Annotated in this window: 51 protein-coding genes and 1 pseudogene (1 of these 52 running past the window's edge); 34 read left to right on the top strand and 18 right to left on the bottom strand. The window is 55.5% G+C overall.

Features of this window, described 5'->3' with window-relative positions; genetic code table 11:
- A protein-coding gene (locus ACYVJT_RS06635) for a DNA gyrase/topoisomerase IV subunit B (protein WP_343957279.1) crosses the window boundary here: on the top strand, positions 1 to 161 show its final stretch. 1,945 nt of this gene lie to the left of the window's left edge; only the last 161 of its 2,106 coding nucleotides appear in the window; its start codon lies off the left edge, out of view; it ends in the stop codon at positions 159 to 161.
- On the opposite strand, the gene ACYVJT_RS06630 is transcribed toward ACYVJT_RS06635, so the two are convergent.
- The 5 genes from ACYVJT_RS06630 to ACYVJT_RS06610 form a co-directional block, all read right to left on the bottom strand.
- Complete coding sequence (locus ACYVJT_RS06630; RefSeq protein ID WP_343957198.1) at positions 158 to 1,177, bottom strand: NAD-dependent epimerase/dehydratase family protein; 1,020 nt, start codon at positions 1,175 to 1,177, stop codon at positions 158 to 160. The two genes, ACYVJT_RS06635 and ACYVJT_RS06630, sit on opposite strands and share 4 nt — an antisense overlap.
- A complete protein-coding gene (locus ACYVJT_RS06625) occupies positions 1,174 to 3,969 on the bottom strand; it encodes an alpha/beta fold hydrolase (RefSeq protein ID WP_343957196.1) in 2,796 nt (931 codons plus the stop codon). Before ACYVJT_RS06625 ends, ACYVJT_RS06630 begins: the two co-directional genes overlap by 4 nt.
- Positions 3,970 to 3,980: 11 nt before the next feature.
- The gene (locus ACYVJT_RS06620) at positions 3,981 to 5,003 is read right to left on the bottom strand and encodes a 3-oxoacyl-ACP synthase III (RefSeq protein ID WP_343957194.1); all 1,023 of its coding nucleotides are present in this window, start codon (positions 5,001 to 5,003) and stop codon (positions 3,981 to 3,983) included.
- Positions 5,004 to 5,175: 172 nt separating this feature from the next.
- Positions 5,176 to 6,147, bottom strand: a complete 972-nt coding sequence (locus tag ACYVJT_RS06615; protein WP_343957192.1) for a M56 family metallopeptidase — start codon at positions 6,145 to 6,147, stop codon at positions 5,176 to 5,178.
- A gap of 21 nt (positions 6,148 to 6,168) precedes the next feature.
- A complete protein-coding gene (locus ACYVJT_RS06610; RefSeq protein ID WP_343957190.1) occupies positions 6,169 to 6,543 on the bottom strand; it encodes a BlaI/MecI/CopY family transcriptional regulator in 375 nt (124 codons plus the stop codon).
- A 203-nt stretch (positions 6,544 to 6,746) separates the two neighbouring features.
- Between ACYVJT_RS06610 and ACYVJT_RS06605 the strand changes: the two genes are divergently transcribed.
- The 3 genes from ACYVJT_RS06605 to cydC are packed head-to-tail and all read left to right on the top strand — an operon-like array spanning position 6,747 to position 12,996.
- Positions 6,747 to 8,327: a cytochrome ubiquinol oxidase subunit I gene (locus ACYVJT_RS06605; RefSeq protein ID WP_343957188.1), complete on the top strand. Its 1,581-nt coding sequence runs from the start codon at positions 6,747 to 6,749 to the stop codon at positions 8,325 to 8,327.
- A gap of 41 nt (positions 8,328 to 8,368) precedes the next feature.
- The gene (cydB, locus tag ACYVJT_RS06600) at positions 8,369 to 9,388 is read left to right on the top strand and encodes a cytochrome d ubiquinol oxidase subunit II (protein WP_343957186.1); all 1,020 of its coding nucleotides are present in this window, start codon (positions 8,369 to 8,371) and stop codon (positions 9,386 to 9,388) included.
- Positions 9,385 to 12,996: a thiol reductant ABC exporter subunit CydC gene (gene cydC / locus ACYVJT_RS06595; protein ID WP_343957184.1), complete on the top strand. Its 3,612-nt coding sequence runs from the start codon at positions 9,385 to 9,387 to the stop codon at positions 12,994 to 12,996. Before cydB ends, cydC begins: the two co-directional genes overlap by 4 nt.
- Here the strand turns inward: cydC and ACYVJT_RS06590 are convergent.
- The gene (locus tag ACYVJT_RS06590) at positions 12,993 to 15,539 is read right to left on the bottom strand and encodes a DNA gyrase/topoisomerase IV subunit A (protein WP_343957182.1); all 2,547 of its coding nucleotides are present in this window, start codon (positions 15,537 to 15,539) and stop codon (positions 12,993 to 12,995) included. The genes cydC and ACYVJT_RS06590 overlap by 4 nt on opposite strands.
- Positions 15,540 to 15,594: 55 nt before the next feature.
- On the opposite strand from ACYVJT_RS06590, the gene ACYVJT_RS06585 reads away from it, so the two are divergent.
- From ACYVJT_RS06585 to ACYVJT_RS06575, 3 genes are read left to right on the top strand one after another with little or no spacing between them, the layout of a single operon-like run.
- The gene (locus tag ACYVJT_RS06585) at positions 15,595 to 18,348 is read left to right on the top strand and encodes a bifunctional acetate--CoA ligase family protein/GNAT family N-acetyltransferase (protein WP_343957180.1); all 2,754 of its coding nucleotides are present in this window, start codon (positions 15,595 to 15,597) and stop codon (positions 18,346 to 18,348) included.
- A gap of 25 nt (positions 18,349 to 18,373) precedes the next feature.
- Entirely contained in the window at positions 18,374 to 18,961 is a 588-nt protein-coding gene (locus tag ACYVJT_RS06580) for a DUF5998 family protein (protein WP_343957178.1), read from the top strand.
- Positions 18,958 to 20,127 carry an alkaline phosphatase family protein gene (locus ACYVJT_RS06575; RefSeq protein WP_343957176.1) on the top strand — a complete coding sequence of 390 codons (1,170 nt, stop codon included), beginning with the start codon at positions 18,958 to 18,960 and terminating at the stop codon, positions 20,125 to 20,127. Before ACYVJT_RS06580 ends, ACYVJT_RS06575 begins: the two co-directional genes overlap by 4 nt.
- A 3-nt stretch (positions 20,128 to 20,130) precedes the next feature.
- On the opposite strand, the gene sepH is transcribed toward ACYVJT_RS06575, so the two are convergent.
- Positions 20,131 to 21,378 carry a septation protein SepH gene (gene sepH / locus ACYVJT_RS06570; RefSeq protein WP_343957174.1) on the bottom strand — a complete coding sequence of 416 codons (1,248 nt, stop codon included), beginning with the start codon at positions 21,376 to 21,378 and terminating at the stop codon, positions 20,131 to 20,133.
- Positions 21,379 to 21,676: 298 nt separating this feature from the next.
- On the opposite strand from sepH, the gene ACYVJT_RS06565 reads away from it, so the two are divergent.
- A complete protein-coding gene (locus tag ACYVJT_RS06565) occupies positions 21,677 to 21,976 on the top strand; it encodes a DUF4193 domain-containing protein (protein WP_343957172.1) in 300 nt (99 codons plus the stop codon).
- Between the two features lie 118 nt (positions 21,977 to 22,094).
- Here the strand turns inward: ACYVJT_RS06565 and ACYVJT_RS06560 are convergent, their stop codons facing one another.
- Positions 22,095 to 22,679, bottom strand: coding sequence for a DUF3093 domain-containing protein (locus ACYVJT_RS06560; protein ID WP_343957170.1), 585 nt, complete (start codon positions 22,677 to 22,679; stop codon positions 22,095 to 22,097).
- A 112-nt stretch (positions 22,680 to 22,791) separates the two neighbouring features.
- Between ACYVJT_RS06560 and dut the strand changes: the two genes are divergently transcribed.
- The 7 genes from dut (at position 22,792) to ACYVJT_RS06525 (ending at position 30,958) form a co-directional block, all read left to right on the top strand.
- Positions 22,792 to 23,280 (top strand): dUTP diphosphatase, encoded by a 489-nt coding sequence (dut, locus tag ACYVJT_RS06555; protein ID WP_343957168.1) that lies wholly within the window; start codon positions 22,792 to 22,794, stop codon positions 23,278 to 23,280.
- Between the two features lie 39 nt (positions 23,281 to 23,319).
- Positions 23,320 to 24,027, top strand: a complete 708-nt coding sequence (locus ACYVJT_RS06550) for a DUF3710 domain-containing protein (RefSeq protein WP_343957166.1) — start codon at positions 23,320 to 23,322, stop codon at positions 24,025 to 24,027.
- 15 nt (positions 24,028 to 24,042) lie between these two features.
- Positions 24,043 to 24,825 carry a DUF3159 domain-containing protein gene (locus ACYVJT_RS06545; RefSeq protein ID WP_343957164.1) on the top strand — a complete coding sequence of 261 codons (783 nt, stop codon included), beginning with the start codon at positions 24,043 to 24,045 and terminating at the stop codon, positions 24,823 to 24,825.
- 145 nt (positions 24,826 to 24,970) lie between these two features.
- A complete protein-coding gene (locus ACYVJT_RS06540; protein ID WP_343957162.1) occupies positions 24,971 to 26,449 on the top strand; it encodes a class I SAM-dependent RNA methyltransferase in 1,479 nt (492 codons plus the stop codon).
- Positions 26,450 to 26,607: 158 nt separating this feature from the next.
- Positions 26,608 to 29,313 carry an aconitate hydratase AcnA gene (acnA, locus tag ACYVJT_RS06535; RefSeq protein ID WP_343957160.1) on the top strand — a complete coding sequence of 902 codons (2,706 nt, stop codon included), beginning with the start codon at positions 26,608 to 26,610 and terminating at the stop codon, positions 29,311 to 29,313.
- Between the two features lie 164 nt (positions 29,314 to 29,477).
- Entirely contained in the window at positions 29,478 to 29,981 is a 504-nt protein-coding gene (locus ACYVJT_RS06530) for a WGR domain-containing protein (RefSeq protein WP_343957158.1), read from the top strand.
- On the top strand, positions 29,981 to 30,958 hold the full coding sequence (locus ACYVJT_RS06525; protein WP_343957277.1) for an aldo/keto reductase: 978 nt from the start codon (positions 29,981 to 29,983) through the stop codon (positions 30,956 to 30,958). Before ACYVJT_RS06530 ends, ACYVJT_RS06525 begins: the two co-directional genes overlap by 1 nt.
- 339 nt (positions 30,959 to 31,297) lie before the next feature.
- On the opposite strand, the gene ACYVJT_RS06520 is transcribed toward ACYVJT_RS06525, so the two are convergent.
- The 4 genes from ACYVJT_RS06520 to msrB all read right to left on the bottom strand — a co-directional run bounded on the left by ACYVJT_RS06520 (position 31,298) and on the right by msrB (position 34,217).
- Entirely contained in the window at positions 31,298 to 31,738 is a 441-nt protein-coding gene (locus ACYVJT_RS06520; protein WP_343957156.1) for a QcrA and Rieske domain-containing protein, read from the bottom strand.
- Positions 31,739 to 31,797: 59 nt separating this feature from the next.
- Positions 31,798 to 33,087: an HRDC domain-containing protein gene (locus ACYVJT_RS06515; protein WP_343957154.1), complete on the bottom strand. Its 1,290-nt coding sequence runs from the start codon at positions 33,085 to 33,087 to the stop codon at positions 31,798 to 31,800.
- An 11-nt stretch (positions 33,088 to 33,098) separates the two neighbouring features.
- Positions 33,099 to 33,695 (bottom strand): DUF3000 domain-containing protein, encoded by a 597-nt coding sequence (locus tag ACYVJT_RS06510; protein WP_343957152.1) that lies wholly within the window; start codon positions 33,693 to 33,695, stop codon positions 33,099 to 33,101.
- A 66-nt stretch (positions 33,696 to 33,761) separates the two neighbouring features.
- On the bottom strand, positions 33,762 to 34,217 hold the full coding sequence (msrB, locus tag ACYVJT_RS06505) for a peptide-methionine (R)-S-oxide reductase MsrB (RefSeq protein WP_425579869.1): 456 nt from the start codon (positions 34,215 to 34,217) through the stop codon (positions 33,762 to 33,764).
- A 128-nt stretch (positions 34,218 to 34,345) separates the two neighbouring features.
- Between msrB and ACYVJT_RS06500 the strand changes: the two genes are divergently transcribed.
- The 9 genes from ACYVJT_RS06500 (at position 34,346) to ACYVJT_RS06460 (ending at position 44,916) form a co-directional block, all read left to right on the top strand.
- A complete protein-coding gene (locus ACYVJT_RS06500) occupies positions 34,346 to 35,647 on the top strand; it encodes an alpha/beta hydrolase family protein (RefSeq protein WP_343957150.1) in 1,302 nt (433 codons plus the stop codon).
- A gap of 77 nt (positions 35,648 to 35,724) precedes the next feature.
- On the top strand, positions 35,725 to 36,486 hold the full coding sequence (locus tag ACYVJT_RS06495; RefSeq protein ID WP_343957148.1) for a YebC/PmpR family DNA-binding transcriptional regulator: 762 nt from the start codon (positions 35,725 to 35,727) through the stop codon (positions 36,484 to 36,486).
- On the top strand, positions 36,487 to 37,131 hold the full coding sequence (gene ruvC, locus ACYVJT_RS06490; RefSeq protein WP_343957146.1) for a crossover junction endodeoxyribonuclease RuvC: 645 nt from the start codon (positions 36,487 to 36,489) through the stop codon (positions 37,129 to 37,131).
- Positions 37,132 to 37,213: 82 nt separating this feature from the next.
- The gene (ruvA, locus tag ACYVJT_RS06485; protein WP_343957144.1) at positions 37,214 to 37,846 is read left to right on the top strand and encodes a Holliday junction branch migration protein RuvA; all 633 of its coding nucleotides are present in this window, start codon (positions 37,214 to 37,216) and stop codon (positions 37,844 to 37,846) included.
- 4 nt (positions 37,847 to 37,850) lie between these two features.
- Positions 37,851 to 39,020, top strand: a complete 1,170-nt coding sequence (gene ruvB, locus ACYVJT_RS06480; RefSeq protein ID WP_343957142.1) for a Holliday junction branch migration DNA helicase RuvB — start codon at positions 37,851 to 37,853, stop codon at positions 39,018 to 39,020.
- Between the two features lie 175 nt (positions 39,021 to 39,195).
- Positions 39,196 to 39,648 (top strand): preprotein translocase subunit YajC, encoded by a 453-nt coding sequence (yajC, locus tag ACYVJT_RS06475; RefSeq protein WP_343957140.1) that lies wholly within the window; start codon positions 39,196 to 39,198, stop codon positions 39,646 to 39,648.
- A gap of 50 nt (positions 39,649 to 39,698) precedes the next feature.
- Complete coding sequence (gene secD, locus ACYVJT_RS06470; RefSeq protein ID WP_343957137.1) at positions 39,699 to 41,438, top strand: protein translocase subunit SecD; 1,740 nt, start codon at positions 39,699 to 39,701, stop codon at positions 41,436 to 41,438.
- Positions 41,435 to 42,463, top strand: a complete 1,029-nt coding sequence (gene secF / locus ACYVJT_RS06465; RefSeq protein WP_343957135.1) for a protein translocase subunit SecF — start codon at positions 41,435 to 41,437, stop codon at positions 42,461 to 42,463. The genes secD and secF overlap by 4 nt, the downstream gene beginning before the upstream one ends.
- 224 nt (positions 42,464 to 42,687) lie before the next feature.
- Positions 42,688 to 44,916 carry a RelA/SpoT family protein gene (locus ACYVJT_RS06460; RefSeq protein ID WP_343957272.1) on the top strand — a complete coding sequence of 743 codons (2,229 nt, stop codon included), beginning with the start codon at positions 42,688 to 42,690 and terminating at the stop codon, positions 44,914 to 44,916.
- On the opposite strand, the gene ACYVJT_RS06455 is transcribed toward ACYVJT_RS06460, so the two are convergent.
- Entirely contained in the window at positions 44,913 to 45,452 is a 540-nt protein-coding gene (locus ACYVJT_RS06455) for a hypothetical protein (protein ID WP_343957133.1), read from the bottom strand. The genes ACYVJT_RS06460 and ACYVJT_RS06455 overlap by 4 nt on opposite strands.
- 182 nt (positions 45,453 to 45,634) lie before the next feature.
- Positions 45,635 to 46,996 carry a DUF349 domain-containing protein gene (locus tag ACYVJT_RS06450; protein WP_343957131.1) on the bottom strand — a complete coding sequence of 454 codons (1,362 nt, stop codon included), beginning with the start codon at positions 46,994 to 46,996 and terminating at the stop codon, positions 45,635 to 45,637.
- Positions 46,997 to 47,166: 170 nt separating this feature from the next.
- On the opposite strand from ACYVJT_RS06450, the gene hisS reads away from it, so the two are divergent.
- Together hisS and aspS are read left to right on the top strand one after the other, a co-directional pair.
- Positions 47,167 to 48,528 carry a histidine--tRNA ligase gene (gene hisS / locus ACYVJT_RS06445; protein WP_343957129.1) on the top strand — a complete coding sequence of 454 codons (1,362 nt, stop codon included), beginning with the start codon at positions 47,167 to 47,169 and terminating at the stop codon, positions 48,526 to 48,528.
- A 76-nt stretch (positions 48,529 to 48,604) separates the two neighbouring features.
- Positions 48,605 to 50,422, top strand: a complete 1,818-nt coding sequence (gene aspS / locus ACYVJT_RS06440) for an aspartate--tRNA ligase (protein ID WP_343957127.1) — start codon at positions 48,605 to 48,607, stop codon at positions 50,420 to 50,422.
- Here aspS and ACYVJT_RS06435 read toward each other — a convergent pair whose 3' ends face one another.
- Positions 50,423 to 50,782, bottom strand: a complete 360-nt coding sequence (locus ACYVJT_RS06435; protein ID WP_343957125.1) for a hypothetical protein — start codon at positions 50,780 to 50,782, stop codon at positions 50,423 to 50,425. It lies immediately after the preceding gene.
- A 120-nt stretch (positions 50,783 to 50,902) separates the two neighbouring features.
- On the opposite strand from ACYVJT_RS06435, the gene ACYVJT_RS06430 reads away from it, so the two are divergent.
- Both ACYVJT_RS06430 and ACYVJT_RS06425 read left to right on the top strand, forming a co-directional pair.
- The gene (locus ACYVJT_RS06430) at positions 50,903 to 51,442 is read left to right on the top strand and encodes a MerR family transcriptional regulator (protein ID WP_343957123.1); all 540 of its coding nucleotides are present in this window, start codon (positions 50,903 to 50,905) and stop codon (positions 51,440 to 51,442) included.
- A 15-nt stretch (positions 51,443 to 51,457) separates the two neighbouring features.
- Positions 51,458 to 51,646 (top strand): hypothetical protein, encoded by a 189-nt coding sequence (locus ACYVJT_RS06425; protein ID WP_343957121.1) that lies wholly within the window; start codon positions 51,458 to 51,460, stop codon positions 51,644 to 51,646.
- A 547-nt stretch (positions 51,647 to 52,193) separates the two neighbouring features.
- Here ACYVJT_RS06425 and ACYVJT_RS06420 read toward each other — a convergent pair.
- Together ACYVJT_RS06420 and ACYVJT_RS06415 are read right to left on the bottom strand one after the other, a co-directional pair.
- Positions 52,194 to 53,252 (bottom strand): hypothetical protein, encoded by a 1,059-nt coding sequence (locus tag ACYVJT_RS06420; RefSeq protein ID WP_343957119.1) that lies wholly within the window; start codon positions 53,250 to 53,252, stop codon positions 52,194 to 52,196.
- Between the two features lie 509 nt (positions 53,253 to 53,761).
- Positions 53,762 to 54,103: a VOC family protein gene (locus ACYVJT_RS06415; RefSeq protein ID WP_343957117.1), complete on the bottom strand. Its 342-nt coding sequence runs from the start codon at positions 54,101 to 54,103 to the stop codon at positions 53,762 to 53,764.
- Between the two features lie 104 nt (positions 54,104 to 54,207).
- Here ACYVJT_RS06415 and ACYVJT_RS06410 point away from each other — a divergent pair, with 104 nt between their 5' ends.
- The 6 genes from ACYVJT_RS06410 to ACYVJT_RS06385 all read left to right on the top strand — a co-directional run bounded on the left by ACYVJT_RS06410 (position 54,208) and on the right by ACYVJT_RS06385 (position 57,249).
- Positions 54,208 to 55,161, top strand: a complete 954-nt coding sequence (locus ACYVJT_RS06410) for a helix-turn-helix transcriptional regulator (RefSeq protein ID WP_343957115.1) — start codon at positions 54,208 to 54,210, stop codon at positions 55,159 to 55,161.
- Positions 55,162 to 55,407: 246 nt separating this feature from the next.
- Positions 55,408 to 55,851 carry a helix-turn-helix domain-containing protein gene (locus tag ACYVJT_RS06405; protein ID WP_343957113.1) on the top strand — a complete coding sequence of 148 codons (444 nt, stop codon included), beginning with the start codon at positions 55,408 to 55,410 and terminating at the stop codon, positions 55,849 to 55,851.
- Between the two features lie 62 nt (positions 55,852 to 55,913).
- Entirely contained in the window at positions 55,914 to 56,111 is a 198-nt protein-coding gene (locus ACYVJT_RS06400; RefSeq protein WP_343957111.1) for a hypothetical protein, read from the top strand.
- Entirely contained in the window at positions 56,111 to 56,494 is a 384-nt protein-coding gene (locus ACYVJT_RS06395; protein WP_301419470.1) for a hypothetical protein, read from the top strand. The genes ACYVJT_RS06400 and ACYVJT_RS06395 overlap by 1 nt, the downstream gene beginning before the upstream one ends.
- A 143-nt stretch (positions 56,495 to 56,637) precedes the next feature.
- The gene (locus tag ACYVJT_RS06390) at positions 56,638 to 57,042 is read left to right on the top strand and encodes a cupin domain-containing protein (protein WP_301419471.1); all 405 of its coding nucleotides are present in this window, start codon (positions 56,638 to 56,640) and stop codon (positions 57,040 to 57,042) included.
- A gap of 18 nt (positions 57,043 to 57,060) precedes the next feature.
- Complete coding sequence (locus ACYVJT_RS06385) at positions 57,061 to 57,249, top strand: hypothetical protein (protein ID WP_343957106.1); 189 nt, start codon at positions 57,061 to 57,063, stop codon at positions 57,247 to 57,249.
- Between the two features lie 84 nt (positions 57,250 to 57,333).
- On the opposite strand, the pseudogene ACYVJT_RS06380 reads toward ACYVJT_RS06385, so the two are convergent.
- Positions 57,334 to 57,564, bottom strand: a pseudogene (locus ACYVJT_RS06380) (ATP-binding protein); the annotation flags it as partial.
- Positions 57,565 to 57,671 lie beyond the last annotated feature (107 nt).

The raw sequence follows: 57,671 nt of genomic DNA, 5'->3' as shown, positions 1-57,671 counted from the left end.
CGATGGATCCGAAACAACGCACCTTACGTCGAGTCAATATTGAAGAGTTCGAGAAAGCAGAAGAGATCTTCGAATTGTTGATGGGACGACACGTTGCCCCACGCCGCGACTTTATTATCTCCGGGGCCGAAGAACTCGACCGTGAGGAGATTGACGTCTAGTGACGGTAGTACTGCGTGGTGAGTTGGAACCCTTCGTCCAAGGAGATGCGGGGTTTCCACTGCAGTACGTGATGTGTGCGGCGTTGATCAAACCAGTGGGCCGTTGACATCTGTTCGGCTAAAAATCGCGTGATCGGTGGTTCGTCTCCGCGTTTTTCCGCGTCCCACACAGCTTCAATGATGCTGCCAGCTGCCTTGGCCACGCCCGAAGGGAGATCAAGGGTCGGCTCTTTGGCACCACCGGCAACAGCAATGCGACGGATCATCTCACCGATCGGGCGGGGTTGACCGTTGGTGAGCACCAACGCTTCACCGCGGGTGGTGTCGACGGCTTCGAGTGCTGCAATAATGCCTTCCACCGCATTGACCAGAAACAGCGTATCTACCAGTGCAGTGCCACCATCAAGCAGGGGGAGGCGGTTTTGACGGGCACGATCAATGATGCGCTCGGTCAACTGAGTATCGCCTGGGCCCCACATCAAATGCGGGCGCAGCACTAAGACGCGAAATGTTGGAGAGTCTGCTGCTAAAGCTAGTAACTCGCCGGCAGCCTTCGTTGCCGCATAGTGTCCGCGGGCAGCTTGTGGATCAGCGGCGCCAGCTCCGTCTCCGATAATTGAATCACCGCTGTGAGCCACGGAGGGCGATGAGATATGGACCCAACGGGATACGCCAGCGTTTTGGGCTGCGTGCAGCAGAGTTCGGGTCCCCTCGATGTTCACGTGTTCGTAGTCGGCCAGCGGGCCCGAGACGGAGACTTTGGCTGCGATGTGGATAACAGAGTCCACACCGTCAACGGCCTTGGCAACATCGTCAGCGTCGGTGACGGAGCCACGAATCTCACGAACCCCTGTCAGACCCGACGCAGACCGCTGTAGGACGGTGACATTGGCACCGGCTGCCACGAGTGCTTGTGCAACCCCAAAGCCCAAAACACCGGAGGCGCCGGTGACGAGCACGTTGTAGCCGGTGAAGTTCGCGGTGTGGTACTCAAACGTGTCGCGGGTAGTGGTCATTTTGTTCCGGTCACCTTTCCATCGGCCAACACGCGTTCAGCCCAGTCGGCTAGGAGTGGGCGGTTTATCTTTGAATTATGTCGAATATCAACCGGGACATCATCGGTGATTAGCACGGCAGCAATGTCAACATCGGTGGCTGCACGCACTGCATCGGTAAGGTCGGTCGGCGCGAGTCCAGGCTTGATTGACTGATCCGTTGGCTCGATGACGGCAACGATCGCCTGTGTGCCGACGGGCCCGACTCCCACGATGGCTACCCGGCTCACTTGGGATAGCCGCTGGATATCGTCTTCCGGCCCGCCTGGACCAAGCACCCCGGTTGGTGGGGTCACGATGTGATGGGTACGGCCTTCAATCCATAGCCGCCCGTCTTCGTCGAGATGGCCAATATCGCCGGTACGGTGCCACTGTAGGCCATCCACCGTGTCGACTCGTGTTTGGCGGTTGGTGTTGTACAGCTTGTCATAACCGGCCAGCATATGGGGTGTCGAAATGACGATCTCTGCTAGGTGGCCGACCGCTTCATCCCCTTCGAGGATGGTGTCGGATGGTCGACCGTAAAAATCCAACGGTGCCATTGCCACACGCACGACGTCCAGAGGCTTGCCGACACAAACGCCGCGGTCATTCCGGTCGCCTAAAGCCCGCTGAGTGTGGTGATCGATATCCGAGATGAGCAAGGATTCGGTCATGCCGTAAGGCGAGTGGAACTCAGCATTTGGTACCAGTTCCAGAACGTCGTCCATCAGGGGCACGGGTACTGGCGCGCCGGCTGATAACAACATCGAGATGCCTTCCAATGCAGTACGTTGTGTGTGATGTAGTTCGTGTGCGGTGGCCACGACATTGCGTAGCGCTGCGGGTGAAGCAAAGATCATGGTCGTCTCCCCGGCGATGGCGGCATCAGCCAGCGCAGTGGCGGTGAGCGTTGCCGGTTTGGTGACCGACATATTCGGTGTCACCGATGTAGCACCAATGGCGGGACCAAGGAGCGCAAACGGTGCAAAGCCAGCCAACAGGCTTGAACCAGGTTCGACGTTGAGTGTGTATTGCAGGCGCTGGGTAAGAGCGGACAATTTTTGGTGGGTATATCGGACCCCTTTTGCCGGCCCTGTAGAACCGGAGGTAAACAGGATTGCTGCATCGTCTGCCGGTGCTGGATCAGGATGCGTGGCCTCTTCCTGGTATGTTTGGCTAGCATATTTCGTGGCAAAACCGTACATGGAGCCACTCAGCCCCAGGGCTTTGCGCGCGACGGGACTCATTGTGCGAACGCTGAGACGCTTGCCCGGGAGGTTCGTTGCGCGAGCCAACGTGATACCGGGTGTTTCGCCAATGATCCATCGCGGTGCTGCAGATTTGATTGCTCGAGTCATACCTGCCACGCCCAGTCCCGCATCGGTGACGACGGCTACTCCGCCGACGCGTAGGACAGCATAGAGCGCCGCGGTGAGGTCTCGGCCTGGTTCAACTAGCATCGACACGCGGTCGCCGGGGCGCATCCCCGCAGCACGGAGCCCAATGGTCATCGCATTGACGATTGAAGAGAGCTTGGACCAAGACACTTCAAAAGGCTTGCCGTGTGCATCCGTGGCGGTCATGTCGACCATGGCCTTCTTCGATGAGTCAGTCCAGCGGTCGAGGAACTCCCAGAGTGGGGCGTATTGCCCCACGGCTACTGAACCGCGAGAAGCGTTCACATCGGGTGCAGGTCGGGTATCACCGTCGAGCTGTTGGCGGACCCAGCCAAGGATGGGCTCGGCGATATTGCGATCTTCAGCTAGGAGATGGCCGGCAGTATCATAACGGTGTATTTGCACGTTGTTGAGACGTTCCAACAGGTCATGTTGATACCGGTCCAGAAACACTGGATCCTTGGCGCCCCATAAGAGCAGCGCAGGTTTCTCTGTCGCGGCTACGCCGTCAGCGACCCGTCGTAACGCCTTACGAGAGCGGTGTGTTGTGCTGGCGGGAATGTCCGCGACGAAACCACCAATGCCTGCGCGGCGGGTATGATCCGCGTACGGTGCTTTATACGCGTTTTTCACTGCGGTAGAGAGTGCGGGATTGCCAAGCGCAAGTGTGGTGTCTAAGAACGCGGGTGTAACGACAGTGGAGCCAGCTAGCAGCGGACCTGCCAGAGCGGCTTGCAATGGTGTTGGAATGGGGTGGGACTCGTCGTGCCAGACGGCAGTATTCAGCGTGATCATGCCGGCTGGGTCGAGGCCGGAACCCGCCTCACGAATCGTATGATGCGTTGCCCAGCCAAGCGTTACAACGCCGCCCCAATCGTGTCCGAGCGTAAACAACGGCACTTGCGGCTCCGGATCAAGCAGCGCTGCAAGGACGGCATCAAGGTCGAATATGCGCTGGTCCAGCGTTCGATACGTTGTATCTTGACCTTTAGCAGAGGGCAGCTCAGTGTGGCCAAGTCGTTGGGAGAAACCCATATCCAATTGGTCTGGTGCGATCACTCGAATGATGGGTGCACGTCCAGCACCGGAACCGAGATCAAGAGTTTCCTTGGCGGCATCGATACCGGCTTGAGCGACTCCCCGCCAAAGATACGACCAGGTTGGATTTCCATGGACGGCGACGATGATGGCGTCGACATCGTCAGCTGAGAAGCCCAATTCCTCAAGCGCAGGACCGTTGTCCAGCACGTGGAACTGTCGAGTTCCATCAATGGTGACCGCATCGACGAGTCGTGACCACCGAGGATCCCACCCCGGCAGTTTCACAGGATCAACAACTGAGTGAGGGTATTGTGCCGGTTGAGGAGAGATCATGGGGGAGGAGTTCACCACTCTATTTCTAGCATTGCGACGTTCAAACCGGAGCCGACTCCCATCGTGAGCACCCGGTCACCGACTGTGAGTGAATCCAACTCACGCGCGAGCGTGATGGGGAGGGCAGCTGGGCCGATATTGCCCAGCTCAGGGAACGTTGTGGGTATCTTTTTGCGGTCGATGCCGGCAGATTTAATGATGGCATCGGTGTGCATTTGGGAGACCTGGTGGGTGATGTAGCGATCCATGCTGCGCCAGTTCCAGTCGGCTGGGGTATCGTTCCAAGTGTCCATGACCAATTCCAGCCCATTTTCTAATAACCCAGCAGAATCGGTGTACATACCGTTGTGGCCACCCTGGCACAACTGGTGATGTTGCGTTCCTGCACGGGTGACGCCTCGCAGAATGCGGTGGCCTTCAGGATGCTTATCTGCTCGTCCAAGGACGGCTGCTGCAGCACCCGACCCCAGCGTCAAGGAAGCAAACTGCTGCATGAAATTGTCGCGGGTGGTTTTATCCGACAACAGGTTGCGTAGGGTGGATTCTTGAACTTGTTTCGCATCTTCACCAGCCACGACGACGGCGTAGTCGATCTGGCCTGCATCAATGAGCGTTGAGGCAAGATCCATGCCGTTGACAAACCCGAGGCACGCATTGGTGATATCGAAATTGGTAGCCGATGGGGCCAGACCCATCGAGTCATGGATCTGTACAGAAACGGCAGGCTCTAGTTCGGTTCGGGTGACCGAGGTGTTGATGAGTAGCCCCACAGCATCCGGGGCAATACCGGCTTCGGCCAGGGCTTTTACGCCGGCCTGGGCCGCGCCAGCTACGTAATCTTGCGGGTCTTCCCACATACGTCGTGCACGAACGCCAGCGACACGTTGCAGGAGACGATTGGGGAGACGCAGACGTTTGAGTACGGATGCGAGTCGATCGTCGATCATGTCAGAGGTGACTTCCACCGGAGCGGTCACTTCTACCACAGAAAGTAATGCCGCGTTGTGGTGAATTGAAACCGCATTAGAACTCACGTTGGACTGTCCATTTCTGTTTATTCGCGTTCACAATTGGTAGCTATGCTCCAATTACTTGACTTGTCATAACGACCCAGCCTAGCGCGGTTTTTGCAGTCACGCGATTCGAGGTACAGATCGTATCCTCCCAGCATAGTTTCGCCCTGAGTGGACTCTTGCTCTGGCGGGCTCACACCAGACTGATGAACGCAGGCCCGATCACGAGGAGACCAGACAGGATTATAACCAGGCTAACTCTACATGAACCCAGCGGTCTTCTTGGTCCAATGAGTCGTCTTAAACGCCGTGACGCGACCTGTGCGGGGTGTTGGTGATGGGGCGCCATCTGCTGACCGGTATCTTGTGCTTGTTGTTCTAAGGTATGGGCCAACGCAGAGGTAAGATCACGGGTTTGATGCTGTGTCAGGGCGACGTCGTCGGCCATGATTTCGGTCAACTCGGTGACTTCGTCAACGGCGACGCTGGTGGCAGGAAACCATGGCACTGCTTTGTGCCAGGCTTGGAACACCAGCCGCAAAAGGTCGTGGCGTTGAGTGAGGTGGGCGGATTCATGTGTCAACACCGCAGACAGTTGCTCTGCGGACAACTGGTTCAATAAACCCCGCGACACGACGGTGATGGATTGTTGGGCCGCGGGAAGACAATACGCCAACGGGTGCTCAACCGGTAGTACACGAGTGTTGTTGGCCGTCTGTGAAGTCTGATCTAATCCGTGGTCATGTTCTTGGAGGGAAGCAGAGAGCAGTTCCACGAATTCTCGGTGTTTTTTCCGCTGGCGAAAGGTCGTAAAAGCCGTGTGGAGCAGCACGAGGGTCAGGTGACCAAAAAGTATGCCACTCAGGGTGACAGCGGCCAACCCAAGTGGTTCCCAGCGGGGGTCGTTGAAGACCCCTGCTATCCCATCGCTGAGAAGAACCTGCAGCAATTTGCTGCCTGCGGTCAGAATGCCACTTCCAAAGGGCTGCAATCCCCAGGTCAGCGGAGCGCTCACCAGTGCGAGACCGCCACTCAGGCCAATTGCTTGCCACAGGACTAACGTGGCCCCGGGCGCGCGTGATGGCCACTTCGCGCGTTGTAGCCACATCGGCACAGGCCACGCGAGTAACACGGCAAGCAGTGCAAGCAGATACGGGGTCAGCATATGCCTCCGTGCATGGCAGCCCTAAATGTCGCGAGACTGTAGGAGACGTTGCACTTGCTGTGCATCAGTGGCGTCAATGCCGCCGATGAAACGCGCTAAGACGGCGTGCTTATCGACGGCCGATCCGAGGACATCATTGAGCAGTTGCACAGTGTGTTCTTCGCGGCTGGTCGTTGCAGTGAACTCATGCGGGCGTCGGGACGAGTCCTTGGTGACAAACCCTTTTTTGTTGAGGCGTCCAAGCACCGTGAGCACGGTGGTGATGGCCGGTTCACTGTCCTGGCGGGCAGCCAACGTATCACGCACTTCGTTTGCGGTCAGCGCTTGTGCTGAATCCCAGAGGAGTTCCATGATCGCCTGTTCGAGTTCGCCCAATGCGGCCCCTTCTTCGTTCAAGAGTCTTCGCGTGGTGTGAGTGGCTGACGCGATACTCAGCAAGTCGGTATCTGTTGAATAGTTATTCTAGCGCGAGCCAGTCTGAATTTTTACATTGCGTAGAAGTGTGGGTAAGATGAGTTCTACGTCGTGTAGAAGTATGTGTGTCGCGACGATGAATGTCGAGCATCGGCGTTGAACGCGCTGGTGAGGAGGGACCCTTCATGGATCCTCTTGAGGTTGCCCGGTGGCAGTTTGGGATTACCACTGTCTATCATTTTCTCATGGTGCCACTCACCATTGGTTTGGGGATTGTCCTGGCGACAATGCAGACCGCCTGGCATCGAACCGGTAAAGAACAGTACCTGCGAATGACGAAATTCTGGGGCAAGATCTTCATGATTAACTTCATCATGGGTGTTGCCACAGGCTTGGTTCAAGAGTTCCAGTTCGGTATGGCCTGGAGCGAGTACTCTCGGTTCGTCGGCGATGTCTTTGGTGCCCCGTTGGCCATGGAAGCCCTCATTGCGTTCTTCCTTGAATCCGTATTTATCGGTGTTTGGGTCTTCGGTTGGGGACGCGTGCGCCCACGGGTACACTTAACTGTACTGTGGCTGGCAGTGATCGGATCAGTCGTCTCTGCGTACTTTATCCTCGCTGCCAATTCGTTCATGCAACATCCGGTCGGTGTGGAATTTGTCGATGGTCGCGCACAGATGGTCGATTTTTGGGCGGTCATGACCAACCCCACGCTGCTCGTGCACTTTCCGCACACCATCTTCGGTGCTCTGGCCGTCGCGGGGTCGATGCTGCTTGGTATTGCGTGGTATCACCTGTGGAAGCGACGCAAAGAAGGCATCGATACCGTAGACGACAACGGTTACGTCGTCGTTGGCTCTAACGGGTCGAAAGGTCGCGACGAAATCGACTACAAAGGATGGCGGTCCTCCTTCCGATGGGGCGGCTGGGTGGCCATCGTCGCGTTTCTCGGAACAGCATTTACTGGTCACGCCCAGGCACAAATGATGATTGAACAGCAACCCCTCAAAATGGCCGCAGCCGAAGCTGCGTGTCACGACGGCACCGGCTTTTCTGTCTTGTCGGTGGCCGGCCGCGATGGTGAAGGTGCCACAACCTGCGACGATGTCGTGGGGGTTTTCGAAATTCCAGGTCTGCTCTCCTTCTTGGCGCATAACGACTTTTCCACTCCGGTGGAAGGCGTCAATAGCTTGATACCGGAATATGAAGAGCAATTTGGGACGCATTTGCCAGACGATCCACGCTATGGCGAACGCGCCGGTTCCGAAATCGAATATCTGCCCATTATGGAAGTTACCTACTGGGGCTTTCGAGCCATGATCACCTTTGGCGGTATTGCTGCCTTGGCGGCTGGCATCGGTCTGTGGATTGGACGCAAGGGGACGGTGCCACATGATAAGACACTGATGAACATGGCCTGGCTATCGATACTCGCGCCGTTTGCCGCAAACTCAGCGGGTTGGGTGTTCACGGAGATGGGCCGACAGCCCTTCACCGTCGCCCCGAACCTTGACCTCGCCGGAGTCGACCAGGTCTGGCAATTTACCGCCGCCGCGGTCTCCCCGGGCGTCTCCGGCGAAGAAATCATCTTCTCGTTGGTTGCCCTGACGCTGATCTATGCCTTGCTATTGGTGGTCGAAATCGTGCTGCTGGTCCGCTACATCAGAGGTGGTCACCCCGCCGGAATGCCGGAGCTGTTGGCAGATGAAGACGATGACGACGACCACGACAAACCATCCTCAGACGTGTTGTCCTTCGCGTACTAATGCGGTGGAGAGCAACAGGAACAGAAAGGTAAAACGCCATCATGGAGTTTCTTCCAACGTTGTGGTTCATCCTCATTGCTGTGCTGTGGATCGGCTACCTCGTCCTCGACGGTTTCGACCTCGGTGTCGGCATGCTGATGACCGGGTGGGCAAAAAACGAATCCCAACGCCGCGTACTACTCAATTCCATCGGGCCCGTCTGGGATGGCAATGAAGTCTGGCTGGTCACCGCAGCCGGAGCAACCTTCGCGGCATTTCCACACTGGTACGCTTCGATGTTTGCCGGGCTCTACATCCCGCTGACACTGGCATTAGTGGCGCTTATCCTGCGTGCAGTGTCCATCGAATACCGTGGCAAGGCCCAGAGCCAAATGACACGCAACCTCTGGACCTGGGCGATGGCCGGCGGGTCCTTCGTGGCAGCATTTGCTATCGGTGCGATGCTTGCCTTGACGACCACGGGGCTCCCGCTGGACGAATTTGGCGACCGGGTCGGCGGACCGTTCGCGTGGCTCAACGGCTGGGCCATCCTGGGTGGACTGGCCGTTGTCGGCATCTCCTTGGCCCAGGGATGGGCGTTTTTGTCGCTGAAAACCCTGGGCGCACCACGCGAGGCGGGCAATAGGCAACTTCGACGGTATTTGCCCATCTATCTACTGCCTGCGGCACTATGGGCGGTGCTGGTTGTACTTCGCTATCCGAAAGTCATGTCGTGGGCAATGTTGGCGGTCGCGGTCCTTGGACTGGTTTTGGCTTGGGCGTGCTCCGCACGTCGGATGGAAGGCCTGACATTTACCGGCATGGTGATATTTATCGTCTTCGGAGTCGGGGCCATCTTCGTCTCGTTGTACCCAAACGTCCTGCCCTCCACCCTCGATGAAGCTTATAACCTGACGGTGACGAGCTCGTCGTCGTCGGAGTACACGCTGAGTATCATGGCCGTGGTGACCGCGATCTTCTTGCCGTTGGTGCTGGCCTACAGCGCATGGAGTTATTGGATGTTCCGTCAGCGCCTAGGGGAACACCATATTCCTGAATCCGCTGTGGTGACGCCAGTTTGATCCCTGAACTCCCCACATCGACAGTCGGCCGTCGAGCCTTGGTCGGGCTCGGTTTTCTCGCCGTGGCTAAACTCGTCGGTTGGATACTCATCGCGACGTCATTGGCCAGAGGCATCGCTCATTTATCTGCTGCACTGCCGGCTTCTGACGCAGCACAATTGTTGCAGTTGCTATTCAACTCACCGCGAACGGCACCGGGGCTCATTGAATCGCTCGTGGAGTATGCCACCAGTACCGAGTTTATAATCACCTTGGCGTTGGGCTTTGGTGGTGCGATACTGCGTGGTGCAGCCCAATGGGGCCAGCAGGTCTTCGCGACGCGGGCAGCGCTGGGGGAGAAAGAACATCTGCGAGAACAACTTGTTCGACACCGGCTTGCTGCTGCTGGCGCGCATGCAGAACGAGCCGGCCAAGACACCGTGCTGGCCTCCAACGGTCTGGATGGTCTCGACGACTACTACACCGACTTTTTACCCTCGTTGGTCTCTGCAATCGTCATCCCACTGGGGTTGGGCGTCTGGATTTTGTTCCACGATTGGGTCAGTGCGGCTGTACTGGTGCTGACCATCCCGCTGATCCCAATGTTTATGATCTTGATTGGCCGCTTCACAGAACACCGGGTCGATGAAGCGGCCAGTGGGCTCAACAAATTATCGCACCACCTGTTGGAGTTGGCCCGCGGCCTGCCCGTCCTTATTGGACTACGCCGTGCCGGGGTGCAACGCAAAGCCTTACAAGAGGTTTCCGACGACTATCAAAAAACGACCATGAACACACTCAAAGCAGCATTCATGTCCGGTCTCGCGCTCGAACTCATTTCCACATTGTCGGTGGCCATTATTGCCGTGTTTATCGGCGTTCGCCTCGTCAACGGTTCCATGGAGCTCTACGCCGGCATTATGGTCTTGACCCTAGCGGCTGAAGTGTATTTGCCCTTCCGCGATATCGGCTCGGCATTCCACGCTTCAGAAGATGGGATTGCCGCACTGAAACGTGCCAAAGCACAGATCAATCAGCCCGTACCCCAAACCATGGCCACCGGTTTGGACACTGATGACGCTACGGATGATGTGGTGGCCTTCAACAACGTCACGATCAGCTACAAGGCACTGCACGAGATTCCTGAGGAAAAATACACAGGCCCTGAATATCTGACTCCCGAGCAGTTCGCGCAAGCTCAGAAGGCTGCGGCACAGACGGAAGGGGAAACTGACGAAGACTATCTGCCCCAGTACGAGGTGGAAGTGTTGGAACCAGTCCTCGAAGATTTTTCACTGACCATGTACCCCGGACAGTTCACCGTGCTTGGTAGCTCGTCAGGTTCCGGCAAATCGACACTGTTGGCTGCGACGGCCGGGCTGCTGGCCGACGGTGAAGCCGTCTTTACTGGCAGCGTGTCAGGTCTTAGATCACGTCGTATCGCCTATTTGAGTCAGCATCCTACATTCGTAGCGCAGACAGTGGCTGACGAACTGGAGCTGGTGATCCGCAGTACGGTCGACGAGCCTGCCGCCGTCGAACTCGCTGGCGAGATTGCCAAGCTGACACAATCGGCACTGGAACACGCAGGCTTGCCGAACATGCAAGACCGTCACATTGATGAATTATCCCCGGGGGAGCGGCGCCGTCTTGGTTTTGCCAGGGTGCTGGCGCGGTTGTTGTCGGCCAGTGTCACCGAGGGTACAGCTGGTGCATGGCTCGTGGTTCTGGATGAGCCCACGGCGCATCTGGATGCCGCGTCCGCATCGTTAATTCGTAGCGTGTTGAAAGACCTTGCCCACGGGTATTTGCCAAATGGCCGGCATCTTGAGGTGATGTTGCTGGTGGCATCACACGATCGTCTCATCCACCGCGACGCCGATCATCTGATTGGCAACACCGTCGCGACAACACAAGCCGCGACGGTTCCAGCCGATGATGCACAGGCTCCGGCGAAGCCTGCGTCGGACGCGATGCACGCTGCACCAGAGCCACCCGTCGCAAAAGTTCGCTTGCGTGATTGGATTCGGTTCCTGCCGTTGAAGGAACCAAAATTCCTCGGGGGTATTGCGTGGGCCGTGGCAGCCCTTCTGGCAGCGGCGTTGTTGTCTGCCATATCCGGGTGGCTCATTGTCCAAGCATCCTATGAACCACCCATCTTGTATTTGCTCGCCGTGATTGTCGGGGTGCGTTTCTTTGGTATTGGCCGTGCAGTATTTCGGTATGCCGAACGTCTTGCCGTTCATGACGCCGTATTGTCCTGGGCAAACCGTATTCGCTTACGGGTCTGGGATGCGCTGGGTTCCCAAGCGACTCAATGGAATAAGCTGACACGCTCCGGTGGTGCACTGTCTGTGCTCATCTCGGATGTGGACCAGTTACGTGATGCGGTACCGAGGGTGATCGTGCCGATACCGGCTGCTGTGATCACCTGGGCTGCGGCCACAGGCATTGTTGCGTTTATGGCGCCTGGTGCCTGGTGGCCAGCAGCGCTCGCAGGGGTCGCGGCGTTCGTGGTGGTGCCATTGGTAGTACGTATTGTCGATGCGAACACCACGACGGCTTTGGCCGATCACCGCACCGGTCTTGTGCGTTCCACATCGCGATTGTTTAGCTCGGCTGCGGATATTGCCGGCAATGGTATGGGCAACCGTGTTGCCAACGATTTTGTGGCAACCGATCTACGCAATACCGCGCCGCTGAAGCGCAATGCACTGGCCGCAGGACTCGGCGAGGGGCTCACCTCGTTAATTGCTGGCTGGGCAGCCGTCCAGACGATGTGGGTCAGCATCACCAACGGCATCTCAGCGCCCAATACCGCCCTGGTGGTCATGCTCATGCTGGCCATGGCAGAACCGTTCGGGCTGTTTAGCCAGGCGGCGCAGGAATCTCGTACGCTCACGCACCAACTGGGGAAACTGCTGCCGCTGTTGAACGAACGCGCTGAGCATACGGCACAGTGGGTCACAGTCGAACAAGGTGACAGTGAAGGCGTGGAAGCGGTTGAGCTCGATGATGTCACCGTATCCTACGGTCAATACGGGCCAGCGGTGCTCAATGGACTCTCCATGGAGGCAACCACGGGTGACTTCGTGGTGGTCACCGGCCCGTCAGGAGCTGGTAAATCCACCCTGCTGGCCCTACTGCTTGGTTTCTTGGAGCCCGCATCCGGCACCTACCGCGTCACTGCCCATGAGCAGGATCAACATACCGCCCTGCAACACGTTGCCTGGTGTCCACAAGAGGCCTACCTGTTCGACTCCACGCTGCGCTCCAATCTTGCGCTTGCCCGCGATCCAGCACACCGACCAACCGATACCGAGCTGATCAACGTCCTTGACACAGTCGGACTCGCGGCATGGCTTGCGCAAACACCACAGGGACTGGACACCCGGTTGGGACCATCGGGACACTTTATCTCCGGTGGCCAGCGTCAGCGTGTCGCAGTCGCCAGAGCGTTACTGGCAGATGCTCACGTGGTGCTGCTCGACGAACCAACAGCACACCTGGGCGCGGATGAGGCAGCCGAGCTGATCGCCGATCTCAAACAGGCACTCGCCGACAAGATCACCGTGATGGTCACACACGACCAGCGATTCGCCACGGCAGGCAAACCCATCCTGCTCTAATCGGTTTCAGATTCCTGGGTGGTGTCTTCGGAATCCTCGAGCACTGGCGAGCCACCGTGGCCGATCACACCGATCGCCGAATCCAGCATGACGCCAGACCCATCACGATCTGCATATTCTTGGGGCAGAGCACGCGACACGCCGCCCGTCGTGGACGCCAGCGGTTGTGCACCCGCCCACGCAAGGGACAACCCCAGTTCTCCTCGGAGCAGTCGGTGCGCTCGCATCCCCTGGGTATTGCGACCCTTGGCAGCAAATGCTTCGAGTTTGGTGACTTTTGCGGTCGGTGCAGAATCCAGCATGTCCTGATCGGTCTCGGTGATCGTCACCACGACTGCATCGTCAAGCTGTTGTACCGGTGTCACCGTGAACGACAGCACCTGGTCGCCCTCAACGAGTTTCATCCCCGCAATGCCACCGCCGGATCGACCCTGTGGACGCACCAGGGCTGCGGCGAATCGAAGAAGTTGACCAGAGTTGGTAATAAACACCAGCTGATCATTGTCGTTGGCCGCTACCTCGGCGCCCACGACTTTGTCATCGTTTTTGAGCGTGATGGCATCGAAATCATCTTGATTCAACGGCCAATCATCAGACCGGACGCGTTTGACCACACCGTTGCGCGTACCAAGTGCCAACACCTGATTGAGCGGCACTATCGCGACGAGCTTTTCGCCCCGTTCCAAGGTTACAAATTCGGTCGCCTGCACCCCATCGGTCAGCGTAGGAGTAGCCGTGGCCTCGGTTAACGCCGGGATATCGACGGCGTTGATCCTGATCAAGCGACCCGCATCGGTGAGGGCGCCTACCTCACCGCGGGCGCTGGTAGCCACAACTGAGGTGTACACGTCGTGACGCCGTCGTCTACCCGCTGCGCTGAGTGGGGTCCGGTCTTTTGTCCGGAGCAGCTTGCCTGACGCTGACAGGATGACCCAGCATGGCTCATCTGGCACCAAGAGTGCAGATGCGGCGGCCGCGCGTTCAGCCTTCGACGATGAAGCAGTCACCGCCGGGGCGAGTTCCTCAGATTTCACCAACTTGGTACGCCGTGCATCCCCGTATTGTTCAGCAACGTCGGCGAGCTCATTGGAGACTGTTTCGCGCAGTTTGGCATCCGAACTCAGGATTGCTTCGAGTGCTTCAATTGCGGCAATCAGATCATCGCGTTCTGTTTCTAAGTCCAACCGAGAAAACTTGGTCAGCTGACGTAACCGGAGTTCGAGAATATGGTTGGCCTGCACTTCGGTCAGGTCAAAGACCAACATCAATCGTTCACGCGCGGCCGCGGTATCGTCTGAGGTGCGAATGATCTCAATGACCTCATCGATATCGACGAGCGCCAACAACAGACCTTCAACCAGGTGTAAACGGTCTTTGCGCTTGCCAAGACGATGGGCCGTTCTGCGCCGGACCACTGTCAAGCGATGGTCGACATACACCGCGAGGAGATCCTTCAACCCAAGTGTTTGGGGTTGACCCTCGACCAGGGCTACGTTATTAATACCGAAGTTTTCTTCCAGGGGTGTGTGCCGATATAACTGTGCCAGCACAGCCTGTGGATTGAAGCCGGATTTCAACTCGATGACAAGTTTCAGCCCGTGGTTTCTGTCGGTGAGGTCCATGACGTCGGCGATGCCAGTGATCTTTTTGGTGTTCACTCCGGTTTTGAGCCGGTCGATGACACGTTCCGGCCCGACGCCGTAGGGCAGTTCAGTCACGACCAAGCCGGTTCGGCGAGCCGAGACCTGTTCCACATCCACCGTGGCGCGCATAGTGAACCGACCTCGGCCGGTTTCATAGGCTTCCTTGATGCCATCAAGCCCCACGATTCGCGCCCCCGACGGCAAATCTGGCCCCGGCACAAACTTCATGAGGGCTTTGGTATCAGCCTCCGGATTCTCAATCAAATGCCGGGCAGCTGCAATGACTTCACGCAGATTATGCGGGGCCATATTGGTGGCCATCCCCACCGCAATGCCGGCTGCGCCGTTGACCAACAGGTTTGGGAACGCCGCCGGCAGCACCGTGGGTTGCTGCATCTGGTTGTCGTAGTTCGGTTCGAAATCAACCGTATCTTCGTTCAGGTTCGCCGTCATCGCCAGCGCAGCCTGAGACATCTTGGCTTCGGTATATCTGGACGCGGCGGGCCCATCATCAACGGAACCGAAGTTTCCATGACCGTCAACTAACGGTAGGCGCAGGTTAAAGTCTTGGGCCAGACGCACCATCGCATCATAGATAGCAGAATCGCCATGCGGGTGGAGCTTGCCCATGACTTCACCCACGACGCGAGCAGATTTGACGTGCCCCTTATCAGGCGTGAGGCCCATTTGGTCCATCATGTACAAGATTCGCCGCTGCACGGGCTTGAGCCCGTCGCGTGCATCGGGGAGTGCACGCGTATAGATCACCGAGTAGGCATACTCCAAAAAGGAATGCTCCATTTCGGAGGCGACATCAATGTCGACAATGTTCTGATCTTCAATGGGTACTATGGCAGTACCGGCATTGGCAGAAGACCTTTGTTTTGAACGTTTTGACATCTGACCTTTCCCGTCACGTGGTTCCAATAACCTGATTGTGGATTAAGATAATTATATGGCTGAACAGAAAACCAAACGCCCATATCCGGCCCACTGGGAAGCCGATGTGCTTTTGCGCGATGGCGCCACTGCGCGACTCCGTCCAATTTCGGCGGACGATGCCCAAGCGTTGCAGAGGATGCACGAAAGCCAATCCCAAGATTCTATCTACTTCCGTTACTTTACTTATAAGTCCCAGCTTTCGGCTAAAGAGCTGGAGCGTTTCACGGTCGTTGATTACGTCGACCGAGTAGCATTCGTTATTTTATTGGGCGATGAGCTCATGGGGATTGGGCGTTACGACAGGCTTGGCGACAGCACAGAAGCAGAAGTCGCGTTCAACATTGCTGATGCTCACCAAGGGCGTGGTCTGGGCTCAATTTTCATGGAACACCTAGCCGTTGCAGCCAGAGAAAATGGGATTCGGACCTTTACCGCTGAGGTGTTGCCCGAAAACCGCAAGATGTTGACCGTGTTCCAGGCTGCCGGATTTGAAACATCGCGCTCATTTGAAGACGGCGTGATCCTCGTAGAATTCCCGATCGATCCGACAGCCAGGGTTCGCGCCGTGATGGAATCACGCGAGCACCGCGCCGAAGCTCAGTCCGTTGCAGAACTCCTGCGCCCAGAGTCCATCGCTGTCATCGGAGCCTCGAGGCAATGGGGCTCAATCGGCTTCGCACTGATCGAAAATATTATTGAGGGCGGGTATACCGGCCCGGTCTATGGCATTAATAACGATGCGCTGGAAATCGCCGGAATGATTTCTCGTGCGTCCCTTGCAGACGTACCGCAACATGTTGAACTCGCGGTGATTGCCGTGCCCTACGAGCAGATCCCCGCGGTGGTACAAGACTGCGCTGAGCACGGTGTCAAAGGTTTACTGATCGTAACCGATGGCTTTGACGGCGAAGAAGGGCTGGTTGATCAACGACGTGTCGTTCAAGTTGCTCGTCGCCATGGCATGCGGGTGATCGGTCCAGCCTCAGCAGGCATCATGAACACCGACCCCGATATCCGTCTCAATGCTTCGGTCTCGCCGATCATGCCGTATGAGGGATCGATCGGCTTATTTTCGCAATCAGCTCCGATTGGAGCCATGTTGTTTACCGCCGCATACCAGCGCGGCATTGGTGTCTCATCGATGATCAATGCGGGCAACCGGGCTGATGTCTCCGGTAATGATGCGATGCAGTATCTCGAGGATGACGCCAACACCAGTGCCGTGGGTGTCTACTTGGAGTCCTTTGGTAACCCAAGGAAATTCTCCCGGATCGTGCGTCGGCTGGCTCGGAAAAAACCGGTGGTGGTCTCTCGCTCGCACGGTATGGGGCGTCGCATCCCGCCGGGGCACTCGACCCGCACCACAGAAGCTCCGCGGGGTACAGTGCCTTCTATGCTTCGCCAAGCCGGCGCCATTGAAACCGAGAGCTACACCGAGCTTATGGACATTTTGCAAGTCCTGGCGTGCCAGCCGGTCCCAGTCGGCCCGCGACTCACCGTGATCGGTAATGCTCCGGCGATCACTCGTCTCACTGTTGAGAATGCCCGCAGCGCAGGCTTAGAAGTGGTCAAGACCCAAGCCGTCCAAACACTTGAAACCAACCAGTCCGTGGAGGATATGGCAGCGTCTGTCACCGAGGCGATCGCAGCTTCGATGAACTCGGGTCACACCGATGCGATCATCGTGCTCATCCAGCCGGGCATGTACCAATCTGAAGGAGACGCGACGGTCTTAGCGCGAGCGATTAGCGATGTGACGCGTGACAGCGGCGTGACCGTGATGGCATCATTCACCGCGGTCTTGGAACAGGAATTCAAACCGACAGCGATTATTGGCGACGGACAGCTGCGCGCCCCTCTTCCTGACGAAAACGCAGATACCGAGCACGTCGCACCAAAACAGTATGGTGTCCCCATTTTCTCCTCTGCGGAACGAGCCGTGGGAGTCTTATCCGAGCTTGTCCAATATCGTGCCTGGCGCGATGCCGAACAAGGCATCGCGATCGAATACGACGATATCGACCGGTACAAAGCCGAGGAATTGGTCACCGAGTGGACCGAAGATGCATCCGGCACCGAGCTTGTGAAACTTACTCGTGCCCAAACAGATGAGTTGCTGGAATGCTACGGGATCGGGGTACTGCCGTCGCGGCGATTCCAAAGTACAGAACAAGCACTGGATTATGCACACGAGTTTGGCTACCCCGTCGCCCTCAAGGCAGACAATTCCATTCTGCGACACCGCCTGGATCTTGGCGGGGTCCGTCTGAATATCGAAACCCCAGAAGCACTGCGTGCCAATATTGAGTCGATGCGTGAAGTGCTGGCCCCATATGGTTCCCCATCGATCGAAATTCAAGCGATGGCACCGGCGGGACAGGGTTGTATCGTCGCGGCCGTGGAAGACCCGCTCGTTGGTCCGGTGCTGTCCTTCGGTATTTCGGGGGATGCGGTAGAGTTGCTCGACGATTGGGTGCATGTGGTGCCACCGCTATCTGACCAGGATTTGGAACGTCTCATCCGGACCCCGCAAGCATCAGCTAAACTATTTGGTTACGGTGACATTCCAGCGGTAGATACCGAGGGCATAAAAGACCTTCTGGCACGTGTGTCACAGCTCAAAGACGACCTGCCACAGGTTGCACGGTTGCGTTTCAACCCTCTCCTCGCCGCGTCGAGTGCCACCACCGTACTCAAAGCTGAAATTTATATTGCAAATGCTGCCGTGCGAACGGATTCAGCACGTCGCGCGTTACTGACTCACTAGTGAAAAAGGACGAGAACCCATTAAGATGTCACAGCCCGTACTGCCAACCGAGTTGGCCCTCGATATTGAACGTGCAGGGTTCTACCCACAGCTTGTTGCCGACGTCATGGTTCAACAGTTAGGTGATCGTGAGATCCTATCGCACTATGTGCACGTCGAAACGCACTTTGGATATGACGATCTGCATCGTCATATCACCGTATTGGTACTAGCTTCCGGCAACGTCCTTGCCGCATTGCATTTAAACGACCTCCAAGATGAGGTCCCAGGCGGACCGCCACGAGCTTCGGTAGCCACCGAGATCGTGCCACTGTCAAAAATCGGCTCCTGCGTCGTGACGACCGGATATGATAACCCCCAACATTACGAACCAGGCGAAGCTCCGTCGGAAGTCACCCTCGTGTTGAGCTGGGCCGGTGGTGCGCGCATGGAGTTTGTCCCCAACCTCTGTGATGACCCAGACTGCGACGCCGATCATGGTTATATGGGCACCCGCATCACAGAAGATTTAGTACTACGCATTGCTGGCAAGGCTGACGGACAGCAAGCAGTCAACAAAGCCCTCGCCTTTAGCCGAACCTTGCGTGATGCGATACTCGAGAATGCCACATGACAATGGCCGTTCCTCCCGGATACAACCAACAACGCAACCTGACGCATGTTCTGCCATCAATGGCCGCAAGTCTGGGCGCAAACATCCCCAATACATTGGATCTCCCACGGGCTAACGCTGCTATTTTGCTGCTTGTCGACGGTCTGGGACTGGAGCAACTAGAACAGTATGCAGCACATGCGCCGTGTATGCGTAGCGTGATGCAGAAACAATCTGCGGCACAAACCGAAATGTCGTCGGTGTTTCCATCAACGACCGCTGCTGGCTTGTCATCTCTGGGTACGGGATTAGCACCGGGTGAACACGGTTTAGTCGGCTACGATGTCTACGATCCGGATCGAGACGTGGTGATAAACCAACTAGGTGGTTGGGATGAACGGACCGACCCGGATCTTTGGCAACCGAATCTCACGGTTTTTGAAGCGCTCAATGCACAGCGCGAGTCCGGACAACACCAGATTGCGCCGGTGGCCGTATCGCTATCGGCTTTTGAAACATCAGCGTTGACCAGAGCATCGCTGCAGGGGCCCCGGTTTGTTGGCGAGAACCACCTCGCGAAGCGCTTCAACCGGGCCGCTGCTGAAGCACAACAACCAGGTGCTTTGGTCTATTTGTATGTGAATGAGCTTGATAAAGCAGGGCATCAGTATGGTCCGGGGTCGAGTCAGTGGTTGGAAGTATTAGAGGAAATTGACTCCAACATGAAACGCATGACACGAAAATTACCTGCTGGCACGCTGGCTGCTCTGACCGCAGATCACGGCATGGTGCACATTGAAGAAGACCATCGCATTGATTATTCCCAGGATGCAGAGTTGATAGCCAACGTGGCGCATACAGCGGGTGAACCGCGCATGGTTCAACTACATTTTGAACTTGAGGCATCAGAGTCGGAGAGGGCCAAGACCCACGAAGAGTGGACGAAACGATTTGGTGACCGGGCTTGGATTGTCACACGAAACGAAGCCATTGCTGCAGGGTGGTTTGGTTCAGTTGATGACCGTGTCCGACCACGCATCGGCGACCTTATTGTCGCAAGCCATGCGCCTATCGCGCTGTATGATGCGCGTCGGGCGGCCCCTCAGAGTTTCGCTATGGTTGGACATCATGGCGCACCAACGCCCAGCGAGGTCCGGGTACCATGGCTACTGTTTCGCCAGCCTTAAGCCCTAGGTATCTTTTCGAGTCCCGAAGATAATTTCGTCCCAGCTTGGCACCGTGGGACGTCGACGAGACTTGCCAGATGGCTCAGTAGTCTTGAGTGCTTCTGCGGTGTCCTCGTCTCCCATATCGTCGAAAACATCAGTCTGGCCTTCTAGCTGCTGGTCTGTCGACTCGTCATCCTGTTCAGAGTCATCAGCTTCGAAGTGGCCCGCAACGACTTCTTGGCCATTCCAGCGTGCAGGGTCGTCAGCATCCTCATCAGACCACGCGATTTCGATTTCGGTGGTCCAATCCGACATCTCTTGGTCATCGGTAGCCACATCGTCTTCGTCGTGAGATACCACGAGTTTTGGACGCTGTAGTGTAGCCGGTTCCTCGTCCCGGGTGATCATGGCGGCCAACTCGTCATCCGACTCTTCATCTACGCCTAGGCGTTGTCCACGCCGAGCCTGTAATACATCCAACAGCTCTTCGTGCGACTCATGATCGGCGTGCTGTTGGGAATCGCTCGCTGAGCTGTCAGACTCGACGTTATACGGCGCGTCAGTCACCGTGCTGAGACGGTTGCGAGGTGTCGTGGCTGCTACTGGAGAGTCGGCAGGGCCGAATTCACTGAGCACTTGCGCCCAACGGTTGGCGTTCTCTAGATGCTGCGATTGCAGTTTGTATGTCCATAACGCCGGGGGAGGATCGCCAATGGAAGAATCTCCGAGCCCCTGGATGGAGAAGTTCGCAGAAATAGTCCAGAGTGCCGAGTCAGTTTCACGCCAAGCATCCCATTCGACTGTTTCAGGATCAAGGCCCATGGCTTCTAGCCGGTGGGCTACCATTTCTCCTAAAAGTGCAGGGTCATCGCCAAACACTGATTCATAAGCATGATTACCTAATTGGGGTGCTGCGACCTCTAATTCTTGCGCCTGCCGTGCAATCCAATCACGTTCGGCCACAATAGGGGTTGCATAGACTTCTAATCTCTCGCGATTCACGTCGTGGTGAACGGCTAACTCATCGATCGTGGCACCGGCACGCAACATTGCTTGAATTTCACGTGGCGAGAGTTCTTCGGCGGCTTCATCCGCTGCTGCAGCCGAAGGTCGACCGATTGGGCGCGTCGCGGCGTTTCGTAGCGCGTCGGTAATTGGTAGATAGAATTCTTCACCGTCGCTGGTGGACAAGACGAGCTCGTCGCCGTTGTCGGCTACTCCTACTAACCGAAGCCGACGAGCGGATTCGTGCGTGATAGATGAACCCATGCAAGGCCTCCGAACATATACTGCTTCTTTGTGAACTCTGCCATGCAAGCCTGACAAAAGGTCGGAATTACACCGGTGTGGCGCGGATTTATAGCGTCATCTCAGCCACATATCTATCAGCCATAACTTCAGACTTGCATTGTAGGCGGCAATAAGGTTAGATCACCACGAAAACATGAGTCGGAATCCGCCCAAGGTGAATCTGACTCACAGATCTGAGCCTTCGTGATAAAACGTAGATCAGCATCTGAACATATGCATCAAAACATGATGTGACAACCTACCGAATGCGAGATTCATGGCTACGGACTACGACGCCCCCCGCAAGAACGATGACGAACTTCGCGAGGACTCCATCGAGGAACTGCAGAACCGTCGGACTGACACCCAGTCCGCTGCAGTTGACGAGGATGAGGCCGAAGCCGCGGAAGGATTTGAACTTCCTGGCGCGGACCTCTCCGATGAAGAACTCCAAGTGACCGTTCTGCCGGCGCAGCAAGATGAATTCACGTGTGCCTCCTGCTTCCTGGTACGCCACCGTTCCCAGGTCGCGATGGAAGAAGACGGCATGCTTTACTGCACGGACTGCATGGGCTAAAAGTTGTGCGCCGTCCACACGGCGTGCACTGACGTAAAATCACAAAAAATAACACCAAAGGGGCCTTGCCGTGTGATCACGGTTGCCCCTTTGACTTATTTAACAACAAATTGTGTGACTATTGTTCTTGCTGCCGCTGTTCGGCTTCGAGCTGTTCACGCTCAGCATCAATGAGCCACTGCGGAATATCTTCATCGTCTTTGACTTCCGGATCTTCTGGGGTGAACATGGAGCCGCCCAGGGCTTCGGTCAGCGCTTCGGGATGGGAAGTTGAGGTCAACCAGTACGGTGTGCGATCTTGACGATCTTCAATTTGAATTCGCACAACCGATTTGATCCAGCTGCGCAAATGGAGAAATGCTAGGCCGTGAAGGTTTGGGCCGCGTTGTTCAAAGGCATCATCTCCACGGTAGCCAGTCACAGTCCCAACGTGTTCGCGTGCAATGGTGGCGCGTCCGACCTGTACATGCGTGGTAGATACGGTGATATCGGTGGTCGAGGACAATAATATCAACACGGTGACCAGCGCTAAGACGACGCCCGAACCAATACCCCAACCGGTTCCGAAGGGAGCCAACGTGAGCCAGCCAATCCCAGCGGCAATAAGCACGATAAGCCACATAGGCCAGGTAGGTCGCAGTGTCTCCTGGTATACAATCGGTGAGCCGCCGGGCCCAATTCGCGTGTCAGCATTTTCAGTCATGACTCCCAGCCTACAGCGCGAGTTGATGTTGCCACCATTTTGGGTATTCCCCGTTGCTGGTCGCTAGACTAAGAGCCGGCACTACTGATATAGAACCAGGAGAAGGCGCGAGATGTCAGACGGACAATCTACAGACGAGCAGTCGCCGCATCAGCTCACCATAGAAGTGACGATGCTGGATGCGGAGCTGAACGCGCCAGAATACGCGCTGCCAGGCGATGCAGGGGCAGACCTCGTCACGACCATCGATGTCACCCTGCATCCCGGACAACGCCAACTTGTCCCAAGCGGCGTGGCCATGGCGATTCCCAACGGCTTTGCCGCATTTGTACATCCACGTTCTGGGCTAGCAGTGCGCGCCGGGCTGAGTGTGGTGAACGCGCCCGGTACGATCGATGCAGGGTACCGCGGCGAAATCAAAGTGCCCCTCATTAATCTTGATCCCACTGAAACGATTCAACTGCGGCGTGGCGAACGTATCGCACAGTTGGTGATCCAGCCTGTGTACCAAGCGAACTTTGTGGACGTTGACGAACTGCCGGAGACCGCACGCAACGATGGTGGCTTTGGTTCCACCGGAGGCTTTAGCACACGGCAGTAGTTCGTCGGATTTTCGTAATCTAAAGGAGAGTTTTTCACGATGCTTTTTGGACGCAATAGAAACGTTCAAGCCGAAACAGTCGTTTTGCCCGAGCACCTGCGGGATGATGATGACGTCCCAGCTGCTGATGAGCGTCCAGAAGGTCCCTTCGATATCCTCGAAGTAGAGTCCAGAGACTTCAGCAAAGGCTATATGGACCTCGGAGCCATCAAAGTGCCGATGCGCAAAAAGGTTTCATACCGTCTGGAGCAAGAACAGGCAAAGCAAAAAGTCTTCGCGGTCTCAGCCGTACACGAAAACTCAACACTACAGATTCAAGCGTTTGCCGCACCTCGTTCAGGTGGTCAATGGGACGAGATTCGCCAAGAAATGTACGATCAGAATAAGACCGCAAAAGGTGCCGGCGTCACCATCGAAGAAGGGGAATTTGGTGATGAATTGCTCATTCGCATCCCAGCCGAGCTGCCCGACGGACGCAAGGGTGAACGCATTGCTCGGTTCTTAGGCATTGATGGGCCACGGTGGATGATTCGTGCGATGATCATGGGCAAAGCGGCGCTGAACAAAAACGAAGCCGGCATGCTCTATGAGATTCTAAAAAATACGGTCATCGATCGCGGTGACGCGCCCCTGCCGGCTCGCCAAATGTTGGAACTGACCCCGCCTGAAAACGTCCAAGCAGCGATGCGAGAAGCCGCTGCACGACGTCGCCAAGAAGCGAAGCAGGCACGGACAAAACCTGAGTAATACACCGGCTAGGAAATGCAGTCCAAAGCCGAACCAGAAACGAGCATCCTATTGAGCAGCGCTGACGACCACCCCGAACACGACGACCAACTTCAACAGGTAGCGAAACGTCTTGCCGGCCAAACTTCAGTGACCTCGACTGGAGACCTTGACCTACTGGGTTCGGTTGGTGGAATACGGGGCATCGCTGAAGCGATAGTACCGGCATTGGTATTCTTGGTGACCTTTATTGTCACAACCGACGTGTGGGCATCAGCCATTTTGGCGGTTGGACTTGCTGCACTGGCCAGCGTGCTACGACTCATTCAGCGCCAGCCAATGACCCAAGCGCTGGCAGGTGTCATTGGTGTGGCCGTCTCGGCTGGCGTCGCGCTAATGCAAGATGATGCCCGTGGATACTATGTGATCGGGTTTTATATCTCTGCGGCCTACGGTCTCGCTTTTGCCCTCTCGATGGCAGTTAAATGGCCTATCATGGGCCTGATCTATGGCTGGATTCGCGGTGAGGGAGTCAGCTGGCAGAAGCAACCTTATCGACGAAAAAAGTACCAAATAGCCACGTTGTTGATGGTACTGGTGTTCGCTGCTCGGCTCGTCGTGCAACTTCCCATGTATTGGGCTGATGATGTCGTTGCCCTGGGTACAGCACGATTAGTTATGGGCGTACCGTTATATGCGCTGGTGCTGTGGTTTGGTTGGCTCGTGTCACGTCCGGCAAATGCCCGTCTACGTGTTGACCCGAAGAGTTCAGATGACGACGCCCCTGTGCATGAAGAAGAAATAGACCCAAGAATATGACACTTCGCTACACAGTGATACATCACACTAGGTGGGCGACTAATATAGTGGGAAAGACATTGATAACTGAATTAAGCGTGAAAATCGGTTTGCCGAGTTTCACACGGAAACCACACTCACTACACAACTTGAAGCAGGCCGATCAATGACAAGCACAGATGCACAAACTGCCGCGCACCTGGCGGAGCAGGACAAAGATGCGGGTGAAATTCTCACATTAGAAGTCGGTGCGATGGCTCACGGCGGACATTGCGTGGCACGCCATGACGGACGCGTCATTTTCGTGCGGCATGCCATCCCCGGGGAAATTGTCAATGCTGCTGTGACCGCTGGAGGGGAGGACGCTCGCTTCTGGCGGGCCGACACGGTTTCTGTGGTGCGGCCGTCTGAGTTTCGCCGTTCCCATCAGTGGAAGCTGGCCGATTCTATTCGGGCACACGCCTCTGGGCGCCATCCCGTTGGTGGTGCAGAATTCGGGCACATCACCTTGGAACACCAACGTCGGCTCAAAGCGCAGGTTTTTCGTGACACCATGACACGGATTGGCCAGCTCAACGTTGAAGCACAAGTCGTCGGTGTTGCTGAAGACGAACCAACTGGGCTGCACTGGCGCACACGAAACGCCTTCTCAGTAACCTCTTCGGGACGATTGGCCATGAACGTGCATCGGTCAGCCACAGTGGTCCCTGTGCGCAATATTCCGCTGGGCGTTCGTCAACTGGATGCACTACAACTCTGGGATATCGATTTCTCCGGGGCAGGACGGGTTGAAGTAGCCACGCCTGGCCATGGCGAGGAAGTGCTCGTCGTGATCTTCCCGTTAGACGCGGTAGCTGCCAATAAGAAACTTCTTGAGCAGCATATTGGCCAGTGGCGCAAGCGTCTCATCCATTTGCCTTCGAAGGTTTCTGTTGTAGTGGGGCTCCGTTCTCAGCAGTTTGGACCCCTCGAGATGATACGTCTGCGCGGACGAACCTGGCTCAATGAGGTAGTCGAAACCGAGAAATACGGTTCCCACACGTTCCGCATTTCCGGAGACGGCTTCTGGCAGGTTCACCGAGACGCTCCCGAAACCCTTGTTAACGCCGTGATGGACGCACTCGACGTACAACCCGGCCAGGTCATCGCGGATCTCTACGGGGGAGCCGGTCTGTTTTCGAAGTTCATCGCAGACGGAGTTGGTGAAGACGGGGTCGTGTTGTCCGTGGAAGCTTCACCCGGTGCTTCGCGCGATGCCCGCAAAAATTTGCACGATACAAAGCAAGCCTTCGTAATCAATGGGCTGACCGACCGCATTCTTGGTTCATGGGTACAACGTCCCCACGCGCCGATTGCGAAAGGTGGCCTCGCTGATCAACGAGTGGACTCGGTCGTACTCGACCCGCCTCGGGCAGGCGCAGGCCGAGCTACAATTACTCGGATTCACCAGTTGGCAGCGGAGAAAATCGTGTACGTATCGTGTGATCCCGCATCGTTTGCACGAGACACGAAATGGCTGGTCGAACACGGCTGGGAGATTGAAGAATCTACCATTTACGATCTGTTTCCAGACACCTTCCATATGGAGATGGTTACCACATTTCGCCCCTCAGCCGCGCTGAGACAATCACGCAATGACGCGTAACCCGCGTTAGAATAAAAGCCACGCCGCCCACGCATGCGTTGACCGGGCTGGGCGGTTCGCACCGGCAGTGCCCTGGCGCGTCACTTGCATGCGTTGAGCGACACGACTTACACAGGACAATGGAATCGCCCCCGTGGGCGGGAAAAGAGGAGTCCACTGTGACTACAGTTGATAGCTTCGGTTCCAAAGGCGTCTTAGACGTTGATGGTGCTGAATACGAAATTTTTCGGCTCAACAAGGTTGAAGGATCTGAGAACCTTCCTTTCTCATTAAAGGTTCTACTAGAGAACTTGCTCCGCACAGAAGACGGTGAAAACATCACCAAGGAGCAGATCCAGTCGCTAGCAAACTGGGATCATGCTGCTCAGCCACATACTGAAATTCAGTTCACCCCGGCCCGTGTTCTCATGCAAGACTTCACCGGTGTGCCGTGTGTTGTCGACTTGGCCACCATGCGCGAAGCCATTACGGACCTCGGTGGCGACGCAGAACTGGTGAACCCGTTAGCGCCAGCCGAACTGGTCATCGACCACTCGGTGCAAATTGACCACTTCGGAACACCAGACGCTGTCGAACGCAACGTTGAAATCGAATACCAACGCAACGGCGAACGCTACCAGTTCCTGCGCTGGGGCCAGACCGCATTTGATGACTTCAAAGTTGTTCCTCCGGGCATGGGTATTGTCCACCAGGTCAACATCGAATACCTAGCACGCACCGTGATGACTCGCGAAGTCAACGGCGTGCTGCGCGCCTACCCAGATACCTGTGTTGGTACGGACTCCCACACCACCATGGTCAACGGGCTTGGCGTCCTCGGGTGGGGCGTCGGCGGTATCGAAGCTGAAGCCGCCATGCTTGGCCAGCCCGTCTCCATGCTCGTGCCACGCGTCGTTGGATTTAAACTGACCGGTCAAATTCCGTCCGGTGCCACGGCAACTGACGTGGTGCTCACCATCACAGAAATGCTGCGTGAACACGGCGTTGTTGGGAAATTTGTCGAGTTCTACGGTGAAGGCGTGGGCTCAGTGCCCCTGGCAAACCGTGCAACGATCGGCAACATGTCCCCAGAGTTCGGCTCCACTGCTGCCATGTTCCCGATCGACCAGGTGACGCTGGATTACCTGCGTTTGACTGGCCGCTCCGAAGAGAACATCAAACTTGTTGAGGCCTACTCCAAAGAACAGGGACTGTGGCACGATCCAGCCAACGAAGTCAACTACTCCGAGTACATGGAACTGGACCTGTCCAGTGTTGTGCCATCGATCTCGGGCCCACGTCGTCCACAAGACCGCATCATTCTTGACGATTCGAAGGATCAGTTCCGCAAGGACATCCACGATTTCGCCGATACTGATGAAGTCGGAGTCGGACGTCCATCCCGTAGCGCAGATGTTGCACTTGACGACGGACGCGAATTCGAACTGGATCACGGTAAAGTTGCGATCGCTTCGATCACCTCGTGCACCAACACCTCGAACCCATCGGTCATGATGGCGGCTGCCGTGCTGGCACGCAACGCCGTCGATAAGGGCCTCACCTCGAAACCATGGGTCAAAACCTCCGTTGCCCCAGGTTCACGCGTGGTTACCGAATACTACGAGAAATCCGGTTTGATTCCACACCTCGAGGAACTTGGTTTCTCCATCGTGGGTTACGGTTGCACCACCTGTATCGGTAACTCCGGTCCACTGGATCCAAAGATCTCAGAAGCCGTCAACGATAACGATTTGGCTGTCACCTCGGTGCTCTCCGGTAACCGGAACTTCGAAGGCCGCATTAACCCTGACGTCAAGATGAACTACTTGGCATCGCCGCCACTGGTCGTTGCATACGCCCTGGCCGGCACCATGGACTTCGACTTCGAAAACGAGCCACTTGGTCAAGACAGCGCAGGAAACGACATCTTCCTGTCTGAGATCTGGCCAGATCCAACCGAAGTACAGCAGATCATCGATCGCTCGATCGACACTGACATGTTCAATGAAGAATACTCGACTATCTTCGATGGTGACCATCGTTGGCAGGAACTGGACACACCGAAAGGCAAGACCTTCCAGTGGGATCCAGAATCCACCTACGTACGGAAACCGCCGTACTTCGAGGGCATGACGCTTGAGCCAGAACCTGTTGAAGACGTAGCAGGTGCACGCGTGCTCCTGAAACTGGGCGATTCGGTCACCACCGACCACATTTCGCCAGCAGGCGCGTTCAAATCGGATACACCAGCCGGCAAGTACCTGCTCGAGAACGGCGTTGCTCGGAAAGACTTCAACTCCTACGGCTCACGTCGTGGTAACCACGAAGTCATGATCCGCGGTACCTTCGCGAACATTCGTATCCGCAACCAGATGCTGGACGGAGTCGAAGGTGGCTTCACCCGCGACTTCACTCAAGATGGTGCACCACAAGCATATGTCTATGATGCCGCTATGAACTACCAGCAAGAAGGCACGCCGCTCGTCGTGCTTGGCGGTAAAGAATACGGTTCCGGTTCATCCCGTGACTGGGCTGCCAAAGGCACCGCACTGTTGGGCATCAAAGCCGTCATCACCGAATCATTTGAGCGGATCCACCGTTCAAACCTCATCGGTATGGGCGTCCTACCTCTGGAATTCCCACAGGGCGAGTCCGCAGATTCACTTGGGCTCAACGGATCTGAAATTTTCGACATTTCCGGCATCACCGAACTGAACAACGGTACCACTCCAAAGAGTGTTCACGTGACAGCGACGAAGGAAGATGGCACCAAGGTTGAATTCGACGCCAACGTGCGCATCGACACCCCTGGTGAAGCTGACTACTACCGCAACGGTGGTATTCTGCAGTTCGTCTTGCGTCAGATGGCTGATCGCACAAAATAAAGGTATAGCACCTGAACGTCAACATGCTTGACGTGATGATGGCCCGAGACCCGACCACTGGGTTTCGGGCCATCAAGCGTTTAAAGCCGTTTCGCGTGGTACTTCATCGGTAGTATCGTAGACAAGTATTTTCACTACCTGTCCCGCATTCACAAAGGATCACCGTGAGCATTGTCCGCATGTACCATATTCCCGACGACGCACCTCGTCCCACACACTACCGAGAAGCATGGTGGGATGATGACACGTCAGAGTTCGTGGTGCATCACGGAAAAGTCGGAGAATCCGGCACAACCACGGTGGAACGCATGGCGGATTCAGACGAAGCCGAGGCGCTACTGGAGTCGTTCGCAGTACAGAACACAGCCGATGGCTACGTGGATGCGCACGACATCGAACATGAGCCCTTCACGGTGTCGGTCAAACTCAAAGGTTCCTCGCCTACGACGGTCGAGGAAACCAACGCCGAAAAGTTTGCCATTGAGTACACGGCGCTCCTTGCTTGGCGGGGGATCGGCGCCGTCGAGGATTGGGACGCCGCATCCGATGAGGGCCTCTTCCGATTCCAGGTCAATGCTGTGCACCGGAACAAGGCTATGAAATTTGCCGGTGAGGCGTTGAAGAAGACCGAATTTCGAGTCGACCGGATGAAGGTGGAAAGGAACTAATCTTGCAGTACCGTCGTGTTGGTCATTCCGGACTGGTGGTATCCGCAGTGGGCTTCGGATGCAATAATTTAGGACGCCCCAAAACCGCAACAGAAACCGCTGATGGGGCGTTTCGGGTCGTGCAGGCAGCGGTAGATGCGGGCATCACGTTTTTCGACACCGCAGATACCTACGGCAAAACCCAGGGTCTATCTGAGCACTATTTGGGTCAAGCACTGAAACCAGTGCGAGACAATGTCGTGATTGGTACCAAATTTGGTATGGATATGGCAGGAGCAAACGGTCCCGACTTCGGCGCGCGAGGCTCTCGCCGGTACATTATCTCGGCTGTTGAAGCATCATTGCGTCGCCTTGACACCGACTATATTGATCTATTGCAGTACCACACCCCTGATGTCCATACGCCGATCGATGAGACACTTTCGGCACTGGATCAGCTCATAGCCGATGGCAAAGTTCGCTACATTGGCCATTCCAATTTTGCTGGCTGGCAGATCGCTCAGGCCGAGTACGTTGCCCGGCAGTTGGGAGCGCAGCGCTTCATTTCTGCTCAAAATCATTACAACCTCATGGACCGTCGTGCCGAACTAGAAGTGCTTCCCGCGGCTCGGGAGTTTGGCCTAGGAGTCTTCCCATACTTCCCGCTCAATAACGGGTTGTTGACAGGAAAATACACTGCCAAGGGCGGTCCGGCAGAGGCCAGACTCTCGCATGTGCGCCAGCATATGGTGGCAGAAGCAGACTGGGAACAGCTCGACAGCTTTGCCTCATTTGCTCGGGCGCGGGGTATCAGTGAAGTCGATGTGGCATTCGGTTGGCTAGCTGCCCAACAACCGATTGCATCGGTTATTGCCGGTGCAACTCGTGTCGACCAAGTACATCAAAATGCCGTCTCCCTCGACTATCAGCTCACACACGAGGATCTATCGATCCTCGATGAGATTTTTCTACCAACACAGAAAGTCGCACTGTACTAATCGGCGATTTCTCGAAAGCAGTCAGCCATCCATATATTCGTTGATATCTCCATCACCACCCTCGCGCTTGTCCTCGTAGTCTTCATGGGGTGGTCAGTCTGGAGTCTTAGTCATTCTCCGTTAAACGGTACCCAACGGATTGTTTGGGTACTTGCCATACTCATTCTGCCGGGTGTTGGCTCGTTTGCCTGGTGGTGGTGGATCAAACGACACTACCCTCGCAGAAAAGCCGAAGATCCAGAATGGGATCCGGCAGCCAACAAATACTCACGTCAGTCTGCGGGTAGGCCAAGGCCAAGCCGGGGACGGTATAAACATCCCGGCGACTAGCGGCAACCGTTAGGCTTCGGCGACCTCAACGAGAACCCAACCGTTTTCTATTGCGGTTTGATGACGGGTGAGTGGTCGTTGGGCCGGCCCGGCCACAGCTTCACCGGTCAACTTGTCATAATTGGACGCGTGGCAGGGACAGATGAACGGCCCGGAGGGATCTTCAGCATTTGCTCCGACAACGCAGCCCTGGTGGGTGCACACCGCTGAATAAGCGTGAATCGTATCGGTGGTCTCACGATGCAATAGCACTTGATCGGCACCGACCACCAATTGGATCGATGCTCCTACCGCGAGGCTGTCGAGTTCTACCGCTTCAGTGAACACTCCACCCGAGAAGGTTTCTTGTTCGGGGCCTGTAGAGCAGGCAGCCAATGTGAACGCTGCGGTGGCGGCTCCGCCTGCTGTGAGAAAGGTGCGTCTAGACGGGGTGTTTCGACAGCAGCTCATCGCGAGTTTGTCACCATCTTGTTCGTTTCCGCAGCATCCGGCTGCATTCGAGTAAAAGGCTATTTTTCTAGCGGATCAGGATCCAGTAGGGCCACGGTGATGACCGCAGACGCTGCCTGAATTTGCCATGGCCTGGCACCAAGATCCTTGAGGCGACGTTCGACTGACTCCGGTGTGATCGGTTCCGGTGGACGCCAACATATTTCTCGTAATGTCTCAGGCAAGAGCAAGTTTTCCAACGGGATGCTTTGCTCCTGGGCGATTCGGCTCAGCCGGGCGCGGCAGGTCTGTAGCCTTCGCGCAGCCAGCGGTTCCTTCTCGCGCCATGCTTTCACCGCGGGCGGGGATTGCGATGAAGCCCGCATGGGCGGTAACTTGTCGGGATCGTTCGCCATCTTGATCCCGTCTTGAATAGCTTGCAGCCAGCGTCGCGCATCCCGCGATGCCGCTTTCCTGCGCATTCTCGGGATTTTCATGAGCTGCGGAACGGTGCGGGGCTGAGCCTTGGCGGCGGCCACGAGGGAACGGTCATTGAGTAACTTGGCTGGGGGCAGATCGCGTGACTTCGCAAGCTTTTCGCGAGTCGTCCACAAGGATTTCACGATGGCTAACGTGCTGCGATCGGTCACCTCGTGAATTCCAGACGTCTTACGCCACGGATCTTTCCGTGGCGGCTTGAGCGGTCGGTTCAACAGCGAATGGAATTCTTCATAAGCGATCTCAAGCTTATGCTCGTCTGCAAGCTCTTGTTGCATTGCAGCCCGGAGCTCGTGCAACAGTTCAACATCAAGTGCCGCGTAGTTCCGCATATCCTCGGTCAATGGGCGGACTGACCAGTCGGCGGCCGAATGTTCTTTTGCCAGGCTGACATTGAGCTTGTGTTCTAGCAGAGCAGATAAGCTTACGCGCTGGTAGCCCAAGAGTCTGCCAGCGAGCTCGGTATCAAAGAGACGATCTGGCCAGAGACCGGCTTGGCGAAGCGACGGGAGATCCTGAATAGCAGCGTGCAGAATCCATTCCACGCCGGATAATGCGTCTTGAATAGGATCTAAGTTGTCCAGCGATTCGGCATCGATGAGCCAAATTGTGTCACCTTCGCGTTTGAGCTGAATGAGGAAGGCTCGTTGGCCATAGCGGTACCCACTTGCGCGTTCGGTATCCACGGCGACAGCACCCGTTCCTTGACGCAGTTTGTCAGCAACGTGTTGTAACTGTGCCTCAGTATCAATAACCGGCGGAATCCCACCTTGCGGTTCTTCGAGGAGAATTGGCTCGGTATCGCGATCTGTAGACTGCGATGTGCCTTGGAGACGTTTCGGATCCTCGAAATCATCTGCGGTGAGATGCACGCTTGCGATCGTTATTTCCTTTGTTGTACTGGGCTGAGCGGAACTACACCCTCTGAGATGGGTGGCAAACCGGCGAACGTGCACACCATAGCGCTCCAAGCAGTGAGATGTCTATCTAGGTTGTCGCCGGCAGGCGTCCAAGAGGCGCGCAATTCCAAATCTATTGTTTCGACTCGCTGGTCCAGCATGCCGAAGCCTTTGGACAGCACACGGGTCGCGGTACCACCGGGTTGGCGGTACGTAGCATCTGCTTCGTCGAGGGCCTCAACCATCCACGTCCATGCGACTTCTGAAACCAATGGATCATCGCCGAGATCTGCTTCCAAACTCGTACGAATGTACGTGACGATCCGGAAGTTGCCATCCCAGACATCGGAATATTCGTCGTCATACAACAGAATGAAGCGTCCCACGGCCAACGCCTCTCCCTGGCCGTCCGTAATCTCAGCGGCCATCGCCACAGCGTAGGGCGCTAATTTCGCTGGTGCGAGCACCTCGGTGAGTTCAACCTCGTCGCGCGTGACGGCCTGCCGCAGCTGGTCCAAAGCGACCCTGAAAGTCTGCGGCGCGGCGTGCAAGGCTTGCGCATGAGATTGTTGTGGATTCACACTCTTAGGTTAAACCCGTACTTGAAGGATTCGGTGGCGGCGCGCCGCAATCCCAGCAGGACCAAATTAATTGTCAGATTTTGTCAAATCCAGGCTGAGCGAATTGAGGCAATAGCGCAGATCAGTTGGTGTATCGAAGCCTTCACCAGCAAAAACATGGCCCAAGTGCGACTCACAATTCGCGCAACGCACCTCGACACGCGTCATGCCCATGGATTGATCTTCGACATATCGAATTTGGTCATTATCTGTCGGTGCGTAGAAGGATGGCCAACCGCAGCGAGCATCGAATTTCGTGTCTGAGGAGAAGAGCTCGGTGCCGCAGGCACGGCAGGAATAGGTACCTGCCAACTCGGTGTCCCAGTATTCTCCGGTGTATGGTCGTTCGGTGCCAGCTTGGCGCAGAATCTGAAACGCTTCATCGCTGAGGCGCTCTTTCCACTGCTGGTCTGACAGTGACAGAGCCTCTTCACGAGGCATTGGCTGGTTAGTGGCGCGGGCTGATTCTGAGGAACTTGTCATGGGCCCAACATATCGTGAATCCCTCGGTGTCGGCCAGAGATTTGCCTGACTGCAAAACGAGCATATGCGATCAGGGGAAAGTGTTTGCAACACTGGCGAAATAGGCTGATTCGGGTCAGAATGTATTCATGGGTGATGCCAACCAGCGCAACTTCGTCCGAACGCCACTTTGGAGAACTCAAAGTCGTCCAGCAAAACGTACGGTACGCTGGTCGGCCATCGGTGCTATCACCGGTGCTTTAGCAGGCACAGCACTTGCCACGATACCGACGTTAGCCTCAATTTTTGCTCGCACCGTGGTAACCCCCGATCCTCATCCTGCAGAAGACGTGAGGATCTACAGATACAGCCAAGGAGCCGGGCCTCAAGGTGAAGATCTGCTCGAGTTAGCCATGACCAGTCATACGACCGTCCAGGGTAGCTACGCGCTAGTATTTCACGACGGACAGGGAGTGGCTCGAATCGGTGAAATCGTAGCAACGCATCGCCGAAAGCAGAGCATTACCCGAGTGGTCGAAGAAATTTACAGCGGCGATCTTTCAACTGCCGTTCGGGGCCGGTGGGCTGGCTTTGTGTGGCCAAGCCCGGCAGAAGCAGGATATGCGTATGAGGACGTCTTAATCTCTGTGGATGACGGCCTTGCCCCGGCATGGTTCATCCCACCGGTTCGACACACAGACCACGCTGACATTTGGCTGATTACCGTGCACGGACGGGGATCGAAACGCAACGAAGGTCTTCGCATGATGGGTGTTGCCCAACGCATGGGGATGCCCGGTTTGCTCGTGTCGTATCGAAATGACGGAGAGGCCCCCGATGCTCGAGATCGCAAGTATGGCTTGGGCGCAACAGAATGGCCAGATATTGAGGCTGCCATCTTGTACGCGCTGAACCACGGTGCGAAATCGGTCGTCTTGGCAGGATACTCCATGGGTGGAGCCGTCAGCTTGCAAGCCGTCCACCACTCAACCTTGGCTCAGTACGTCTGCGGACTGGTGCTCGTGGGTCCAGTGATCGATTGGATGGATGTGTTGCGCCACCAGGCAGAAGTGAACCGTCTGCCAAACAGCGCTGGCAGACTCGGGCAGTGGCTGATTGAATCCACGTGGGGAAAGACGATTACGGGATTAGCTTCACCGGTAGATCTGCGTCGACTTGATTGGGTCACTCGGTCATCTGACCTCACCCATCCGATGTTGATCTTGCATTCGGAAGACGACGACTTTGTGCCCATTGGGCCATCAATAAAGTTGGCGACAAAGAACCGTCGCTTGGTGAATCTTGTACGCTTCAAAGATGCTCGTCACACGCGTGAGTGGAACGTGGATCCTGGACGATTCGAATCGGCCGTATTGACATGGCTGCACGTATTACTGACTGGTGCCGGGCACCAGCGATTAAGCCTGTCAGGGCCCAAGACTGCTGAATAATAGGCAAGCGCTTATAATAAGGGCAGTCAGTTTTACGCTAACGTCCGTGGTAGTACGCGGGGGAGGAGCTATATACAGTGGCAGGTCACTCAAAATGGCATACAACGAAGCATAAGAAAGCGGCGTTGGATGCAAAGCGCGCTAAAATGTATGCGAATCACATTAAAGCAATCGAAGTTGCAGCTCGCGCAGGGGGCGCCGACCTCCAGGGCAACCCCGGTCTTGAAATGGCTGTTGCCAAGGCGAAAAAACAGTCTGTGCCCAATGACAACATTGATCGTGCCATAAAACGTGGTGCCGGGTTGACCGGCGAAGTCGTCGATTACGCCGAGATCATGTACGAAGTACGTGGTCCCGAGGGTTCAGCGTTGCTCGTGGAATGTCTAACCGATAACCGCAACCGTGCCGCATCCGAGGTTCGTGCAACGGTGACCCGCAACGGGGGCTTTATGGCCGATCCTGGTTCGGTAGCTTTCATGTTCGAACGTCGCGGTGTGGTTCGCGTGCCTGCTGAAAACCACACAGAAGACGACATCATGATGGCTGTGATCGAAGCCGGTGCAGAAGACGTCGTGCGCTCCGGTAACGCTTTCGAAATCGTCTCTGACCCATCAGATCTACAAGACGTAGCGAAAGCCCTTGATGAAGCCGGTATCGAATATGACACTGATGAGGTCGAATACCTTGCACAGATGAAAGTCGAACTCGACACGCAAGCAGCCCAGTCGTTTATCCAACTGTGGGACGCAGTTGAAGCGCTTGATGATGTCCAACATGTATTTGCCAACGTAGAAATTTCTGCTGAAGTGCTCGACGAACTGGCATCGCAGGACGCCTAAGTGGTCAACCAAGGCGGCTCATCTCAAACATCCACAGGGTTGCGTGTATGTGCAGTGGACCCAGGTCTGACCCGTTGTGGCATTGCGGTAGTCGACATCGCCGCAAATCGGAAAGCCCGGCTCGTGGATGTGGTCGTCGTCGGTAGCCCCAGCACTGACCCAATCGGTGACAGGTTAGCGATAATTGACGCAACCATGGATGACTGGCTCGCCAAATATCAGCCAGACCATCTGGCTGTAGAGCGCATGTTTGCTCAGCACAATACGCCCACCATTATGGGGACCGCTCAGGCATCTGGCGTGGCGATTGCTGCAGCAGCCAGGAAGAACATTCCTGCGGCACTGCTGACCCCATCAGAAGTGAAAGCCGCCGTGACCGGTTCAGGTAGTGCAGATAAGAAACAAATCACAGCGATGGTCACCCGCATCCTGGGCCTTGCCACACCGCCAAAACCTGCCGATGCGGCCGATGCTATAGCAATTGCGATCGCCCACGCATGGCGAGGTGGCCTCTTCGGTCGTGGTCTGGATACCGGGAAACTCACCAGCCCCGCGAAGGCTTCGAAGTTTTCCAGCCGTCAGGGACAAGGGCATCTGACGGCTGCACAGCAACTGTGGCTTGCCGCAGAACGGCGCGCCAAGTAGGACGTCAATGTGCTAATCGACTACGGTTGCCGTAGGTTCGTTCGAGACTAGTTGGTGGTGAGAACCATCAGAGGGAGCATGCATGATCTCATCGCTGACGGGCGAAATCCAACATATCGCCATCGATAACGCCGTGATTGACGTCGGCGGTGTGGGGTATATATTTTCGGCAAGTCCCAATACTTTGTCGACGCTACGAACCAAACAACATGTCACGGTGCAAACACTGCTGCAGATACGCGATGACAATCCGGTGCTCTACGGTTTCAGCACTGCGGACGAGCGTGAGATTTTTGAGATCATGATGTCAGTATCAGGTATTGGTCCACGAACCGCGTTGGCAGTGCTCTCAATGTACGATCCCGACGAGATACGCCAATATATTGACCAGCAAGACGACAAGGCTTTCACGAAGGTCTCCGGTATCGGGCCGAAGTCTGCCCGACGGATCATCCTCGAGCTTTCTGGAAAACTTGTGCCGAGAGAAGAAACCGGGACGGCGACTGGCAAACTTGCTCAACCCCAAGGGCCCGTATGGAAAGAGCAGGTTCAGGAGGCACTAACCGGGCTGGGCTGGAACGAAAAGGATGCTGTCAAAGGCATCGATCAGACTCTAGAAGCGGAACCTGAATTAGCCGAGTCGACAGATGTTTCTGCTGCACTGCGAGCAACACTACGAAATCTCGGCGAGGGCCAGACAAGGCAACGACTCTAAACTTATGACTGAATCTGCATTTTCCTCGGACTCGAACAGTGAACGCATCGTCGCAGGTAGCGTTTCACATGAGGAACGAGAGGTCGAAGCAGCACTGCGTCCACGACATCTAGCGGACTTTGTGGGTCAGCACAGGGTGCGAAACCAACTGTCGCTGGTGTTGGAAGCCGCAAAATTGCGTGGTGCAACTGCTGACCATATTCTGCTATCCGGGCCCCCTGGTCTCGGCAAAACAACGCTGTCGATGATCGTGGCCGAAGAGATGGGAGCACCCCTACGAATTTCTTCAGGACCGGCGATCCAACACTCGGGTGATTTAGCTGCCATCTTGTCCTCCTTGACCGAAGGGGAGGTGTTGTTTCTCGACGAAATTCACCGAATGTCACGGCCCGCAGAAGAAATGTTGTATATGGCCATGGAAGACTTCCGCGTCGACATCGTCGTAGGTAAAGGCGCTGGCGCGACATCTATTCCCCTAGAGTTGCCGCCCTTTACGATCGTTGGAGCTACAACACGGGCTGGTTTGTTGCCGGGGCCCCTGCGCGACCGCTTCGGTTTCACCGGTCACCTGGACTTCTACTCCACTGACGAACTCGAAATGGTCCTACGGCGTTCCGCAGCCATGCTGGATATGCGTCTGAGCAACGAAGCATTTAGTGAAATAGCAACGCGCTCTCGTGGCACCCCACGAATCGCGAACCGGCTACTGCGTAGAGTGAGGGACTGGGCCTTAGTCAGCGGGTTACACGATGTTGATGCACGCGCTGCCGCCGCTGCGCTGGAAATGTACGAGGTCGATTCGAGAGGCCTGGATCGTCTAGACCGTTCTGTTTTAGACGCACTGTGCTCGAAATTCCATGGGGGACCGGTAGGGCTCTCCACGTTGGCGATAGCGGTCGGCGAAGAAGTTGAGACGGTCGAAACAGTGGCCGAACCATATCTCGTCCGTGAAGGATTACTCGGCCGAACGCCACGTGGACGCATCGCCATGCCTGCTGCATGGGAACACCTGGGTCTTACGCCACCGGATGATTCCGCGACACAAGGACTCTGGTCTTTGATGAATGATAGCCCGACCGGTGCAAGAAATCCGGCGGAGTCTACGCACGCGCGGCAGCATTCCGCAGTCCAAGAAGACATGGACGACATCCTCTTTACTGATGAAGGCGAATAACCGCTTTCAAGTGTGAACAGGTCAAGCTCTTGTGGGACACCAAATTCACAGTATTTTAGCGCGACCATTAGTATAGGCTCAGGCAGTATGTGTAATCCGCCGGAAATACGGCAGTTCTTTCGTGTGTGTCACTGAACGCACGAGTACGACAACAAGTTAGTTGGTAGAGGTCTAGATGACGTATAACCCAGAATTGGCCACCCTTGTCGCCCAAGCTGAAGGTGGTGGTGAACAGGGCGGTTCGAGCATGTTCATGCTGTTGATGCTCGCCGTGCTGGGACTGCTGTTCTTCATGATGATTCGACGCAGCCGCAAGGCAATGAAAACGCAGCAACAACAGCGGGCGTCCCTGGAGCCTGGTATGGACGTAATGACTACCTTTGGTCTCTACGGCACCATCATCGAAGTCGATCACGACGAAAACAAAGCCACCATGGAACTTTCACCGGGGCATTTCGCAACGATTCACCTGCAAGCCATTGGCCAGGTTGTTGAAGAAACCGAGCCAGAGTTACCAGAATCCGACATCTCGGTTGATGACGTTCCGGACTACCCAGAGCAGGCTTCCCCTGATTCTTCAGGCAACGAGTACGGTTCGGAATACAACGACCCGCGCGACGACCGCTAAGACAAGTTATCCCTCGTTGACGAACAAGAAATCGAAAGCCCGTTAACCTTATGGCGTCTAAGACCCCACAATCCCGCGCCCGGCGTACCCTGGCGTGGCTAGCGACGATCATTGTTGGCCTAGGCGCCATCTTGGGTGTCGGTGTAGCCACCAATAATTCTGATGGTGTGCCGCTGCTGGCACTCGATCTCGAGGGCGGTACCCAAATGGTGCTATCGCCAGAGACCTCCACAGGCGAAGAGATCACTTCCGAACAACTGGATCAAGCGGTCGAAATTATCCGCCAACGTGTTGATGGCTCTGGTGTATCAGAAGCAGAAGTCAATACTCAGGGTGACAATAATGTCGTGGTATCCCTGCCAGGCAGCCCGGACGAACAAACACGTGAACTGATTCAGGCTTCCGCCAACATGGAATTCCGCTCGGTTATTACCTCCGGATCCTTCACGCCAACGCCCGAGGAAGAACGGGCCGATGTTTCTGAAATTTCAGAACCAGAGGCAACTCCTGAAAATGGTTCTGACCCAAACTGGATTACTCCAGAGCTCTTTGAAGAATTTCAGGGGTACGATTGCAGCGATCCGGATGCAAATCAAATCCGGGATAATCTGCCGGCTGACGAAGCGATCATTGCCTGTGATTTCGAGATGGGTGCCAAATATATCTTGGGCCCGATGGAAATTTCCGGGGACCAGATCGACTCTGCCGACTACGGTATGGCTTCTACCCCCACGGGCGTTTCATCTAACCAGTGGGTTGTAAATATCGCGTTTGAGGAGCAAGGGTCTGAAGCGTTTCGCGAAGTCACCCAGCGTCTCACCGGGATGGAGCCCCCGCAAAATCAATTTGCCATTCTGCTCGATGGACAAATCGTATCGGCTCCAACTTCACAGGCCGTGATTCTCGACGGTCAAGCGCAAATATCTGGCAATTTCAATGAAGAGAGCGCCGCCCAGCTGGCAGAACAGTTGGAATACGGGGCGTTACCGATCTCATTCGAAGTCGAATCTGAACAGCAGATTTCCGCAACCCTTGGTCAAGATCAGCTGTTCTGGGGTCTCATGGCAGGTCTGATCGGTTTGGGACTCGTTGCCATATATCAGTTCTTCCAATACCGTGCACTCGGTTTGGTAACCCTCTCATCCATCGTGATCATGGGGTTTTTGACGTATCTTGCGATTGTGCTGCTGGGGTGGTCCGATAACTACAGACTGTCCCTGGCCGGAATTGCGGGCATTATCGTTTCGATTGGTTTGACCGCAGACTCGTTCATTGTGTATTTCGAACGCATCAAGGATGAGATGCGCAACGGTCGACCGTTCGATTCAGCTGTGAACTACGGTTGGGAACGCGCCAAACGAACCATTACAGTTTCAAAACTCGTCAACGTGTTGGCCGCTGTTGTGCTGTACTTCGTTGCAGTAGGCAACGTGCGAGGCTTCGCCTTTACTCTCGGCCTGACATCGATTGCGGACCTGATCGTCGTGTTCATGTTCACCCATCCAGTAATGAAGCTATTGGCAACGACCAAGTTCTTTGCGGGTGGCCACCCATTGTCCGGTATGGATCCGTCGCTGTTGGGACAGAAACCCCTATATCAGGGGGCCGGTCGCATTCGAGAATTCCGCAGTGATGAAGAAGTTGCCAGCAAGCGCGCCAAGAAGAATAAGCGCTCCAGTAAAGAAGCTGAACGAAGACAGACCATTGCTGAACGGCGAGCCGCCGAGCGAGCCGAGGCCTTACAAACAACCAGATCGTCAGATCGCGAGCCCGGACAGGAGGACTCATGAGTCGCTTAGCAACGTGGGGCAATGAGCTGTACGCGGGCAAGAAATCTTACCCGTTTGTGCAGAAATGGAAGACCTGGTTTATTGCTGCTCTCATCCTGCTCGCGGTCGCCAGTGGCATTACTGCGCTGCGCGGTGGGTTCAACCTCGGGATTGATTTCACGGGCGGATCTGAATTCACCGTTTCGGGTGTGGAAAATACGGATCCAGTGATCGGTGAAGAAGTTGTCGTAGAAACGCTGCCTGAAAGCGAAGTGACGGCAACCAACGTCGCCGCTGGTACCATGCGCGTCCAGACTGCTGAACTGTCGGACCAACAAACACTTGAGGTGGCCAGCAATCTCGCTGAGGCTTACGACGTGACCGCTGACGAGGTTACGTCGAGCTTCGTTGGACCAACATGGGGTGACGCAGTATCCCAGCAAATGCTGATTGGTCTGATCGTCTTTCTGGTTCTCGTTGCGCTCTATCTCGCAATTTACTTCCGGACGTGGAAGATGTCAGCCGCAGCGATCATTGGCCTGATGTATGTCGTGGCCCTCACCGTCGGCATTTATGGTGCCGTTGGCTTCGAAGTCACCCCGGCAGCGATCATCGGGTTCCTGTTGATTTTGTCCTATTCGCTGTATGACACCGTGGTTGTATTCGATAAGATTCGAGAGAACACAAGCAACCTCGACGAAGACCGACGACGGACGTTCGACGAGCTGGTGAATTTAGCGGTCAACCAGACCCTGGTCCGCTCGATCACAACATCCATCGTTGGCATCCTGCCGGTCGGCTCGATTCTCTTTATTGGTGCGGGTCTGTTGGGCGCTGGAACCCTACGGGACATCTCCCTCTCCATCTTTGTGGGAATCATTGTCGGTACCGTTGCAACACTATTTATCCAGGCTCCGCTATACGCACTCTTCCAGCGCCAGTCGAAGCCAGTTCAAGACCGTGATGCACGCATTCTCCGGAGACGCAGCCAAAACCAAGAAGAAGAATCTGCTGACGAGGAGACTGAGACGGCACCGTCTAGTTAACGAGACCTCATACTGATCCGTTCCTGCTGTCCTGTAGCCTTGAGAAAAGCTGCAGGACAGCACACGTTAACAGGCCAAAATGTCGAGGCAGCGAAGAACTGGTAGATATCGAGTGCGGCACAGTAGACTGGTTCTTCATCCACAAGGATTGTTATAAAGGAGGAAGGTTCGTGGCTTCAACACAACCGGCTTCATCACGCAACGGGCAGACAGGCCCCAACGGCCTGGTACCGGCCCGCGGTTTTGGCCGGTTCGCCCGCCTTACCGGGCGTGGATATTCGCCACTGCTGGAACCTCTCATTCGCACCTTGAAAGTCCGTCACCCCAAAGATGATATTGGTCCGGTCATTCGGGCATTCAACGTAGCAAACCATTATCACCGCGAGCAGTATCGCAAATCCGGAGACCCATACATCACCCATCCGGTGGCCGTGGCGACCATTTTGGCCGAACTTGGTCTGACGGGGGAGACCCTCGTAGCCGCATTGCTCCATGACACTGTTGAAGACACGGATTATACGCTCGAGCAAGTTGAGAAGGACTTTGGTCCGGACGTCACGTTGATCGTTGACGGCGTGACGAAGCTTGACCGTGTCAAATTCGGCGCGGCCGCCGAAGCCGAGACTGTTCGCAAAATGATCATTGCGATGGCTAAAGACGTGCGGGTTTTGATGATCAAACTTGCTGACCGACTTCATAATGCCAGGACGTGGCGCTATGTTGCCCCCGAGTCGTCAGCGCGCAAAGCCAAAGAGACACTCGAAATATACGCGGCTTTGGCACACCGTTTGGGGCTGAACACCATCAAATGGGAGCTCGAGGACCTCTCGTTTGCCGCACTGTGGCCGAAGGTCTATAAAGAGATCGTTCGACTAGTCGGCGAACGTACGCCCCAGCGCCAAAAGATCGTCACGAATCTCACCGAGCAGGTCGATAAGGAGCTCCGGTCGGTCAAGATCCGTGCGACCGTGACCGGACGATCAAAGCACTACTACTCCATCTATCAAAAGATGCAGGAGCAGGACAAAGAATTCAACGAAATTTATGATCTGCTGGGCATTCGCGTCCTGGTAGACTCCGTGCGCGATTGTTATGCCGTCCTGGGCGCCTTACACTCACGTTGGTCACCGATCCCTGGACGGTTCAAAGATTACATCGCGATGCCCAAATTCAATATGTACCAATCACTGCATACCACCGTGATCGGACCGGGCGGCAAACGTATTGAGATCCAAATCCGTACCCACGAAATGCACCACCGAGCGGAGTACGGTATTGCGGCACACTGGGCCTACAAACGTGGCGGCTCAGCAGAATCAGAAACGCCCGCATGGTTGAAGAACGTGCTGGACTGGCAAGAAGACGCATCAGATCCCAACGATTTTCTGGACTCCTTGCGTACTGAAATCGGTTCAGCAGAAGTCTATGTATTCACACCCAAAGGTGAGATCAAGGCGCTGCCCTCGGGCTCCACCCCCGTCGACTTTGCATATAGTGTGCATACTCAAGTCGGGCATCGCACGGTTGGCGCGAGGGTCAATGATCGTCTCGTGCCACTAAACACCGTTCTGAATCACGGTGATTCCGTTGAGATATTTACCGATAAGGATGAGAGCGCTGGACCGTCCCAAGACTGGTTAGGATTCGTGCGTTCGGGTCGTGCACGGAACCGTATTCGCCACTGGTTCTCGAAAGAACGCCGCGACGAAGTCATTGAGCGAGGCAAAGAACTTCTGACAAAGGAAGCTCGGAAGCACACTTTGCCACTGCAAAAAATGTTGAGCACAGATACGCTCAGCAAGGTGGCTGAAGGCCTCAACTATGACGACGTCCAAGGCGTTTATGCAGGTCTCGGAGAGGGCTCGGTCTCGTTGCAAAACGTCTTGCAACGGATCGAAGGTATTCTTGCGCCTGGAAAACACAAGGATGAACCAGAACCAGATACTGTCTCTATTCCCACGATTCCGCACCCTTCTCGGCATACCGAGTCGGGGATTGTCGTTCCCGGTGCCGGCGATGTGATGGCGAAGCTGGCTCGTTGTTGTGCGCCAGTACCACCAGATAGCATCGTCGGGTTCGTGACGCGTGGATCGGGAATCTCGGTGCACCGAAAAGACTGTCTGAATATCGTCAACACCACCGAAGAAGATCGTCTCTTAGAGGTCGCGTGGGCGCCCAGCTCAGAAGCAACCTTTAACGTCGATATGCTGGTATTGTCACTCGATCGCAAGCAGTTGTTGTCAGACCTTACAGCGGTGCTGTCTGATCATCATGTGAACATTCTGTCGGCCAATGTCAAAACTCGCCGAGACCGGGTTGCCGAAACCAGTTTCGTGTTCGAGATGGGTGACACCGGCCATTTGCAGCACCTCATGAATGCTGTGCGCCGTGTGGACGGCGTATACGACGTGTACCGGAGGTCGGACCGTAAAAAGAATACAGCCTCAAACTAGACAGCGGTCGCTTCCCAATAGGCTTCGACGACGGGAATCAACTGATCTAAAAGATGGCAGGCTTGGTCCATGCCCACCAGGTGGTTATGTTCCTGAAATCGTTGCTGCAACTGGTCTAGGTCGACACCGCATGCTAACTCCAACGCACATTGTTGGTGCCTTGCGGTACCGCCGACGCGTAATAAATCTTCGATGGTGAGCTCGGGCGCGGTGACAACCACGCCGCCAATCACCAGCAGATCTTCATCTGATACTTCCTCACGTCGCAAATAATCAATATGCCGAAATGCTGAGGGTATAACACGGGAGCGTAGGGGAGACTTCTGATACCAGACCGTTGCTGCTTCAAACATTTCCGGTGCCTGTCCACCTATATGGATCCACGCGGCCGTCAACAAGGTGGCGGTCCACTCACCGCGCACGAGCCTGTCGCCCGCCAACCGGACGCTCTTGGCGCGTTGCGACGCGGTATCTGAGACGTCAGCGTCAACATAATATGGACCGAACTGTGGTCTCAGCATGCCGTGGTAGGCCATGGCGGAGAGCTCACTGGGCGAATATGGCCTATGTGGTAGATACACATTGTGTGGCTGGACGTGATCGCTTTGCGTAGGTTCTAACAGAGTAGGCATGAATCTATGATGGCAAAAATCAGCCCCGGCCGACGGTGTGTCGGCCGGGGCTGTGGATAACTATAGGACAGCTGCGTCAGTCTCGTTTACTCACCGGCTGCCTGGATGACCTGCAGCCACTGACGACGAGCATCGAGGGCTTCTTTTGCGGCAGCAATCTTTTGCTCATTGCCCTGTTGTTCTGCCGCCGCAAGATCAGCTTCGAGCTGTTGAATCGCATCTTCGAGCTGGCTCAGAGCAGAATCGGTACGCGCCTTGGTTTCCGGGTTTGTACGGCTCCAGTGCTCGTCTTCCAGATCAGTCAGAGCTTTCTCCAATTTGCCGATGCCATCTTCCATCCGGCTCATGTCCTTGCGCGGCACACGACCAGCCTCATCCCACCGTGCACGAATGTCTTTCATCACCGAACGAGCGGTGTCTACATTCTTAAATGGAAGCTGCTGCTCGGCGTCTTTGAGAATTTGCTCTTTGACGGCAAGGTTAGCCTCATATTCGCGATCGACTTCGGCGTTCGCGGCATCACGTGCTTTAAAGAACACATCTTGCGCGCCACGGAAACGCGCCCACAGTGCATCATCGTCCTTCCGAGATGCGCGAGGAGATTTTTTCCATTCGTCCATCAAATCACGGTATTTGAGCGTTGTGGGACCCCACTCGGTGGAGTGCTGGAGCGCTTCGGCTCGGCTAATGAGAGCTTCCTTTGCTTTCTTCGCCTCTGCATTCCTCGCGTCCAACTCTGAAAAGAACGCACGACGATTCTTCTCAAACGTGTTGCGTGCAGTACGAAAGCGCTTCCATAAAGCGTCTTCTGTCGCACGTGGTAGACGGGGGCCAGATTTCTGCGCGGTCTGCCATTCGTCGAAGAGCTCACGCATCTTCTGAGTGGAGTGTTTCCACTGCGTTTTCGCCGGATCTTGTGCTGAGACTTCTTCGGCCTGCTCGACAATCTTCTCCCGTGCGGCCTGGTGCTCAGCAACAGCCTTTTCACGATCAGCCTGTTGGCGTGCTTGCCGCTCCACGAGAGTATTACGCAGGGTCTTGGCCTGATCACGAAGTTTTGTCATGTCGCCAACCATCTGGCGCTGTGCAATCGTCTCGTCGATCTGAGCAAGAGTCTTTTCTAGCTCCTGATTCGCCACGTCGGTTTCAAGACGTTGTTTGAGCAGTTGCAGCTGCGTCATGACGTCATCATATTTACGTACGTAGTACGCCAAAGCTTCGTCTTTCGACGCCTCTGGGAGTTGACCGACCTCGATGGGTTCACCGCCATCAAGTAGGGTTACGACACCGTCATCGGAAACCTCAGCAAACTGCTTGGCTTCCTCAAGATCAGATGTATAGGCAGGAGCCGGTGCCACCGGAGCAACAGGAGTTACTTGGGCAGGCGTGACTGAGCCTGGTTTAGGAGCCGCAGGTTTTGGGGCGTCGGGTTGTTGACTGGTTGTCACCGCGAAAACTTTCTTGCTAGGTGGAGATCCCGTCAGCCATCGGATGACTGTTATGAGATAGTCATTGATAGCCTACGCGATACGCATACAATGGCAGAGTACTTTAAAAAGCACGCACGAATGTGCTCATTGCACTACCGACAATTTTACTTTCTGGAGAATACGCCCATATGTCCCGTAAGACTTCACTATCTGGATTTCACGAATGGTTGCCGCAAGAGCGTCTCGTGGAACTCCATGTGCTCAACACACTGGCAGAAGTCTTCGAGCTCCATGGCTTTTCCAGCATCGAGACCCGCGCAGTGGAACCGCTGGGCACGCTCTTGCGCAAGGGTGAAATCGATAAAGAGGTTTATACTGTCTCACGCATTCACGAGACCAATGCGCCAGACCCTGAAGACACCTCGCGTCTAGCGCTGCACTTTGACTTGACGGTGCCCTTTGCCCGCTATGTGATCGAAAATGCGGGACACCTGACCTTTCCTTTTCGTCGCTATCAGATCCAAAAAGTCTGGCGAGGAGAACGCCCGCAAGAAGGTCGTGCCCGCGAGTTTACCCAGGCTGATATCGACGTTGTTGGTGACGGGGCGTTGGACTTCCGCCATGACATCGACGTGGCACTGGTAATGGCCGAGGCGCTGTCCACACTGCCGATCGGGCAATTCATCATTCGGATCAATAACCGGAAACTAGCCGAGGGCTTTTACCAGGGGATTGGTCTGACAGACACTGCTGGCGTACTGCGGAACATTGATAAGCTCGAGAAAATCGGGGTCGAGAAGGTTTCCGAAGCCTTGCAAGAAGAACTGGGCGCGAGTCCCGAGCAGGCGAAACTCGCCTTGGCTCTGGCTCAGATCCGTGCTGAAGACTCGTCGTTTGTTGATGACGTTCGTGCCCTCGGTGTCGAGAACGAACTCTTGGAAGAGGGCCTGACCGAACTCGCTGAAGTCATCGATCAGTTGTATAAGCGCGCCCCAGGCACCGCTGTGGCTGATCTATCGATCGCGCGCGGACTGGATTACTACACGGGCACCGTCTACGAAACGAACCTGGTTGGCCACGAGCAACTCGGTTCAATCTGTTCTGGCGGGCGCTATGATGCATTAGCAACCAAAGGCAAACGAACATTTCCAGGGGTTGGACTGTCGATCGGTGTGACGCGTCTGATCTCGAGAATGTTTTCGCAAGACATGGTCCAGGCCAGCCGAAATGTCCCCACCACCGTCTACGTTGCGCTGACCGACGATGACGATTGGTCATCGGCGCAAGACATCGCGCAGTCGCTGAGGGCACGTGGTATCAGTACTGAGGTCGCAACCAAGGCCGAGAAGTTTGGTAAACAAATCCGTCACGCGGATCGTCGTGGTATTCCGTATGTGTGGTTTACCAACTATGACGAGGCAGGCGACGCGAGCCACGAAATTAAAGACATTCGTTCCGGCGAGCAGGTCTCTGTAGACCTGGACACGTGGATGCCACCGACGGACGATCTGCGCCCCGTCATCACCAAGGTTGAAGACACCGCCAACTAGAACCGGCGGCGGTAGACTAACCACGAACACCACAAGTTTTTAACACACACGTAGAATTCAAAAGGGGAAAGACAACGTGCTTCGCACCCATCAACTCGGCACTCTCAACGCCGAACACATCGGCCAAACCGTGACCGTCGCAGGCTGGGTTGCTCGCCGCCGCGACCACGGTGGGGTAGCCTTCATCGACCTGCGTGATGCCTCCGGCGTCGCACAAATCGTGGTCCACGATGAATCCCAGTTCGATCACTTGCGTAATGAATATGTTTTGCAAGTCAGCGCTGAAGTGAAAGCCCGTCCAGAGGGCAGCGAGAACACCAATATCGCTTCTGGCGCGGTGGAACTGTATGCCTCGGACGTCACCGTGTTGAATACTGCAGCACCCCTCCCGTTTCAGATCGATGAGCACGTTGAGGTGGGGGAAGAAATTCGTCTGGCCCACCGGTACTTGGACCTGCGCCGCCCGGAACCAGCCCGTATCATGCGCTTGCGGTCCGAGGTCAATCGAGTGGCTCGAAACCTCCTGGCTGAACAAGAATATGTTGAGGTTGAGACCCCAACGTTGACACGTTCCACTCCGGAAGGTGCTCGCGACTTTGTGGTCCCCGCACGGCTGGATCCGGGTTCCTGGTACGCGTTGCCACAGTCCCCACAGCTGTTTAAACAACTGCTGCAGGTGGGCGGTATTGAACGCTACTATCAGATCGCACGGTGCTACCGTGACGAGGACTTCCGTGCCGACCGTCAGCCGGAATTCACGCAGTTGGATATCGAAGCCTCCTTCGTCGAAGAAGATGACATCATCGCGCTGGCCGAAGAACTTCTTGCTGCCATCTGGAAGCTCATTGGTGTCGAGATCACGACACCGATCCCACGGATGACCTACCGCGAAGCGATGGAAAAATACGGCACGGACAAACCAGACCTGCGTTTTGGCCTGCCCCTGACCGATATGACGGAATACTTCAAGGACACTCCATTCCGGGTATTTCAAAACGACTACGTCGGTGCCGTGGTGATGCCCGGTGGGGGCTCCCAGCCACGCCGTCAGCTCGACGCCTGGCAGGAATGGGCCAAGCAACGCGGGGCACATGGGCTGGCCTACGTGCTGTACAAGGAAGATGGCGAACTGACCGGGCCGGTCTCCAAAAACATTTCTGAAACAGAACTGGCTGGCCTGGCCGAAAAAGTCGATGCCGATCCAGGTGACGCCATCTTCTTCGCAGCTGGTGACCCTGCCGCATCACGAGCACTGCTAGGAGCAGCCCGAGTAGAAATCGGTTACCGCACAGGTCTCATCAAGACCAACTCAGAAGTACCAGCAGAAGAACAAGACTGGGCCTTTGTCTGGGTAGTCGATGCCCCAATGTTTGAACCCGCGTCCTTGGCGGAAGCCGAAGGCGACGTCGCCGTTGGTGACGGCGCATGGACCGCAGTCCACCACGCCTTTACATCACCGAAGCCGGAATTCATGGACACCTTCGACACCAACCCGGGTGAGGCGCTGGCCTACGCGTATGACATCGTGGTCAATGGCAATGAGATCGGCGGTGGCTCGATCCGTATCCACAACCAAGAAGTCCAGAAGCGTGTCTTCAACGTTATGGGTATCTCCGACGAAGAGGCTCAAGAGAAATTTGGTTTCCTGTTGGAAGCCTTTAAATACGGTGCACCACCACACGGTGGCATTGCCTTCGGTTGGGACCGGATCCTGTCGCTGGTGGCTGGGACCGACTCAATTCGCGAAGTCATTGCCTTCCCGAAGACCGGTAACGGACATGACCCACTCACTGATGCGCCGGCGCCCATCACCGTTGAGCAACGCGCCGAAACCGGTGTGGACTACGTTCCAGAAGAAGATGAAGAAGACGTGACCCAAGAGGCCGACGTCTAATTAACGTAGCCAGCCAAATCGCCGATCGAACAAACTGCCAAAGAACTGGGTGTCATCGAAGTGGCCACGGATGCTGTAGATCTGGTCGCGTTCAATTGAGCTCATCGTTGCCAGAACGTGAAGCCAGTCATCAGCACGATCGCATTCAGCAAGATCGGCGAGGGTCTCGAGCACCTCGCCACGGGTGATGTGACAGGTCGACTCGGCATCTTTGCCGCCCTTGCGGAGTTCGAACGCGAACGCATCTCTGAGCGCACCAAAGCCGGCCAGCTTCTGAAATGTAATTGTCAGGAGTCGTCTGCACAACCTGCCATTAAGTTCATTAGTCGCCTGCACGAACCATCGGACAGGCGTTTTCATTGTGCTGTGGCCGATCCTCAACAGAGATATATCGCTGCAAGGTAGGGAGCGTTTGACTCTCCTCTGACAGGAGGCCTGATACTGAAAAGTGTTAGGCCACTACGGAAGGAGATTGCAGTCATGACGACTATTGGAGAATTTGCCCTGCACACCGGTCTCAGCGTGAAAGCGCTGCGATTTTATGATGAGCGCGGGATCCTGCCAGCGGCCGAGGTCGACCCGGCCACCGGGTACCGGTTCTATGCCGCCGGGCAGTTACGGGCCGCTACCACTATTCGAGTTTTGCGGACAGCGGGGATGTCACTGGAAGCTGTCGAGCAGGTGCTTCAAGAGCCAGACCGTGCAGTGGACCTTTTGGCCTCCCATCAGCATCAGCTCCAAGCTCAGCGGGAAGTTCAAGACCGGGCGATTCGTATCGGCCAAGGCATGCTGACCGAAGCAGTCCAGAAGCCAGACGTCAAAACCCGGCACGTCGGTCCTACCCATTGGGTATCGGTCTCAACCACGGTGAGGGTCGCCGATGATGACACTGACGATCCCGCGTGGGCAAACAGCTACTTTCAGAGGCTCCACACCGCACTGTCTCAGGCTGGTAATCCGCCCATCGGCGGCTGGTGGATTGTTGTAGATCCAGCTGATGCCACTGATGAGGTGGAATGATTGTTGAGTTGGCCCGTGCGTGAACCAGGACCGCAGGACTTCTCCCTCGACGGCGCAGAGCTACGCAGTGGGACCCTGCCAGATTGCACCGAAGCGTTCGTGCGCACCGAGATCGACGATGTTGAAGACGACTTGCTTGACGATACTGCAGGCGGTCGTTTGCTGCATTCCGAAGTATCTCGACTTCGTCGAATACCTGGATAAGAATGGCCACCAACTTCGTCAATTGCGACAAGCCGCGATACTCAGCGATGAAGGTGTACCGGTGGCCATGGAACTTACAGCGGCCATCAATCCATAAGAGGATTCTTCTTTTACGGACTTCTTTCGGCTCGCCACCGATTGCTCAATGAAGTGTCCTATCAGAGAGTGTGAAATCCAGCAGTTGGCAACTGATCTATCTTAGATTTCGCAGGTGATGCTGCCAGCTTCGTCCTGACGGGAAAAAGGTCCTCGGCATCGGCCTGTGAAACCGGCTTCTGAAATCCTTGCAGTCAGCTTCTGAAAATGACAGCATCGTTCAGATGATCCGACCGCGTATCATTGGCCTACCCAAGCAGCGTCGGTTGTGACCTCGATAGTAAATAGCGGTTGCCGCCGACGACGAACACGAATACCTTGTAGGACGACGACACGTGATTTGAAGACGCCGTCACCTACGTGGCCTCGGACATGGATTGAGCCTGCGTCGGCAGCTGTACAGGTGGCCGTGCAGTCGGTGACCCGAACGGACGGTAGTCATGAGGACGGTTCAGCTCCGTTCGTCGCGTTCCTTCTCCCGCTGCCAGTATCGTTGCGCCTGTCGCCGACCGTTGGTGAGGTCTCTGACAGCGCGCTCACTATCGAAGTTAGAGCCGACAGCACCAGCGACAGTGCCCAGCGAGGCTGCAAGCCAGGCGATGTCGACATAGTTCTGCAAGGACGCCTCCGCGCCCATTGTTTGGGCCATGAAACCCGGATCGATCACTATTAACCCTGTGAGGAAGATGCTGAGAAAAAGGCCGAGGTACAGGACCGCGACTGCTAATCCCAAAGTGGCCACGGTAGCCACATTGTACATCGCGGACTCTTCGAGGCTGCCCCACTGGTGAGCCCTTTCCCACAAGCGATTGGCGAACAGCAACCACAAGACTATCAGCACAAGTGCACATCCGGTGATCAGCCATAAACGCCAGGGAGGGGAGCTGTCCGCCATCTCCCAGATAGAAGAGTAAAAGATACCGAACGCGGCTGTCCCGGTAGCGGCAGCCAGGACACTGGACAGTTTCGGAACCGCTGCCAGTGGTTCATTCGTCCGGACCATACCGAGGACCATGCTGATTCTGCCCGGTCGCCACCATGGCGAAGCGATATAGGCGGATCGGCCGGTTTCGGAATGCTGTTCGTGAACAGTGCCAAACCGCATTCGCGCCTTACCGATCTCTGGTGATCGTTGTTCTACGAGGGCATCCAAGGAATCGAAGATCACGCGCCGAAGTTTGTCGTGGAGGCCCAACCATCCCAATGCTGGCAGTGAGATGATGGCCAACCGCTCGGTGAAATGCAGGCCGACGAGTTTGGGCCGTCGTCCAGCTCGGCGAGGGATCTCGGTGATAATAACCAGCAAATCTGCTTCATCTTTATGCGTCCACCCTCGCACTGTATCCAGATCAAGCGTGCCGTCGGTTCGTAAAGGAATCTGGCGCTTGTTGTGGATCAGCCGGTACTTTCCCTCAGCCCCTCCGGAGTCGGTTTCAATAAGAACTTTCGACAGCATTCGGGAGGGCAGGCCGGGGTCAGAAAGGACATCGACGCTATAGGGAGGACTCATCACCACTACCCTTCTATAGTCACGATCGAGCTTACATAGTCACGTTCGAGCTTACAATGCCTCATCGTATGATCGAGCGTGTCTGGTGTAGCTCTCATGCGCGATTCTGAGCAACCGGCCTCGGCGGCGTGTGGTGGGTATTTTATGTTCAAGATTGGCTCAGCAATAGTGATTCGCAGCTTGTGGGGACCACGTTTTACACGGCCGTTCGATTATCCTCCCCGCACGTGTCGCGAACGGCCAACTCGCGGTGAAAGTCAGTTGGGGCCCCAACTGACACAGGTCACATGACATACCCCAAAGCGTGTGTCATAGCCCTAATGTAGCAGTACCCGTGAAAACATGGAGGAGTTGCAACATAGAAAGTGGTACTGAATTCTGCAACACAATCGTTGAGCTGGGACCTGGACGTCCATTGAGGACGAGCAGAGCATGAGGATGGCGGGAAACGGTGGAGCAGAAACGACAGATTATGCAACACTAAGCTCAATCTACAGGAGCGACCCGAATCAGGTTGCAGTCAGGGTCAGCGACTTCGAATGTACGACCGAAGACATCATATAGGGCTCTTCGATCACTGTGACATTCTTCTTGACCCAGCGTTCATAAACCTCGTCTATAACAGCGGGCGTCCCCGGTATCATTAAGCCAACTTCACTCATCCGCGGGGTGGTTGGGACGGCATGTTCATTGCGACCAGTCCACAAGGCAAACAGCACATCCGGAGCAACCTCGAATGCGACATAGCGTGGACTGGTAAAAATTGGCTGGAGGTCGAATAGATCGCTGTAGAAAGCTGTAACAGCTTGTGCATCTTGAACGTAGATCAAAAATAGATTCGGTGCGGTCATGATGGCTCCTTATTTATAGAGGTCGTGGCCGGAATTGAGGGCCACGATCGACTAAACCAGGAATAGACGACAGAACCTGTCATCTTTTATGCGACACTTATGACATGAAGTCAGCCAGGCTCCTGTCGATATTGCTGCTCTTGCAAGCGCGCCCCAAGATGAGCACCCGCGATCTTGCTGAGTGCCTGGAAGTCTCGCGTCGAACGGTCCTTCGGGATGTCGAGGCTCTGTCTGCGGCTGGAGTCCCGGTTAATGCGGAACGGGGCCGCAATGGAGGCATCGTCCTTCTCACGGGTGCACGGCTAAACGTTTCCCACCTTGATCCCGGTGAGGTAGAAACACTCACCCTCGGAGGGTTAGATGCTACCCAGCTTGAACAGTTGAATCTGTCTGGTATTGCCCACCAGGCTTTCCGAAAAATCGCCGCTTACCAGCAACGGTTAACCGTGCACGCCAACTCGGTACCCCTCCGTGACCTCATCCTGATAGAAAATACGTCATGGATGACCCGCCCAGACCATACGGTAGATATCGCTGAGCTGGTGGTGGATTTGCAACAAGGAAAGAGGCTGCCGATCACCTATCGGCATAGCAATGCTGATGACCCGGTCCAGTACGTTGTCGATCCATACGGGGTCGTTGCGAAATCGACCCGATGGTATGTAGTCGCTGACCACCGTGGACAGCCGAGGATGTATGCGCTGAGCAGGCTTTGGAATTATGAAGTGACGACAGATCCTGCGGTAACGCGTCCAGGGGATACTCTGCATACGGTGTGGTCATCGCTAAAAGCGTCGGTTGAAACTCCTGGCGACATTACATTCACTGCGAACCTACGGACCAGCCGACTCGATCGGGCTCATCGAATTCTTGGCACCCGGCTACAACAGCCAATACCGGTCAACCAAGAATGGAGCCAGGTGGCCATCCACTACAAGGAGATCGAAGCCGTTCGCCAGCTCCTGCAGGTTGGTGACCACATTGAAGTGCTTGCGCCTACGGCTGCGAGACAACGCATTCGCGAACTTGCTGAAGACCTTACCAAACGCCACGCGTAGAGCTAGATGTCTTCTGACCAGGTGCGCCGACGAACACGACCGCCAAATGAAGATGCGAAAAACCGCCAAACGAAGTTGCGACTCACAGTCGGCGTGTAAAAGGGTATACCCACTTGGACACTTTGCTAGCTTGGGCGGCTCAGATAAGTAGGGCACGAAATTCAGAGATTGCACTTATAAGTGCAAGAGAGATATTCTGAGATGAGTTGTACCGCGCGGATCGCGGTACCCAGGATTCAAGGAGGGATGATGGCAACCGCCACACCAGAACGAATCACCGTCGGGAATGAAACTCTTAAAGAGGCGCGCGAAGCCGGTAAAGAAGATCTTCAGAATTCTTCTTTGGTCCTTCGCCATGCTGATGGTAGTGAGCAAGTTTTTCCTGCCCATTTACAGGAAGTTTTGATCAATACATTGAAGGCCCTTGCTGGTAGCGGCGAGGTATCCATTGGAAAGATGCCTGATGAGCTGACTACCACTGTTGCTGCGGACGCCATAGGTGTATCTCGGCCAACGCTCATGAAGTGGGCGCAAGAAGGAAAAATCGACTCGTACAAAGTTGGGTCGCACTCACGCTTCAGACATGATGATGTTCTTGCCCTGAAGAAACAGCGAGTACAAGCTCAGCGGGATGCCTTCACTGAATTGCGTACCCTGGATGCTGAGCTTGACGAAATGTTTGAGGACTAACCCATGATCACAGTGCAAGCCGTATTAGCTATTTAGCGCGTTGGGTCACCTGAGCTTACAGGATGCCCCAACGCTTTTTTGTTGATACCAATGTCTTCTACAGCAAAACACTCATGGATTGGCTTTTCCTTTTAAAGCAGGAAAACAACACTATGTTCCAACTGCACGCCACCGAAGACGTCTTTGCTGAAGTGGCATTAAATATGCAAAAAAGCACCCGCGCCTGCCAGGACATATCGTCCGCCGTCGAGTGGAACTAATGCGAATGTTCGTTGATGAAGTGCTGGACACTTTTCCACATGACCTGACGTTTACCGGCACCGACGAGGGTGATTATCACATTCATGCTGCTGCGACGCATTGTCAGGCGGATCTGCTCCTAACCGATGATGATCCACGAGACATCACTACTACCGAAAACGTGCACTACGACATTATCTGTCCGGACGATTTTTTCGTGCTGGTGACAAAATCAGCGCCACCGAAGATGCTTTATCCGATCATCAAAGAACAGATAGCGTACTGGTCGAAGAACCCGAAGCACCAGCAACTCGATGAAGCACTGCGCCGTGCAGACTGCACAGAATTCGCTGAGATAGTTCGTAGCGCGTTGCAAAGAATGGCGCTCATGAGCGAAATATAGAACGACCTCGAGCTCAAGCCTGCGAAGGCTTCAGTACGTCCGGTATACCCGCTGTGAGACTTGGGAGTAGCTGGTCTGGGACTGGCTGTAAGGCTAGCCTACCCATCCTGGTTTGACTATTGGATGGTCGATAGGATCCAAATATGACTAAATATATTGATCATGGCCCAAACCCCTATGTCGTCAACATCGAGGACGCAACGTTAGCGAATGAGAACTTTCGCACCGCGTCGTGGACCGGCGAGAAAATTCAGCTAACGTTGATGTCGATCCCAGTCGGCGGAGATGTAGGGCTGGAAGTACACAACGATACCGATCAGTTCCTACGCCTGGAGCAGGGACGCGGCCGCGTTCAGATGGGGCCCTCGAAAGATGAGTTCACTTTCGACGAAGAAGTGTCCGATGACTGGATCATCCTGGTACCCAAAGGTATGTGGCACAACGTCACCAACATCGGTGATGAGCCCATGAAGATCTATAGCCTCTACGCCCCGCCGCATCACGCGCACGGCACCATCCACGAAACACAAGCAGACCAGGACCACTAGGTCACACCGTCTCCGATCGTGACTACGACTGAACGCTTGTATTCCGCCCTTGTCCATCGCGACCCCGAAGCAGAACAGCAACTACCCGCCGAAAGCCGCGGCGCCATAGCCCCCAATGGGCTTCGCCTCGTGTTGGCGAATTCTTTGCAGTCCTCGGGAGACCAGGTGGTCAACGCTTCCACGGTTCTGCCCTGGCTCTTTGAATAGTACGGCCTTCTAGAACCAGGTGTCTGGGCAACCAGTACCGTGTTTCTGGGAAGTGGGAACTGGTTGCTCAGACATTGTGTTTGGTCAGTCGTCGTCGGGTTCGTGGTGTTGGGGTCGCATGTTGGGCCCGTCGGGTCGGATGAATAGGGCTGGTCGGATCAGTCTATTCAATAACGAGTCGGCGGTGATGCTGTCGTCGATGGCTCGGTACCAGTCTTCAGGTTCGAGCTGGGAAGCGATGACAGTGGGGGCTTTGCCATCGCGTCCTTCTAGGATTTCGAATAGCGCCCAGGTGGCTTGCATGCTGATGGGCGTGGTAAAGAAATCGTCTTATGTAAAGCAAAAGATTATGCGAAGTTCACCACGGCTGGGGCCGTATTCTCGACTTTGTCGTGAGTGTTGCTTCGCATAATCTATTGGTT

This window comes from Yaniella soli (genome assembly GCF_054782375.1).
Note: the sequence above shows the minus strand (reverse complement) of the source record. Positions and strands in the feature narration are given on the sequence as shown.

Excerpts from the sequence above, each read along its gene's own strand:
- ACYVJT_RS06420 (WP_343957119.1), bottom strand. The coding sequence starts at position 53,252 with ATGAGTCCTCCCTATAGCGTCGATGTCCTTTCTGACCCCGGCCTGCCC.
- ruvA (WP_343957144.1), top strand. The coding sequence starts at position 37,214 with ATGATCTCATCGCTGACGGGCGAAATCCAACATATCGCCATCGATAAC.
- ACYVJT_RS06630 (WP_343957198.1), bottom strand. The coding sequence starts at position 1,177 with ATGACCACTACCCGCGACACGTTTGAGTACCACACCGCGAACTTCACC.
- ACYVJT_RS06580 (WP_343957178.1), top strand. The coding sequence starts at position 18,374 with ATGTCACAGCCCGTACTGCCAACCGAGTTGGCCCTCGATATTGAACGT.
- ACYVJT_RS06415 (WP_343957117.1), bottom strand. The coding sequence starts at position 54,103 with ATGACCGCACCGAATCTATTTTTGATCTACGTTCAAGATGCACAAGCT.
- secD (WP_343957137.1), top strand. The coding sequence starts at position 39,699 with ATGGCGTCTAAGACCCCACAATCCCGCGCCCGGCGTACCCTGGCGTGG.
- sepH (WP_343957174.1), bottom strand. The coding sequence starts at position 21,378 with ATGGGTTCATCTATCACGCACGAATCCGCTCGTCGGCTTCGGTTAGTA.
- dut (WP_343957168.1), top strand. The coding sequence starts at position 22,792 with ATGTCAGACGGACAATCTACAGACGAGCAGTCGCCGCATCAGCTCACC.
- hisS (WP_343957129.1), top strand. The coding sequence starts at position 47,167 with ATGTCCCGTAAGACTTCACTATCTGGATTTCACGAATGGTTGCCGCAA.
- ACYVJT_RS06625 (WP_343957196.1), bottom strand. The coding sequence starts at position 3,969 with ATGATCTCTCCTCAACCGGCACAATACCCTCACTCAGTTGTTGATCCT.
- ACYVJT_RS06565 (WP_343957172.1), top strand. The coding sequence starts at position 21,677 with ATGGCTACGGACTACGACGCCCCCCGCAAGAACGATGACGAACTTCGC.
- ACYVJT_RS06540 (WP_343957162.1), top strand. The coding sequence starts at position 24,971 with ATGACAAGCACAGATGCACAAACTGCCGCGCACCTGGCGGAGCAGGAC.
- secF (WP_343957135.1), top strand. The coding sequence starts at position 41,435 with ATGAGTCGCTTAGCAACGTGGGGCAATGAGCTGTACGCGGGCAAGAAA.
- ACYVJT_RS06615 (WP_343957192.1), bottom strand. The coding sequence starts at position 6,147 with ATGCTGACCCCGTATCTGCTTGCACTGCTTGCCGTGTTACTCGCGTGG.
- ACYVJT_RS06390 (WP_301419471.1), top strand. The coding sequence starts at position 56,638 with ATGACTAAATATATTGATCATGGCCCAAACCCCTATGTCGTCAACATC.
- ACYVJT_RS06435 (WP_343957125.1), bottom strand. The coding sequence starts at position 50,782 with ATGAAAACGCCTGTCCGATGGTTCGTGCAGGCGACTAATGAACTTAAT.
- ACYVJT_RS06550 (WP_343957166.1), top strand. The coding sequence starts at position 23,320 with ATGCTTTTTGGACGCAATAGAAACGTTCAAGCCGAAACAGTCGTTTTG.
- cydB (WP_343957186.1), top strand. The coding sequence starts at position 8,369 with ATGGAGTTTCTTCCAACGTTGTGGTTCATCCTCATTGCTGTGCTGTGG.
- msrB (WP_425579869.1), bottom strand. The coding sequence starts at position 34,217 with ATGACAAGTTCCTCAGAATCAGCCCGCGCCACTAACCAGCCAATGCCT.
- ACYVJT_RS06545 (WP_343957164.1), top strand. The coding sequence starts at position 24,043 with ATGCAGTCCAAAGCCGAACCAGAAACGAGCATCCTATTGAGCAGCGCT.
- ACYVJT_RS06410 (WP_343957115.1), top strand. The coding sequence starts at position 54,208 with ATGAAGTCAGCCAGGCTCCTGTCGATATTGCTGCTCTTGCAAGCGCGC.
- ACYVJT_RS06430 (WP_343957123.1), top strand. The coding sequence starts at position 50,903 with ATGACGACTATTGGAGAATTTGCCCTGCACACCGGTCTCAGCGTGAAA.
- ACYVJT_RS06500 (WP_343957150.1), top strand. The coding sequence starts at position 34,346 with ATGGGTGATGCCAACCAGCGCAACTTCGTCCGAACGCCACTTTGGAGA.
- ACYVJT_RS06575 (WP_343957176.1), top strand. The coding sequence starts at position 18,958 with ATGACAATGGCCGTTCCTCCCGGATACAACCAACAACGCAACCTGACG.
- ACYVJT_RS06455 (WP_343957133.1), bottom strand. The coding sequence starts at position 45,452 with ATGGCCTACCACGGCATGCTGAGACCACAGTTCGGTCCATATTATGTT.
- ACYVJT_RS06405 (WP_343957113.1), top strand. The coding sequence starts at position 55,408 with ATGATGGCAACCGCCACACCAGAACGAATCACCGTCGGGAATGAAACT.
- ACYVJT_RS06400 (WP_343957111.1), top strand. The coding sequence starts at position 55,914 with ATGCCCCAACGCTTTTTTGTTGATACCAATGTCTTCTACAGCAAAACA.
- yajC (WP_343957140.1), top strand. The coding sequence starts at position 39,196 with ATGACGTATAACCCAGAATTGGCCACCCTTGTCGCCCAAGCTGAAGGT.
- ACYVJT_RS06605 (WP_343957188.1), top strand. The coding sequence starts at position 6,747 with ATGGATCCTCTTGAGGTTGCCCGGTGGCAGTTTGGGATTACCACTGTC.
- ACYVJT_RS06585 (WP_343957180.1), top strand. The coding sequence starts at position 15,595 with ATGGCTGAACAGAAAACCAAACGCCCATATCCGGCCCACTGGGAAGCC.
- ACYVJT_RS06590 (WP_343957182.1), bottom strand. The coding sequence starts at position 15,539 with ATGTCAAAACGTTCAAAACAAAGGTCTTCTGCCAATGCCGGTACTGCC.
- ACYVJT_RS06560 (WP_343957170.1), bottom strand. The coding sequence starts at position 22,679 with ATGACTGAAAATGCTGACACGCGAATTGGGCCCGGCGGCTCACCGATT.
- ACYVJT_RS06395 (WP_301419470.1), top strand. The coding sequence starts at position 56,111 with ATGCGAATGTTCGTTGATGAAGTGCTGGACACTTTTCCACATGACCTG.
- ruvB (WP_343957142.1), top strand. The coding sequence starts at position 37,851 with ATGACTGAATCTGCATTTTCCTCGGACTCGAACAGTGAACGCATCGTC.
- ACYVJT_RS06520 (WP_343957156.1), bottom strand. The coding sequence starts at position 31,738 with ATGAGCTGCTGTCGAAACACCCCGTCTAGACGCACCTTTCTCACAGCA.